Origin of the sequence: Staphylococcus sp. GDX8P114P-2, from assembly GCF_017892945.1 — a bacterium.
Taxonomy (GTDB): domain Bacteria; phylum Bacillota; class Bacilli; order Staphylococcales; family Staphylococcaceae; genus Staphylococcus; species Staphylococcus arlettae.
On record NZ_JAESMB010000007.1, the window covers coordinates 1 to 57,671 of the forward strand.

Sequence of the window (57,671 nt, forward strand, 5' to 3'; positions counted from 1 at the left end):
CACTGCCAACTGGATATAGGTTTTACGTATCAGATAATTCGATAGGTCGACATTTTCTCCTACTATGTAAATATACGAAAAAGCACTACTATTTTGACAAAACTATATAAATAAAAAATAAACAAACTCTTCGCAAATTAATGCAAAGGATTTGTCTACGTTATGGAGGCTAGAACATCATTGATTTGTCCTAGTCTCTTTCCTTATTGGCAGTTAGCTGACTGCATTGAAAATGCGCTTCAAATCAAGCTTTTTTCAACGCTAGTCATCCTTGCCGGGGTGGGACGACGAAATCATTTTTTCAAAATCAGATTTCTGTCCCACTTCATGTTTTATTCGAAACCCTTTTTCATATTGGCAGTAGCTGACTGCATTGAAAATGCGCTTCAAACCAAGCTTGTTTCAATGCTAGTCATCCTTGCCGGGGTGGGACAACGAAATCATTTTTTCAAAATCAGATTTCTGTCCCACTCCCATTTTGCAATTCATTTTTAACTTCCATAAATCACTAACACCCTAATAGGTTATTGTAATATGGAATTGAAATCATTGTGTATTAACGAAATACTCGGTAATTAATTATTTGTAATATTATCAATCCTATTGCTGTAATACTTATAATAACAAGATACGGTAGATAACTATCTTCTCCCATTATTCCTACTAACGGGGCAACTAAACCACCGAATAAATATTGTACGAGCCCTAATAAACTAGATGCACTACCACTACCACCTGAACGCTCATCCATAGCAATAGAAAAACCTAATGTAGCAATACCTGTCACTGGTGCAACTAATATAATAAATCCAATTATTAACATATATAAAGGCAGATGATTGAGTAAAGTTATACCAATCCCGAGCACACCAACAATTTGAATTACTGTCAACGCTCTAAACAGTGTCTGTCTAGCGAAATAATCAACTAGCTTCCCGGTTAATTGACTCGAAATTATCAATGTTATGCCCACAGTCGCAAACATCCAACTAAATTGTAAAGCATTCATATTATAAATACGCTGTGCAATAAAAGGTGATGCTGAAATATAACTAAATAAAAATATAAATGTAAAACCTTGTATTAACATAGGTAATACAAATTTGGGTTTGGCTAATAATTGTTTAAAGTTATAAAAAATAGAACCTAAATTAGCTGGTGTTCTCTGCTCAGTCGTCAGTGATTCTTTAATATAACACACTATCCCTACGCACATAACTAAGCCAAAGACTGTTAAGATGATAAATATCATACGCCATGTAGCAAATGTTAACACGATGCCACCAAGTGCAGGTGCTAATACAGGTGCCACTCCATTAACTAACATAAGTATTGCTAAAAATTTAGTGAGTTGCTTCCCACTATATAAATCACTTGAAATAGCACGTGAAATAACTGCTCCAGCTCCTCCACAACACCCTTGTACGAAACGCAAGAATATCATTACCCCAATATTTGTAGTAAATACTATCGCTACACTAGCAATTGTAAACAAAGCCATTGTAATGAGTAATGGTTTTTTTCTGCCTAGTGAATCCGATAAAGGACCTACAAATAAATTACCTAGTGCTAACCCAACCATAAAAAAAGATAAAGTCAACTGAGCATTTGATGTTGTCGTTCCAAAATCATTTTGTAATTCAGGTAAGCCCGGTAAAAACATATCAATCGATAATGCACCGATAGCCGTTAAAGCTCCTAATATAACAATAAAAATAAGCGAATTACTTTGTTTATTTTCAGACATAATGTAATCTCCTAAGCATGTAATACTATTATTATATAGAACAGTTAGGCAGATTAAAATGGTAGCGTAATAAATAACCTTTATTATTATAACAATTGAATTACACTAGGTATACTTGCTAACCATCTCGATACTATAAAGAGGCTGGAATAACATTATTCCAGCCTCTAATTATTCGCTATAATTTATCACTTGTAAGTCATCACCTTTAGATGTACCCTCGAGGACATAATTCACTTCACCATATTGTCCATCACGTTTCAAGGCGTAACCAGTAACATAAAATTTATCGTCTAACCTAACTATTTCAGAAATTTGCGGAATTTGGAAAAATCTATATTGATTTGAACTTATTCCGTTTTTAGTTGCTTTATAGTTAGATGATCCTTTTTTGACAAACTCTGACACCATATCAAAATTATTTTGTGTATATGCTGTATTTAATGCAGGTGTGTAGTCACTAAAAAAATTAGTTATTTTATTTCGGAAGCTATTCTCTTCTTTTTCTTTCTTTTTCACATATTTATCAATTTCTTCTTCATCAAAATTAATAGATACAGTTGTATTGTCTTTTAAGTTATCTGTTTGAATTGTCGTTTCGTCAGAACTAAATTCTTTTTTCTTCGCTTCCCCGACCGCTTTCACTGTGATTTGTTTTGTTTTTGGATATGGACCATAAGCTTTAGAATTGTCATAATCAAATGATTTATCATTTATTTTCACTTTAATCGTATCTTTATCAAGATTATCTGCACCATTGAGGTTAAAACGTAAATATGCTTCATTAAAGGATTGATTTACATCAACCGTTTCATTATTACTATCATTAAAATTAAATTTCAACTCACCGCTAAATTGACCATTTTCCGTTTCTCTTTTAGCTTCAATACTATAATCTCCCGGGATAAATTTCCCTAATGATGTTGCTTGATTTTTATCAGCAGTAACTGTACGTTGTTTATCATTTGATCTAAATTTATACGTAGCATCAAATTTGGGTTTTACAATTGCTTCTTTAGTAGGAGCAGTAAAATTCATATTGTTAAAGAGGAAAAAACGTGTACCATTTTTGGTGATTTTCAATACTTTTTCACTGTTACGCGCAGTAACATAATTCGAAACTTGACTATCACCTTCATTTAGTTTGGATATTTTATCATGTATACTTTCCGCAAAGTTTTTCATGCCTACTTCTTCTTTTATATACTTTATGTAAGCTGTTGCTTCGTCTTCATCTACATTATTATTTTGAGTACTTAATACAGAGGATACTTTTTGTGTATCGTTATTATCTATCGCATTAACTAATAAATCAGCTTGAGCTTCAGGAGAATTAAAATTCTTAAGTAAAAAGAATATGATAATCAATAATATGATGATAAATAATGCAATACCCCATGGGATGATTTTGCGAACTTTATTATTTAATGTTTTATTATTTTGTCGGGTTGCTCGTTTTTTATTGTTAGAAGGTCTACTCCTTAACGATTGTCCACAATACGGGCATACTTTGTTAACTGTATTTACCGTTTCTCCACATTTTGGACAGTTTTGCATCTTATCACCTCTACTTCTACATTTCGCACTATCACGTTATTTTAACATAATTTACAATGAAACAATATATATGAACGAATAACATCCTAATTTTTACGTCTATTTCGTTATAACTATAACCTTCTTTATTATATAAAGTATTAGTTGTATTTGAAATACTTATTTAGTCTAATATCTATTTACAATATATTAATATTTTATAAAAGCTCACTTAGTTGACTGTCATCAACCAAAAATAGTATATTTTAAGTGTTAGTAATACTAAGGAGGTTATTATGAAGACGATATTGAAGTTCAAATGGTTAATATCCATTATTGTTATTATTGCTGTTGCTTGTTCGTTAATATTTTCACCGAATTTAGCCCAATTAGCAGCTGATAAAGGTGAAATCATTCCACCAAAAGACACTACATCTCAACAATACAAACAAATACTTAAAGATGTTAATGCTGATTCTAATAGTATTAGTGCGGTTGTTCAATTAGATAATAAGTTGGATAATCAAGATGAGAAGAAGTTAAAATCTTACATATCAAAAATTGAAAACGTAAATGGTGTAAAAAGTGTTATTTCGCCATTTGATAACTCAGCGATTGAAGATAAGTTAGTTTCAGAAGATAAAAAATCTATCATGATTCCAATCGAAACTTCTGCCAATAAAGACAAATCATTAGAAGCTTCAAAAGATATTGATGACATTAATCATTCTTTCAAAGGTTCCTATTTAACAGGTACAAATAACATCCAAGACCAAATTAACACGAGTATTAATGAAGGGTTAAAAACAACTGAAGTTATAACCGTAATACTTATTTTAGGTATTTTATTCTTAGTCTTTCGCTCTGTAGTAACACCATTTGTGCCACTATTATTAGTTGGATTATCTTATATATTTTCACAAGGCATCATTGCATTATTAGTGAAATACGCTGACTTCCCAGTGTCAATTTATATTCAACCATTTTTAGTTGCACTACTCTTTGGTATAGGTACAGATTACTGTATTTTATTACTCAATAGATATAAAGAAGAATTAGGCAAAGATCAAAGTAATTTTGATGCTGTACTTAATACATTTAAAAACGGAGGACGTACAATTCTTATTTGTGCAATTACCGTTTTAGTTGGCTTTGCAGCACTGTTCTTTGTTGAATTTAGTTTATTTAAATCTGCAGTCGGTATTGCGGTCGGTGTATTATGCTTAATGATTGTGTTGTTTACACTCTTACCAACCTTGTTATTAGTAATCGGTGGTAAAGTATTTTGGCCAAGTAAAAATACAGCTGGTCATAAAGATAGTGCACTTTGGGGCAAATTAGGTAATTTCACTACAAAAAAACCATTTTTAGCATTGGTCTTAGTTTTAATTATTTTAATACCGATCATCGTATTCGCCCCTAATAATATTACTTATGATAATACTAATGAAATTAGCGATGAATACGACTCAATTAAAGCTATCAACATCATTAAAGATGACTTTAGTGTGGGCCAAGCATTTCCGGTTCAAATCGCTATAAAAGACGATAAAAAACTGACAACAGAAAACGGCGTCAGTGACGTTGAAACATTAGCGAAATCACTGGAAAAAATTGAAGGTGTCGACGGAGTAAACACGATTACACGTCCTACTGGTAACCCTATTGAACAACTTACAACAACGTATCAACTTGACCAAATGCAGCAACAATTATCACAAGCTAATGATGGCATTAATCAAGTTAATACTGGTTTAAACAGTGCGCAACAAGCAGGTCAAGGTCAATCTGCCCAAATGTCTCAAGGCCTATCTCAAGTACAATCTGGTCAAGAACAAATACAACAACGAATGGAAGATATGGCCAATGATAAATCAGTTGATGAATCGGGCATGTATATTACAAAAGATATGCTGCAAGATTCTGAATTAAAACAATCTGTTAATCAATATAGTGAGGATGACGGCAATATTGTATTACTTAATGTAGAATTAAGTGACGATCCTTTCTCCAAAAAGGCTATGAATACAGTGGAGAAAGTTGAACAGTCTGTAACAAATCAAGTAAAAGGTACTAGCTTTAACGATAGTCAAATAGAAATTGGTGGTACGTCTGCTGAAAACAAAGATTTACAGACTACTATTGATAATGACATGACTAAAGCTATTGTGTTAATTACTATTTTCTTATTTGTTGTATTACTTGTATTCCAACGCTCTATTATTATGCCAATTTACATGATTGCTTCCATTCTAATCACATATTATGCATCAATTGGTATAGCAAATATTATCTTTGACAATATACTTGGATTAGGTGGTTTATTATTAGTCGTACCATTCTTTAGCTTTGTAGTACTAATGGCTCTAGGTGTTGACTATGCAATATTCTTAGTCAATCGCTTCTCTGAAGAAGCTTACCAAGGTATCGTCCCTGCATTATTAATCGCCATGCGCAAAATGGGTACAGTAATTATGACTGCCTGTCTCATTTTAGTTGGTACAATAGCTGCTCTTTATTCTTCAGGTGCTATGACATTAATGCAAATTGCAACAGTTGTCATTGTCGGTCTACTATTATATAACATTTTAATGTTACCACTATTTATACCTTCCATAGCCAAATCATTCGGCAAAGGAAACTGGTGGCCATTTAAAACCAAAGAAAGTAAGAAAAAATAAATTTAATAAAAGCCTACACTTCAATGAAGTGTAGGCTTTTATTATGCATATTAGGAATTGTTAATATTAAAATTTTTCAATCTATGATCAATAATCTCTAATACATAGCGTGCTTGTTCAATCTGTTCTTCAGATAAATCAGATAGCATATCACTCACGATATTACTTACTATTGATTTACACTCACTATTAAATTGTTGGCCTTTATCAGTCAATTTAATATACTTCAGGCGCTGATCAGCATGTGTTTCTGTTTTGTCCCATTCTACTAAATCAGATTGGATTAATTTTTTAATCCGTCTACTTACAGCTGCCTTATTCACTCCTTGCTTTTCAGTTATTTCTGTTAATGTCATTGCTCTCTCATTTTCAAGCATTAAAATGACATTTGCTTGTTCTTTCGATATGTTATATTCCGCTCTTAAATCTCTGAGTAATTTTGCTACTAAAGTATTCACATCGTCTATAAACATACCCATAAAATCAATATGATTTCTTAAGTTTTTTACCATGTCCTGCACCTCTAAGCTATACAATATCTAGAATTGTCTTTTTTCTAGCACTTTATAGTCTTTTACTTATTACCCTAATAATATCAATAAATATCACTAGATAAAAGATTAAAAACCATTATGTTCAAAATTATATTATATTCCAATAACTTTATTGCAGTCATCATAAATATTACTTATTATTTAACAGATTGTAGTTGCTAATTTAATTTCAATCCTCTACATTTAGTATAATAGATTAACTATTTGAGGTGCTGTATGGATTTATTAACTATCATTTTGTGTTTCTTTATTTTTATAGCTTACATCAGTTTGTTTTTTAACCAAACGATACTGTTATCACTAAATGCATATATTTCCATTGTTATACTAGGTTACTGTGTAATCATCTACCATATTGGTCGCCATCATATCCCAATCGATTTGATTATCGTGTTGATTCTAGGTGTTATACTAATACATTTGAAGCATCGCCATTTATTTAACAATGATATTAGTCTTCGCTTTATGAAGCGCTTATATAAGCGTGGTGTTAAACTTATTGTAATAACATTGGCTTGTGCCTATATTAGTTTAATGCCAATTGGTATTAATATTATCTTTCTGTGGTTAGCAGCTATCGCTTTTAGTGCCTTATTCACCTTTGTTTGTTATGCTACATGGTCATCTGCTTATGCCACTCGTTCGAACAATGTACATTATGATGTGATTCTAACACTTGGCGCTGGCATTTTTACTGAGGAAGTTACGCCAATGTTAGCCAAACGATTGGATAAAGCTTTGGTATTGTTTAACAACAATAGTGATGCCACGATGATTGTGAGTGGCGGTCAAGGTCCAGACGAACCAATACCAGAATCATTAGCCATGAAACGCTACTTAATCGCTAACGGGGTACCTGAACAACAAATTATTATGGAATATCAATCTACCAATACATTTGAAAACATTAAAAACACTAAAGACTTATTAGCGACATATATACCGAGACAAGCGCAAGTTGTTTGTGTAACGAGTCAATTTCATGTGCTTAGAGCATTGCGTTTTGGACAAATTTTAAATGTTCGCATGACTGGCTTAGGTAGTACCACGCCCTATCATTTTTTAGAAATTGCATTAATTAGAGATTTTTTAGGTTTAATGTATAAATACCGCTTACTATTAACAGTGTATTTCGCGATACTCTTTTTTATTTGTATTATCTCATTTTGGCAAATTCCAAGTTATTTATAACACAACTTAGGCGACAGTTCTTATTGCATAACTGTCGCCTATTTTTTGCTTTTATTTTATTGTTGTACTATTTTCCCATCTTCTAGTTCTATTATTCTATCTGCATATTCTAATAATCTATTATCATGGGTTATCATAATAGCAATCATTTGCTCGTCTTTCACTTGCTTTTTAAACATCTCAACTACTTCCGTCGCACGCGCAGCGTCTAAACTAGCTGTAGGTTCGTCTGCTAAAATAATTTTAGGATTATTCATAAAGGCACGCATAATAGCTACACGTTGCTTTTCTCCACCAGATAACATATGAGGAAAGACATCTAGTCTGTGATTTAGACCTATACGATTGAGCAACATTTCAGCTTTAGTTCGAGCTTCTTTTTTCGTCATACCCGCTTCAACACCAATAGTTATGAGCTGATCTTGCACTTTTAAATATGGTACCAAATGTGCTGATTGGAAGATAAAACCTATCTCTGTTAAACGTAATGCTGCTGGTTTACTTTGAGCTGAAAATAATGGTGCATTATTATATAAAATCTGTCCGTCATTAGCTGTTAACAAACCACCTAGGATAGTTAATAATGTAGTTTTACCTGAACCTGAAGCACCTTTTAAAATAACAAATTCTCCATTATCGACGTTAAAATCAATCCCTTTCAACACTTGTGTTTCCGCTTGTCCTCGGCCAAAGGATTTTGTAATATTTTGTATTTCTAAAGTCATTATTCTCCACCTCCTATAGCTTCAATTGGATCAACTTTAAATAATTTAATAAACGATAATATAGCTCCTATCATAGCGACTACAATAAAGATAATAGTCACGAGCAATAAATTAAATGTAGTAATGTGGAACGGCATCGATACAGGCATTACTATCGATAATAAACTGATAATAGCGATTGCTATAATTACGCCAATCATAGTAGTTAATAAAATTTGGAATACAAGCGCGCTTAATAAGTGACGTGTTTTGATCCCTATTGCTTTTAAAATACCTATCTCTGATATTTTTTGAATTGTCATAACGTAGAAAAATGCGCTTAACACAATCGCAGTAATTACATATAAACTTACGATCATCATATTCAATGGTGCTTGTTCAGCTTGATAACTTGGAATTTCATCGGTAATGTCTTGTTCACTATAAATGTTGACACCTGAAATGTTTTCTAACTGTTGTGCTTTATTATCTGATAAATCAGTAACTGGATAAATCGTAGACACTTGATTATTTAACGATTCAAAACCAGCATCTGACATCATCACTACTGAACTATGTGAATGCATTGTATCTGTAAGTACACCACTAATCGTTAATTTATTACCATCTTTTGTTGTAACAGTATCACCTACAGTGAGACCATCAGCCGTTAACTTTTTATTTATGGCAATGTCACTTTTCTTTTTTGGATAGTGGCCCTGTTCTAATTCAGGTTTATGGTCTTTCACAGTATTAATCATCATGACATCTTCATCTTCATTTTTTAGTTTTAATGTTTGACCTGCTAACTGCATCGGTTCTGACTGCGTAATTTTTTCTATCTTTTCTTGCTGTGAATCTTTCAATAGTGATTTTTCTATTTGAGGTTGTTTACTATCCTGCATAACATACTTTTCTGCATTTACATTATCTAACATCGAAACATTTTCTCTTGCTAATCCTTGTGCTAATCCACTAATAAATAACACCATAATACTCAATAGTAATATGATAAGCATAATTAAAATAAAACGAAATTTATAAAATTTCATTTCCGCCCATGCTAGTTTCATTACTTACTCACTCCCTGTTCAAATTGATTAATTGTATTGTATGATGCCTTTATGAACTCAATATGAACTTTTATGACTTCTTAATAAATTTTTATTCACCTTGTTTCTTTTTAATAAGTGATTAGAATTTTATTTGGTTAATTACAGATATAATATGTATAATGAAAATAAATTAGAAGGAGTGACATAGTATGACTACGTGTTTAATTGTCGATGATGATCCAAAAATCCTACAATATGTCTCAAACCACTTAGATAGAGAAGGTTTACATACAGTAACGAAACCAAGTGCTGAAACAGCACTTTCGTACTTAATGGATAATCAAATAGATATTGCTGTTGTCGACGTTATGATGGAAGGCATGAATGGATTTGAACTATGTCAAATATTAAAAGATGACTATCAGTTGCCTGTTATTATGCTCACTGCACGAGATGCTTTAAGCGATAAAGAAAAAGCCTTTTTAACAGGTACCGATGATTATGTTACGAAACCATTTGAAATAAAAGAGTTAATTTTTCGAATCAGAGCGATATTACGAAGATACAACATCAATACAAACAATGAAATTATTGTAGGTAATTTATTGCTTAATCAAGCTTATCTAGAAATTCAAGTTGAAGGAAAGACAATGAATTTACCTAATAAAGAATTTCAATTGCTTTATACTTTAGCTGCTAACCCTAAACAAGTATTTAGCAGAGATGCGTTAATAGAAAAAATATGGGGCTTTGATTATGAAGGTAATGAACGGACAGTAGATGTGCATGTTAAGAGGCTTCGTAAGAGACTAGAAAGACTCAATTCTTCAGTTAACATCATTACAGTAAGAGGACTCGGTTATAAGGTGGATGACTATGTTTAAATCTTTATATACACGTATAGCAATTTATACTATCGTTGTTTTACTATTCAGTGCCATTATGAGTTTTCTAATTACTAATGTTTACTATCATCTCTATTTAAAGGAAAACAATGATGCTAAAATTATGCGCACACTTAAAGAAGCGAAAAATTATCAATCTGAATCTAACGTCACCTCATTAGATCAATATTTTACACATATGGGTGAAATGAATTATCAAGTAATGACAGTCACAACCTCTGGAAAAAAATCATTTTACGGTACACCTTTTAGAGAAGACAATATTTCACAATCCGCTGTGCAACAAATATTAGCAGACAAACCTTTCCATGGTATTAAAAATCAACCCTTCCAACCATTTATTACAGGTTTTTTTGAAAATGTGACGTCAAATACTGTTGGCGTGCCATTTCATTCCGATGGCGAAAAAGTAGCAGTATTTATGAGACCAGATATTGGACAAACCTTTAGCGAATTTCGTATATTTTTAGCACTGTTAATTACATTGCTACTTGTTATTTCAATCACGCTTGTTATTTTATCTACTAATGCCATTGTAAAACCTATACAACAGCTGAAGCGCTCCACAGAACGTATGATGCATGGAGATTTTGACACACCTACTGAAATCACACGTAAAGATGAATTAGGTACACTACAGTATCGTTTCGATACTATGCGTCAATCACTCAAACAATTAGATGATATGCGACAACACTTTGTGCAAAATGTGTCTCATGAAATTAAGACACCTCTAACACATATCCATCATTTACTAGATAAAATGAAGCATGCTAAAACTACAACTGCACAACATCAATATATAGATGATATTTACCAAATCACTACGCAATTAAGTGATTTGACTAAAGCATTGTTGCTTCTGTCAGAATTAGATAACAATGTACATTTAAAATTTAATGATGCAATTCAAATAAATCAATTATTAACTGAAATAATACGTCACGAACAATATAGTGCAAATGAAAAAGACTTAATTATTCTCTCAGATTTTGAAGCTGTATCATATACTGGTAATCGTCGGCTACTACACCAAGCCTTCCAAAATTTAATTACCAATGCCATTAAATATTCACCTAAAGATGGTGCGATTGATATTATGCTCCATCAAGATAGCGAAAATATTACTTTCATGATACAAAATGAAGGAGAACCAATGTCTCAAATGACACAACAACATATTTTTGAACGCTTTTATAAAATAAGTGAATATGACAATAGTAACGGTTTAGGTTTAGCGATTGTAAAAACAATTGTCGAATTACATCAAGGCCAAGTTACTGTTGACAGTACTTATGAAAAAGGTACCGTCTTTACTATCAAATTACCATTAGACAATAATAATTAACATTACACAGAAAGCCTGCACGTGTCGATCATAGACAACGTGCAGGCTTAATTTGATTATATAAAAAGTATTACTATAACATTAGTCAACTTTTAAATATTTTTTAATTTCTTCATTAATTTCTTTATATAAATCTTCGTTATCTGTCAGACGTTGACCATAAGAAGGAATCATTTCTTTAATTTTACCTTCCCATTGCTTAAACTCATCTTTATAACATTTCTGTAATAAATCTAGCATAATGTCTACAGCTGTAGAGGCACCTGGTGAAGCGCCTAATAATGCAGATAACGTACCATCTTCAGAAGTCACAAGCTCGGTACCAAATTGTAAAGTCCCTTTACCAGTCTCAGTATCTTTTATTACTTGAACTCGTTGACCGGCAACAACTACATGCCAATCTTCGCTATTAGCATCAGGTACAAAGGTACGTAATTCTTCCATGCGTTCTTCATTTGATAAAGTTAATTGAGAAATAAGATACTTAGTTAAATTTATTTCTTTAGCTCCTGCAGACAACATCGTAATCAAGTTATTAGGTTTAACTGATTTTACTAAATCCATATTAGACCCAGTTTTTAGGAACTTCGGAGAAAAACCAGCAAATGGTCCAAATAACAATGTACGTTTGCCATCAATATAACGTGTATCTAAATGTGGCACCGACATTGGTGGCGCACCAACAGATGCTTTACCATACACTTTGGCATTATGTTTTTTAGTAATTTCTTCTTTAGTACATACTAAGAAAAGTCCACTTACTGGGAAACCACCAATATGTTTAGATTCTTTTATGCCTGTCTTTTGTAAAAGTGGTAAACTTGCGCCACCTGCACCGATGAAAACAAACTTACTTTCTACTATTTTGACTTCATCAGTCGTTAAATCTTTAACTTTAACTTCCCATTTACCATCTTTTCTTTGTTTTAAATCTTCTACTTCATGGTTATAATTTAATTCTACATTTTGTTTTTCTAAGTTATCGAACAGTTTGTTAGTTAAATTACTAAAGTTAACGTCTGTACCTGTTTTATCATATGAAATAGCCATTGGAATGTTAGACGTACGGCCTTCCATCATTAATGGCGCCCATTCAGCGATTTTGTCTTTATCATCTGTAATTTCCATATTACTAAATAGGATATTTTTATTAAGTCTATCTACACGTTTTTTTAAAAACTCTACATTTTTAACGCCTTGTACAAAACTCATATGCGGCACAGGTTTAATAAACCCTTCAGGTGAACCTAACTGACCATCTTTTACTAAAAAACTCCAAAATTGTTTAGAAATTTGGAATTGCTCATTTATTTTAATAGCTTTTGTAATATCTATAGAGCCATCTTTATTTTCTTTGGTATAATTTAATTCACATAATGCTGAATGCCCTGTTCCTGCATTATTCCAAGCATTAGAGCTTTCTTGAGCTGGTGTTGATAACCTTTCAAACATTTTAAAACTTTTATCAGGTGACAATGATTTTAATATTGTACCTAATGTTGCACTCATGATTCCGCCACCAATTAAGATGACATCTGTTTTGCTATGTTGTGTACTCATAACAAATACAGTCCCCCTTTAAATATGTTTATAGAAAGTTATCCTTATCTATCGACTGTATCACGAATATGTAATATGGTTTACACGATAAAACGCTTTCTATAACGTATGAATTAACTTACTTTTCATCATTGTATTCTGAAACTCTAGTTAATACTTACAATAATGAAGATTAAACCAACTCCCTTAATTATATACATAATTAACTGATGAAAAAAGCCCAAAAGCACAATCTATTTGAAAATAAAAATTTTTCTGTCATTATTTGTATATAAATTTTCTGCTAAAATGCGTGGTCCCGCACATCGATTACATTGCAACCACTTACAACTTTACATATAATTAAAGTTAACTATTTATCATTTATATAATATTTGGAGGTTTCCAAGTGCAATCAATCACATTTTTCATGCATAATATTTTTGCTATGGGTGGTACAGTAAAGTCAATTTCAGAATTGGCGAATGTACTAGCTAACAAAGGCCATCCCGTCACTATTATTTCTGTCTTCAAATCAAAGGAGATGCCATACTTTGAATTACACCCAGATATCAAAATTCAAACATTGATTGACTATACACACATTCGTTCCAACTTGAAAAGCGCCATTTTTAATAGAGTACGTAAATATACAAAATTTTTAAAACCTAAAGTATTATCCAGACATGAACCTGGCCTAAACCAATTTTCAAGTTATATCGAACGTAAAATGATTCACGCTATCAAAACGGTCGATTGTGATGTTTTAATTGGTACGCGTGCAAGCTTTAATATATTAATTGCTCAACATGGCCCTTACGATGTAACAAAAGTTGGCATGGAACATATGAACTTTGATGCGCATCCTACAGCGTATCAACAAGAAATCATTGAAGCTTACCGATCTCTAGATAAAATTACCACATTGACATCTGTCGACCAACAACGTTATCAAAATGTCGTCCAAACTCCTGTGTTTGTTGTACCTAATGTTCTAAATGAACAAAGGCTAGATTTACCTAAAGACAAAATTATTTTAGCTGCTGGCCGTTTAGAATACGAAAAAGGGTTCGACCTATTAATCAACAGTATTCAAATTATTCAAGATGTCATACGCCAATTTAACTATCGTGTACACATTTATGGTAGCGGACAACAAAGGAAACAACTTGAACAACTTATTTCACAGCATCAACTGGATGATATTGTATCGATATTTGATACTACACAATCCTTATCAACCAAATTGGCCGAAAGTGAACTAACCATTATACCTTCACGTAATGAAGGCTTCGGGATGGTAATCCTTGAGGCAATGAACCAAAGCAGTATTGTTATAAGTTTTGATGGCATTGCAGGACCTGATTCAATTATAAAAAATAACATCAATGGTTATTTAGTTGAACATGGAGATATTAAAGCATTAGCCTTTAAAATTCAACGTCTGTTAAATCAAGAATTTAAATACAATACGATTATCAAACATGGCTATGAGACCGTTGAGCAATATTCACCTGATGCTATTTACACACGATTTTCAACTATGTTAAAACACTAATTTATTAGCTAAACTAAAAGACGTTAACAGAATAATTTCAGCCTTATATGTCAATAACCACTTTGCGTCCTTTTAACAAATTAAACATTATATATAATAATATATAGAGCCTGAAATAATGAATATGTCAGGCTCTAGTTTATGTTACTTACTTGTTGTATCAGCTTATAAATACTTAAATAACACTATTTTATCATTACTGTTATATTCAATGATTTTAGTGTCTTTATATAACTCAAAGTTTATCTCTAAGCTCCTACATGATAAAATTGAGTTCAATTATGATAAGTAGAGGGATTTTATGATTAAACAATTAAATTTAAATATCTGGCAAGATTTAACTATGCATTTAAATAAAACATTACAAGAAGGTTATACTCACTTTATTCTTGTAGATGACTTCATACATATTTATCCAGAAATGTTGAATAATGTAACGTTAGATCAATCTAACATTGTTGCTGATTATACTGTTAACGGCTTATATCAAAATGATTGTCGCTATTTTGCGCAGGAAACTATTACCTTTAATGATTGGATCGAAAATATCAATCATTACCCTAACGTGATATATCATATTGAAACAACGTTAACCATGTTAGAAACGCACCACGTTAATACAATGTTTGATTTAGCTGTGCATGCACTATTACAAGATACGGTTAAAGTTGATCCACATGTCGTGTTCGACTATCAACAAACTTACTTGACCTCTTCTCAGTTATGGGAAGAGATTAAAAAATGTACGGTACTGAATACAACAAAATTCAATTTAAATAAGCTTGCATACATACACAAGCACTCTATACCGTTTAAAAATTACGAAACATTAGCTCCCGATCAGTTACGCTATACAGATAAATTGATAAAAAATTTCCGCTTCAAATTACCACATTGGATCTATAATTTTGCGCAACATCATTTTACAAAGAAACATCGTCAAATGAGCTATATATATGAGAAAAATGAAAACAAATTAAAAGACCATATTGTCTTTTTAGGGTTTGACTACGGTTTTAGAGGAAATTCACGTTATTTATTCAACCATTTCGCTAAACACTTTGCAAAAGTACCTATTTATTTCGTTACCGAAGATGTAAATGGACCAAATTTCATCAAACCTAATGACCCAAACACTAAAGCTTTAATCGAATCAGCACGTGTTGTTATTTTAGAAAGTAATATACCGGATGATATACGTCCAAACGGTACTATTATTCAATTATGGCATGGAACACCAATTAAAAAACTATTCTTAGATAGCCATGAAGTACATCAAAATAGTAAGATTTATAATTATAGAGCAAGAAAGTATAACAAATGGCTACAACAAAATTACTTAATTTGTGATTGTGAAGAAATTATCGATTACTTCAAATCCGCCTTTCCATTACAGCATACAAAAGTAGTTAGTAGCGGTTATCCACGCGTTAAATATTTATTGGATAAACAAAAAGATACACCTTATGTAAAATTTATTAAACATGAATTAAAAATTGATCCAGCAAAACCAACATTGCTTTATGCACCAACTTGGAAAACTACTGAAGACGAGTCTGATTTATTACCACTCAGTGACGGGTTGTTAAATAAGTATAATGTCATTTATAAAGGACATATCGAAAATACTTCAACTTACCTACCTGAAAATGCAATTATTGCACCAGCAAATATAGAGACACAGGATTTAATTCTTATCTCAGATGTAGTATTAACAGATTATTCATCTATTATTTTTGATGCACTAACTTTAGACAAAACAGTTTGTCAGTTCACACCAAATCATGAAAAATATATAGCAGAACGTGGTGTTTATGAAGATGTAATGCATTCACTCGCAGTGGTGCGTTACAGTGATGCCAAAGCATTACTCAATGATTTAATCAGTTTTCAAATGTCAGACATTACTAACAATGCATTTGTAAACAAAAATAATCATGCATTTGAGACGATATCGAATATCATAAAAAAACATATGAACCTATAACAAAATCGTAAGGCTTTAAATATAAAGAGGACTAATCCATATTACGGATTAGTCCTCTTATTTTGAGAAAGGAATTTATATCCCAGTCCCTTGTTATTATTGTTGATAAGCTGGATCTACTAAACGTACAGTACCTTGTTGGTCAACTGTAGCTATAGCGTAGGTACCAGGTTGAGCTTGGTTTTGGAAACTAAAGATATAACTGTAATTTCCTTCACTACCTTCAATTGCATAATCATTATATGCATTATTTTGTCCATTAATAGCATTAACTTCTGACGTAGCGTTTGCTAAAGAATTTTCAAAATTAGGTAACGTTTGTAACGCTTGTTGAGGATCTACATTTGATGATGTAATGTTTTGTGATACTGGTACTGCATTTTCTCCTTGATAAGGTGGCACATAACCATTGGCATTACCACTATTAGCATTACCATTATTAGCATTCGCATCACTAGACGCTCCATTACCAGCGTTAGCTGTTGCATCATCAGAAGCACTATCTGCCCCAGCATTATTAGTTACTCCGCTATTAGCACTGTTACTGTCGTTAGCAGTACCATTAGCACTGTCACTAGCTTGGTCTCCACTATTACCATTACTACTAGCACTTGAATCTGAACTACTTGAATCGCTATCAGAACTGTCAGAGCTACTAGCACTATTAGAGTCATCAGAGCCATTAGAGCTGCTATCGTCTTCTGAGTTGCCATCTTTGTTGTCAGAGTTTGATTTATCTTCTCCATCTTTCGAATCTTTTGAGTCTTTTGAACTATCATCATTATTTTTCTTACTGTCACTAGCTGAATCTTTTGATTTATTATCGTCAGATCCGCCGTTGTCCGAACCTTCATCGCCCCCATTAGAACATGCAGCCAAAGCAAGCGATAATGTTAAGAAACCTGCCAAAAGTTTTTTCATTTAAAACAACCTCCTCTATTTTTTGTACACTTGCTAATTCGTAGATATTTCACTATGTAATATGCTTCACTCCACTTTCATAGCAAGAATTACTATGTTATACACTAAAAAATTTCAAATAAACATATTTCATAAAAATTTATTTTCAATTTACATACAAACTGTATTCAGAAATTGGGACAGAAATCCCACCCCAGCAAGCATGACTAGTATCGAACAAAGCTTCATTTGAAACGCATTTTCAAAACAATCAGCTACTGTCTCTTTGAAATGGGACGGGGATGAATCAATATTATCCCAACCTATAAAAGCGTAAACAAAACCAGCGTATTATTTATTGGCAGTGGATTATGCCGACTCCTGCGGGAATAGCACTCGCTGAAGACTACAGGCTGAAGCAGTGCCCGCGGAAAGCGTGCATAAAAAACTGCCGACAAAGCCAGAGACCTTGTCGACAGTTTGAGTATTAATATAAGGTTTACTTGGAGTTCAATTGGTTGTTAACTCTTTTTCCATAACTGCATCAAGATCAATTGTATTTCCTGTAATAAATTGATGCTCTCCAGTTTTGACGAACCCATGTTTTTTATAAAATTGCAATGCTTGTTTATTATGTTTCCAAACACCGAGCCAGATTTTGGTTTTAGCTAATTCTTGTGCACGCTGTAATACAAAGTTAAAGACACGTGTACCTTTACCACCACTTTGTGCATCTTTAACAAAATAAATACGTTGTAATTCTAAATACTCTGTACCTTTTGCTTCTGTTTGTCCTGCATCTACATTTATTTTAAAAAATCCTAATAATTCACCATGTTCTCTATAAAAGTAAGTTTCAGATTGCGGGTTATTCAATTCTTGTTCTAAAGCTTCTATACTATAGGCACTTTCAAAAAAGTCACGAAAATCTTCATCACTGTAACTACCTTCGAATGTTTCTCGGAAAGTAGTAATACAGATATCACGTAACATTTGTACTTCGGCTCGTCTTACTAAATCAATTTGATATGTCATAATAAATTATCTCCTCTTAATTTATAACAAGTTATCCCTATAATATAAATATATGTATTACATTTCAATTAAAATCTTTTATAAATTCTGCCAACTTAATTTTAGTCCTAATATTGTTAAACATTTATAATTATTTTATAATAGACCAGTTGCATGAATAATAATAAACCATATAATTGTGTTTAATTTCAATATAAAGCGTTTACTTACATTAAGAATAACTACAGCGTATTGTATAGGCAATAAATTCGTGATAGAGTATATTTTAGTTTTTATATTGTTCATAAATTTAAAATTACATAAGGGAGTGCCATAGCGCAATGAGTGAGACATTTAAGGCTTTAGTAGTCGATGAACAAGATAACAAAGTAATTAGTCAATTTAAAGAATTAACGATAGATGACCTTCCAGAAGGTGAAGTACTAATCAAAGTTAAATATTCTGGAATCAATTATAAAGATGCATTAGCAACTACAACTGGAAATAAGATTGTCAAATCTTATCCAATGGTTCCAGGTGTAGATTTAGCTGGTGTAGTAGAAGCGTCTGACAGCCATGCATATGAACCAGGCGATGAAGTAATAGTTACTGGTTTTGACTTAGGTGTAGCCCATTTCGGCGGCTTTAGCGAATACGCTCGTGTAAAAGAAGAATGGCTTGTCAAACTGCCTAAAGATTTAACACTAGAAGAAGCAATGATTTATGGTACGGCAGGTTATACTGCTGGTTTGGCAATTGAAACATTGGAACATAACGGATTATCAATTGAACATGCACCTGTACTAGTTCGAGGAGCATCAGGCGGAGTTGGGACATTAGCCGTTATGATGCTAAAAGAAATAGGCTTTAAAGTTATTGCCAGTACAGGCAAAACATCAGCTGCAGACAAATTGCAAACCCTTGGTGCTAAAGAAATTATTGATCGCCTCCCTGACAATGACTCTAAACCACTCGGAAAACGTACTTGGCAAGCAGTAATTGACCCTGTCGGCGGGGATGGATTAGCACATGCTGTAAAACATTTAGATTACAATGGTAGTGTTGCTGCTATAGGTATGACTGGTGGCGATAACTTTGCAACTTCAGTATTCCCATTTATTTTACGTGGTGTTAATATCTTTGGAATCGATTCTGTCTATACGAATTTACGTAAGAGACAATTAATTTGGCGTAGATTAGCAAAAGATCTTAAGCCAAAACAATTACACGATATCAAAACTGTCATTAGCTTCTCAGAACTTGAGTCTAGCATTGAAACAGTGGTTAACCATAAAAATGAAGGTCGCATTATTATTGATTTCGAAGCATAAATCAATATTTTACAACGTAACTCAATAACTATATGAGGAAGTATATAACAGCAATTTTATTCAGATGCTGTTATATACTTCCTTTTTCATGTATTCACAAATTGTTTTTAATTTAATTTTAATTATTAAATAGTCATTTTCAAATAATAATCCGTACAAATAAATAATATAGTTATATTTTATTATTTACAAGAATAAAATGAAAGCGTATACTTGTGTTTATGAATTTAATCAGGAGGGGAATTTTTTATGGGATTAAAAGTAAATAAGAAACTCATTTTCTTCTTAGGTGCACTTGGAGGATTACTTTATGGTTATGATATGGGAGTTATTTCAGGTGCCTTACTTTTCATTAAAGATGATATTCCACTAAATAGCTTTACTGAAGGACTTGTAGTATCTTCTATGCTCATTGGTGCTATTGTCGGTTCAGGTGCAAGTGGTCCTATGTCAGATCGACTTGGTCGACGACGCGTCGTCTTTATTATTGCAATTATATTTATCATTGGTGCCTTGATTTTAGCATTGGCTCCTTCTATGCCAGTATTAGTTATTGGCCGCTTAATTATTGGACTAGCTGTAGGTGGTTCAACTGCCATCGTACCGGTTTATCTATCGGAAATGGCACCTACTGCACAACGTGGTTCACTTAGTTCATTAAATCAATTAATGATTACTATCGGTATTTTATCTTCATACTTAATCAATTATGCTTTAGCACCAATCGAAGGTTGGAGATGGATGCTTGGTTTAGCAGTCGTACCATCATTAATTTTATTAATCGGTGTTGCTTTTATGCCAGAAAGCCCAAGATGGTTGTTAGAACATAAAAGTGAAAAAGCTGCACGTGATGTAATGCGTTTAACATTTAATGACAGTGAAATCGATAAAGAAATTGCCGCTATGAAAGAAATCAATCGTATTTCTGATAGCACATGGAATGTGTTGAAATCACCATGGCTACGACCAACACTAATTATTGGTGCAGTCTTCGCGTTATTCCAACAAATTATTGGAATCAATGCCATAATTTATTATGCTCCTACGATATTTAGTAAAGCTGGCTTAGGCGATGCCACATCAATTTTAGGTACTGTGGGTATCGGTACAGTTAACGTTTTAATTACAATTGTCGCTATTATGATTATTGATAAAGTTGACCGTAAGCGTTTACTTGTTATAGGTAATATTGGTATGGTCTCTTCATTATTAATCATGGCAATATTGATTTGGGCTATTGGAATTCAATCTTCTGCTTGGATTATTATTTTATGTCTAACAATATTCATTATATTTTTCGGTTTCACTTGGGGACCAGTATTATGGGTTATGTTACCAGAATTATTCCCAATGCGTGCACGTGGTGCAGCAACAGGTGTAGCAGCACTTGTGTTATCAATTGGTAGTTTACTTGTAGCACAATTCTTCCCAATGTTGACTGAAGTTTTACCGGTAGAACAAGTCTTCTTAATCTTTGCAGTCATTGGTATTTTCGCATTATTCTTTGTAATCAAGTATTTACCAGAGACACGCGGACGTAGTTTAGAAGAAATCGAAGCAGATTTACGTGCTCGAACAAATGCTACTGAAGCTCATCTTAAGGAATAAAAACATACTAAAACGAGTCGGGATATAACTATCTTTGACTAAAAAATAAACGTCAATTTCTATTAAGAAGATATAGAAATTGACGTTTTCTTTAGTTTTATGAAATATCATTAACCCAAACCAAGTTCTTGCTTAACTTTTTGTTTGTTTTCGCATAGTCTTTTGAATACCAAAATATAAACTTCGTTTTATATTAAGATAAGTTATCAAACTTTAGCTATTAGTGATTACATAGTTAGTCACTAATATTTTATATACATACCTCCTGAATTTGGTTCAGTAGATTCAAAGCCAAATTGTTTATATAATTTATCTGCTGGATAATCAGCAATTAAGCTTACATAACTACTTGGTACAGCAACCGCTTCGATATAATCCATAATATGTGTTAATACCATTTTGCCATAACCAAGTCCTTGATATTTTGGGTCTACAGCAACATCGATTATTTGAAATGCCGTACCACCATCACCAATTACTCGGCCCATCGCAAAACCGTAACCATCATCATAAATCACAACATCAAAGCACGCATTGCCTAATCCTTGTTCAGCTGCTTGTATTGTCTTTTCACTCATACCTGAGTCTTTTCTTAAGCGACGGTATGTTTCAACAGTTGGTGGTTCATGTTTTATATCAATCATTTGTAATTCTCCTATACTTATTTGTTCAATTAATAAGATTAAGACTTAAACTATCTCTTGTAAGACATTATGATATTACAAATACTGTTGTATCACTTTTTCATTATCAGCTTTAAATACAGCATTGTGACTTGAAACATAGCCTTCTGGTTTGGCACTAGGCTCTACATATTGTTTGGCCAAATTTGCGGCATTACCAGCATCACTAAATGCACTAGCAATCAGATGTACTTTTGCTTCATGATGTACAATATCACCACAAGCAAATAGACCAGGTACGCTTGTTGTAGTATTACCTAACCCTTTAATTTGATATTCATTTAACATTTCAACACGTGTAGTCGCTTGAGCCAACAAAGTGCTTTCACGATCAAAACCATGACTGACAATTACTTCATCATAATTTGCTGTATCAATTTCTCCTGTATCTGTATTTTCTAATATCACTTGTTCTATACAATCTCCGGCAGGATCGCCTATCAGTTGTTTAATTTGGGTATTAGGTAGTTTTCTGACTTGTAACTCTTCTAACAATTGATTCATTGCTTCGTAACCACTAATATCTGCTTTACGTAAATTAAGGTCACGCTTTTCGCATATCCACTTAAATCGCGTGCCCAGTCTAATGCAGAATTACCTGACCCAGAAATTAACACATCTTTATTTTTAAATTGTTTTAATGATTGTACTACGTAATGTAAATTAGTTAACTTATATCGTTCGGCGCCTTGAACATTTAATTCTTTTGGATTGATAATACCACCGCCAATTGCAATAATAACACTTTTAGACTCATAAACATTTCCTAAATTTGTCTCTAATTCAAAGTGGCGTTCATTTAGTTTACGAATATCAATAACTTTTTCTCCTAAAGCTACTTCAGGATTAAAATGTGTTCCTTGAGAGACCATGTCTTTAATAATTTCATAACACGGTTTCGGTGCCAATCCCCCAATATCCCAAATTATTTTTTCAGGATATATATGCATCTTGCCACCTAGTTTCTCCTGTACATCAATAATTCTAACGTCCATGCCCCTTAAACCTGAATAAAAACTAGCGAATAGCCCAGCTGGCCCGCCACCTATAATTGTTACGTCTTTCATATATAATCCTCCAAACATGACACCATTTACTAGTCATTATCCTATAGTTGATAACCATTATCAATGAAAAACATCAATATCTCGTAAAAATCCATATTTCGACCTATATAAAAAGAGAAAAGTGCACAAATAGACATCGTTTGTGTTCTTTTCTCTCGTAATATGTTGTACCTTGATTATTTATTCATTATGAGGAGCTTTAACTATTGCATTTCTTAATAAAAAGAATAACAAGATAAATCCTGCTGTTAAAGTTGTATGTCCAATACCAGCAAAACCAGCAAATGATTCTGGTACGTTTTTACCAATTACTTGGAATGTACCTTTAGTAAACATCATTCCAACTGTCGATAATACACCTAAATTATAAATAATAAAGAACCAGTTAAATAAATAGTAACTACTTAACTTAAACACTTTATTTAAAGGAAGCATGATTAGATGCATAAACATACCTAATATTAACGTATGCGTATGCACAACGACTAATTGTGTCTCTCCTGTAAAGTCATATGCTAAGGTAAGCTCTCTATAGTAAAATCCACTCAATAACCCTAAAATTGTATAAACCAAAAATGCATATAAAATTCTACGCATAATATATCTCCCTTCTTATCAACCACTGCCCGTTATAACATACTATTATTTTTTAGTCTTTTTAAAAATAGCAATTAGTGACAAAATAATAGCTATAATAGCGACAATCCATAAAGGTGTAGTATTTTGTTGCTCTTCATCTTTGCTCTCACCTTGCTCTTGAGCAGTGTTGGCACTCACAGTCGTAACAGGTGCTGGTTTTTCAGCATCCTTACCACCTGTCCATTTTACGGTTTCACCATCTTCGTAAGTTTGGTAAGCTTTCCATTTATATTGACCTTCCTCTTCAGAATTTGCCACTTGTATTGGAAAATCAATAAATTCATTAGGTCCGATGCCTTCACCTGTTGCAGTCCAAGTAACTTTTGTTATATTACCTTTTGAATCTTTAGTAAATTTATGTTTGAAACCGTCCACTGGTGCTACTGCTACTAATTGTAACCCATCAGGCACTACTAATTCGACCTTTGTTGTATTCGTATCCTTCTCTACTGGCACACGCACATCATGTTTTTCATATGCTCCCGGTTCACTTTTGTCTGGATTTAATGTTACATGGGCATTAGCAATATTAGTCATTAATACCATTGTAAAGACAAAGAATGCCATTAAACTTATTTTTTTAATCATTGTTCTACTCCTTTAACTTGGTATTTGAATTTGACTCATAATAATGCCAGCTAGCACTAACATAATACCAATTATTATTTCACAATATAATACTTTCTTATTAACTTTTTGTAAGTTCGTTAAAGCTCTAAAACTTTGATAACCACCTAATGTGATCATTAAAATAGTTCCAATTATTTTTACATAAAACAAACTGCTCCAAGTTGTTACACTAGACCAAATAGCCGCCAGACTTGTTTCGTCTATTGCCATCAATACTCCAGATATGACAAGTGCAATCACTGCGCCTAGATTAAGTTTAAAGAAAAACCGTTTTACTTTTACAATGTCTTGCAACTGTTTAGTAGTTGCTAACCAAACTAAGTACACCATACCGCCTAGCCATAATGCCATGCCTAATAAATGTATTGATCGTAGTATAATTGACCACAATGGAAAACTTTGGGCCCAAACATGTCCAGACATACTTAATGTCACAATAATAATTAAAGAGATTGCTATATACCAAATAGTCATCATCTCATTTAAAGTAAATAATAGTAACAATACTATTATAGCTATCATTGCTAATAAGAATGGCGCTTGCAATAATGCAGTCATGTCTAAAGCCATTATGTTTGAAACAAGTTCTGGAGACAATGTCATTATGTAAATAATAGCCGTTATAAATGCCATAGCACTTAATATCCAAGAGATTGGTTTGTAACTAAAGAATGCCAAATATGTCGGTAATTGGTAACGTTTGGCTACACTATTGACTAAAAATGATCCCATTAATACGATAAGACTCCCTTCAGTAATAAATCTAAATAGACCAAACCAAAAGTTAGAAGTCTCATAAAACGGTGGTGTAACATCTATATTACTTGTAGTCTTTTTATTAATAGAAAATTCAAATTCATCTTGAATTTCATGACCATCAGCTGATGTTGTATGCCAACTCACTTTGTGTGTCCCGTTGTCCAGTTGGCCTACATCAAAGGTCAAAGTTTGGTTGGTTCCAGAATTTGTTGGTTTAAATTCACCAAGAGACTTTCCCTTATCATCAAAAATTGTAATACTAGAATATTTAGTATTTACTGGTTCATTATAGTGCAATTCTATTTGTTGAGGATGCGATACTACACTGTTTTGAGCAGGCGTTGTACTTTCTAATGTAGAGTGAGCAGAAACTTGATTTGTTGCTACTGCCATTAAAAGTAGTGCAAAGAAGACTACTATCAACGTGCTTTTGGACATAACTCTCTTTGTATAAAGCAGCATATTATCCCCCTATATCATTTATTTATGCTTCTTCACAATTTTATAAAACAATAGTTATATAAACAATACAAATACTGATTTGTCATGTTTTCGTCAAATAATTAAATAGCAAATTCACCCATTACAACACAATATGAAAAGAGGTTGGGACAATTTTGATTTGTCCCAACCTCTCTAGTTTTATTATTATTTAAAGTTATTCTTGTGCTTCAATATCATCTATTTTATCGACTTTGCGTTGTGAGCCGCCTTCCCAAGCGACATTTAAATATGCTTCAACGTTTTTCTTAGCGACTTCTATGCCAATAATTTGAGCACCCATTGTTAGAATTTGTGCATTATTACTAAGTTGGGCACGTTCTGCAGAATAAACATCATGTGCTAATGCTGCACGGATACCTTTCAACTTATTAGCAGTAATAGCTACACCAATACCAGTGCCACAAATTAACACGCCACGTTCATTTTGACCTTCTTGTATACTTTTACCTACTTCTGCTGCAACATCAGGATAATCTGTCTCTGCACATTGATGGCAACCAAAATCTTCTACTTCATGACCTAATTTTTGGACATGTGCTTTTACCGCTTCTTTTAATTCATATCCATTATGATCTGCACCAATAGCTATTTTCATAGTTATCTTCCTCCTTAAAATTAATTATGCACCACTAAATGGTTTAAATTGTGCTAACATTAAATAAGATGACATTGCACCAGGATCGACATGTCCTTGTGAGCGATGACCTAAACGCTTGGAGCGCCCTTTGTTAGAAACAATATCTTTTGTACTTTCCATACCTTGTTTGGCAGCGCTTAGAGCTTTATCAAATGCCTCATGAAACGGTGTTTGTTGCGCTTTATATTGCTGTAATGTCGTGAAAAATGGTTCTAAAGTATCTATCATGGTCTTGTCACCAATTTCAGCTTTCCCTCTATCTTTAATGCCTTTACTAAATGCAATCCAATAATCATAGAGCCCTTCGTCATCTAATTCAGTTTTATTTTTAACTGCGACAGCTGCTTTTAGATAACCTGATGCATATAAAGGACCTACTGAAGATCCCACAGCATCTAAAAAGCTTTTTCCAATTGCCACACTAATTTTTGCTATGTCTTGTTGATCTTGTAACTCAGATTCGAGTGTTTGTTTTACTGCTTGATACCCAATATTCATTGTGACACCATGGTCACCATCTCCTATTTTGCGATCAAGTTCACATAAATTATCTTTTTCTGTTTCGAATAACTCAGTTAATGCTAATAGATAATCTTTAAAGTTATCATTTGTTAATGTCATGGTTTCACCTACACTTCTTTAAAATTAGGACAATCAACCGCATGGTCAATACAACCTTTTAATGTTTCATCTAATTTCATTAACGTGACAGAAAAGCCACCCATTTCCATCGACGTAATAAAATTACCAACATAAGTTTTATAAACATTAATATTACGTTCATTTAAAATCGCATTAACTTCTTTATTAATGATATATAGTTCCATTTGAGATGTTGCACCCAAACCATTGACCAATACTACGACATCATCATTTTCCTGATAGATATTTTCTTTTAGTATATTTTGCATAATCACTTTAACTGTTTCTTGTGCAGTACGAATGGTAGTCTTTTCAATACCAGGTTCGCCATGATGTCCTAAACCGATTTCCATCTCGTTATCTTCCAAATCAAAACTAGGTTTGCCAGTTTGTGGTAAATAACATGGACTTAAGCCAATACCCATTGAACGAGTATTATCATTTGCTAATTGTGCAAGACGTCTTACCTCTGCTAAATCATGGCCAAAGTCTGCAGCTGCACCTGCAACTTTATAAACTAATAATTCGCCTGCAATACCACGGCGATCGTCAAGTGTTTTCGAAGATGCTACATCGTCATTACCAATTACTGCAACGGTAGTAATTTCATCTTCAATTTCAGTCATTTCACTCGCCATTTCGAAATTCATTAAGTCTCCAGCATAATTGCCATAAATATATAACACACCATGACCTTGATCAATTTCTCTTGTCACAGCTTGGATTGGTATTGGAGAAGGAGATGCAAAAATATTACCAACTGCTACACCATCAGCCATGCCTTGTCCTACATAGCCTAAAAATCCAGGTTCATGACCAGAACCACCACCGATTAACACACTTACTTTTCTTTGCGGATTTCTTTTTTTACCAATCAGTGCACGTTGATGCAACTCAGAGCGTCTAATATACTCAGGGTAAGCAGCTACATAGCCACTCATGAGTTCATCAATGACATTATCAGGATTATTTATCATTTTTTTCATTACTTACCTCTCCTTTGACCAAATGTTATTTACTATGGAACTAATACTACTTTTAATGATTTGTCACCTTGTTTCATAAGTTCGAATCCCTCTTCGAATTGATCTAATGACAATTGATGTGTCACTACGCCTTCAGTTGGGAAATCACCTTTTTGAATACCATCTATAACTAATGGATAACAGTATGGACCTAAATGACTACCTAATAAATCTAATTCTTTACGGTCAGAAATAATACTCCAATCAACTGTAACTGGATCTCCAAATACTGAAAACTCTACGAAAGTTCCTAACTTACGAATAGCACTTAGCCCTTGTTCTACTGATTTTGGATGTCCTGTTGCTTCGATGTAAGTATCACAGCCATAGCCATCTGTTAATGCTTTAATCTCTTTCACTACATCTACTTTAGATGGATTCATTACAATATCTGCGCCGAATTTTTTAGCTAATTCCAAACGGTCATCTTTCATATCAAGTACTACTAATGTTTCAGCTCCATTTTTCTTCGCTGCGCCTACCATACCAAGTCCTAAAGTACCAGCACCTGATAACACAACAAAATCACCTAATTTAATATTGGCACGTTGCACTGCGTGTAAGCTACACGCATATGGTTCAATTAAAATAGCTTCTTCTATAGGTAAATCTTCTGGCACTTTATAATTAATTGCTTCCTTCGTAAATTTCATATATTCTGCCATGCCGCCATTGACATTATTTTGGAAACCATATAAATCATGTTTTTCGCACATCCAATACTGACCACGGTTACAAAATCTACAATCCCAACAAGGTACAATTTGTTCAGATATTACACGGTCACCAATTTCAAAATCAGTAACAGCATCGCCTTTGTCAACGATACGTGCAATAAACTCATGCCCAGGAATCATTGGTGCTTTAATGTATGAAGGTTGTGTTTCGTCACCCCAAAAGCTAGGTGCCCCTCCATAAGCTTTAATATCTCCAGCACAAATTCCGCATGCTTCTACTTTGACGATAATTTCTTTGTCATTTTCCAGTGTCGGTGTATCTACAGTTTCATATTTATAATCACCAGGTGCATAAGCTACTACTGCTTTCATTTTTTCTGGATAATTGTTTTTAGTCATAATCAAATAACTCCCTTCATTTTGGAAAACGCTTTCATTTACACTTTATATTCTAATATATTTTTTCGTTTCTTTCAAATATTTTTTCATTTCTTTTCGTTTATCTTCGCTTATATTTGGTTATTGAGTATATTGTACAAATCATTTATGATAAATTTAAGGATGTGACTGAAATGAAAATGTACCCTGATGAACGCAGAGAACATATATATACGTATATAAAATCTCACAAACGCGCTACTGTTAAGCAACTTTCTGATTATTTAAGCGTCACTGAAGCAACCGTGCGCAGTGATTTACGTAGATTAGAAAGCGAAAATAAAGTGATACGCACACATGGTGGTGCCAAAGTAAATGAAAATTCGGGTTCTAAACTAAATTTTTCTTACCGCTTAACTCAAAAGCATAATGAAAAACATCTTATCAGTATGCACGCGCTAGCAAAAATCAAACCACAACAATGTATTATGATTGATGCAAGTTCCACTACATACGAATTGGCAAAATTACTTGCTGAAACAACTATGGAATTAACTATTATTACGAATGGTTTAGAAAATGCCGTATTATTAAAAGAAAATCCAAATTTAACTGTGTTAATTGTCGGCGGCTTTGTATCTAAAGATTCTAATGCAATAACAGGGAATATAGATTCTCAAATTTTAGAAATGTATCATATTGATTATTTCTTTTTATCTTCGAACGGTTTGACTATGGACAATGGTTTAACTGATTTTTCTTTACCAGAAGTTCAATTAAAAAAACAAATGGTTCAAGAAAGTGATCAAGTTATTGCTTTAATAGACCATAGTAAGTTTGATGTATCGTCGACTTTATCTTTTGCTAAAATTGCTGATATTAATGAAATAATTACTGATGAATACCCTGCAGCAAAATGGCAAGCAAACGTTCCATTTACACTAACTGTTGCCCAAGATTAACTATCTGCATAACCACTATTTTAATCTTCATAAAAAAGCTGGAACAGCATACTGTTCCAGCTTTTACACATTAATTTTATTTTTATTAAGTAACACTACTAATTTAATGTTACTTAAATACCTCCAGACCAACCTACGTTGGTAAAAATATATAATATAATCGAACCTATAACTAACCATATAATAAATAATGGACCCATAAATTTAATCCAAGCACCAAAATTTGCCCGTGCTATGGCAATAGCACCGATGGTTGCACCTAATGTTGGCGTTATCAAATTACCTAATCCACCGCCAAAAGATAAAGTTGTTATTAACATTTGATCATTAACACCTAACGTATGAGTTACTGGTTGTAAAATTGGTACCATAACACTCATCAATCCTGAACCTGAAGGCACTAAAAAATTAAAGACAGTAGCAACTAGGAAAACAAGTATTGCTACAACCCCAGATGAAGCTCCATCTAGTTGAGTCGTTAATGTATGTACAATTGTGCTTAATATTTTTCCTTTTTCGAGAATAACACTAATTGTATTTGCCATAATAATAGCAAACGCCACTACTAACATTGGACGAGCACCTTCAATAAATCCTTCGACCATTGTTTCTGAATTTTTCCGTTTAACTATATAAGCTAAAATAAAACTCAGCATAAATATCGTGATAAATACACCATTACCATATCTTTCAGTCCACTGAAGTACACTATTACCAATAGCTAAAATAATTGGCGTAAAAACAACTAATGCAACGACAACTAAATCTCGCCATGTCACATGTCTATCATTATTATCTGTTTGGGCATCTTCTAAGTTGTCATCACTGCCAAACCAATCTTCTACTGGCATCGCACTAGATTGTGGTTTTTTAATAATACGACGTGTATACCATAGTACATAAATAAGTGTCACTATTAAAAACACACTATACATAATCGCTCTACCACCATAACCAGAATACATTGGCACTTCAGGATAAACGATTTGACCTAGTTTCGCCATACCAGAAGGAGAAACTGAAAAAGCCATATATAGTGGTAAGAAGGTCATTGCTAATGCCATAATAGGATCCAGTTTCAATCGCTTCGCTAAAATCACACCTAATGTTACAAAGACAATCATTTGGTCTCCACCGACAAAAAAACCTATAAATGCCATTAATAAAAATAAACCTGTGACAAGTGGCACAGCTCCAGCATGTTCAAATCGAAATATTAAATAATTAGTTACTTTTTTTACTGAATCTAAATAAAGTATTCCTCCTATAGAGCCACCTACAAATAGCAATAATGTTACTGTTTGGGCAGCCTGTATACCACCATCTAATAATAGTGTGATGGCATAAATAGGATTAACTGGGTTTTGCGTAATTTGATGGTAAGTTCCTTCTATAATTGTGCCATTTTTTTGTGTATTAAACTCACCTGCAGGAATAATATACGTTAAAAGACAAGCAAACATCATCATGATTAACATCATAATCAACACATGTGGCAATTTAAATCTGCGTTGTACTTTTGATACTGTTGATACTTTTTCTGTTTTGCTATAGTTTGATACATTATTGTTATTTGATGTTGTACTTGAACTATTCAACATATCACTCCTATCTCATTGATTTAAGTTTGCGCATAATTTTATTTGTCGCTATTTGGTATGCTCAACACTTTGTTGTTGATATCTATTAGCTTTAAATGGAACTCCAATATTTTCACGTAATGTTGTTCCTTGATAAGTTGCATCGTAATAGCCTTTAGCTTCTAAAATCGGTAAAACATTGTTAATAAACTCTTCATAATTATCTCCATAAATATGAGGTCCGAATATAAAACCATCTGCAGCTCCCGCCTCAAACCAATCAATTATTGTTTGAGCTACATCTTTATAAGTTCCAAAGAATGGAGATTTGCGTGTTGTTTCTTCTAATGCTACTTGACGTAAAGTTAAATTGTTGTCGCGTGCACGTTGTGCAATAGCTTCAGTAGTAGCTCGGAAACTATTTTTACCAACATCACCTAACTCTGGGAAAGGTGCATCAAGTTCATATTGAGAAAAATCATGGTGATCATAATAACGGCCTAAATAAGTTAACGCTTCTTCAATTGTTGTTAATGACTTTATTTCATCATAACGTGCTTCGGCAATATCAATAGTTTCACCTAGTATAGGTGATAATATAGGATAAATTTTAATATCATCAGGTTGGCGTCCATATTCAACAGCTTGTTGTTTAATGCTGTCATAATTCTTCACAGCACTTTCTATACTTTCACCAATAATAAAGACAGCATCTGCATATTGTGCAGCATAAGCTTGCCCTTTTGGAGACGCACCTGCCTGAAAAATTACAGGTTGACCTTGTTCTGATCTATCAATATTTAAAGGTCCTTTAACTTGGAAATAGTTACCTTGATAATTTAAAGTGTGCATTTTGTCCTGATCTACATATTGGTTATGCTCTACATCTCTTGGAAATGCATCGTCTTCATAAGAATCCCACAATCCTTGAACTACATTTATATGCTCTTCAGCTATGTCGTATCGAACATCATGCTCTGGATGTTCACCTTTACTATAATTGTCAGCACTTCCTTCTAATGGAGAAGTCACTACATTCCAACCTGCACGTCCATGACTCAACTTATCTATAGTTGCAAGTTGTCTCGCTATTGTAAAAGGTTCACTATAAGACGTAGAAATCGTTCCAACTAAACCGATATAACGCGTAATAGGTGCCAACGCAGCTAATAATGTTAAAGGTTCAAAACGATTTAAGAAATGTGGTATCGATTTATCATTAATATATAAACCATCAGCAACAAATAAAAAGCTAAAGCCTGCTTCTTCCGCTTGACGAGCAATTTTTAATTGAAAGTCAAAATTAGTACTAGCGTCACTAGGTACTTCGTCAGACTTCCAAGCATGCATATGACTCCCTGGACCATTTAACATTATGCCAAAATCTATTTTTTTATTGCTCATATAATCCCTGCTTTCGTATTATTTATTATCTTATTGCTAGGTGCTAGTTGCTTAACTGTCTTAACACGTAGCGCATGACTTTGCACTGGCATATGTAACATTAATTCATCTACATAGCCTTCGATGACTAATTGTTGTAATTCTACTTCTACTTCTTGTTTAGAGCCATGAATCACATCAATTTTCTGCTCTTCAACAGTTAACGCTTCTGAGGATTGTGTGCGAAATGCTTCAACTTGCTCGATGGTATTAACTGTTAAACTTTTACCTTCTGCTAAATTGACGCGATAATTCGTACGCCCCTCTTCAACTTGTTGTTTATCCGCATCATTTTCGACAACAACTGCAGCTGCTGCGACTACAAATATTCCCTCTGGAAACAATTGTTTATAAACACGTGCTGCTTCTTCAAGTGCATCTTTACTTGAATTGATGAAATACGCAAATATAAAATTCACTTGTTCCTTTGCAGCCAATTCAGCTGAAGAAGCACTACCACCCAATACAAAAATATTCGGTTTCGGTATATCATCCGAACGGTTAGCTGTTTGTAGTTGTTTAAATTCATGATCTTTTGGAAAGCTATTAGAGTTAAATTGATTTAATAAATGTAATTTTTCTTCAAAAGGAATGGGTGGATTTTGTAATTCTAATTGAAGTGCTTTTGTAGCTAATGGAAATCCTCCCGGCGCTTTGCCAACACCTAAATCTACTCTTCCAGGTGCTAATTGACTCATGAGATGAAATTGTTCAACTACTTTGAAAGGATTGTAATGCTGTAACATTACACCACCTGAGCCAATGTTTATGCGTTCTGTTTTAGATAATAAATGCGTTACTAATATTTCTGGACTCGTTCCCACGACTTCTGAAATATTATGATGTTCTGCTACGAAATAACGCATATAATTTAATTCATCTGCAATTTGTGATAATTCAATTGTCCGCTTTAAACCATCTTGCACTGATTCATGCTGTTCAATTGGACTTTGATCTAAAATGCTTAGCGCAACCATACGAATACCCTCCTAACTTGTTACCGTTTAATTATATTTATATTATGCCTCATTATTTATTTTGTCAATCATTCTTATCGATTTAGTCGGATTTAAGGTGATTAAAAAGGGAGTGGGACAGAAATCTGATTTTGAAAAAATGATTTCGTCGTCCCAACCCGGCAAGGATGACTAGCGTTGAAAAAAGCTTGGTTACAAGCGCATTTTCAATGCAGTCAGCTACTGCCAATATGAAAAGAAACTAGGACAAATCAATTTTGTCCCAGCTTCTAATTGAATTATTATACCCATGCTGAATTATTTTCTGTATAGGTCTTATCATTACTAATATCGTCACCATAATTAATCATAGATTCTGAAATTACACGAGAATGATAGCCAATACGTTCTAAAATAGAAATCATATCAAGATAGCGAACTGCCCCTTCAGGTGTACATTCACCAGTGCTCAAACGCTTAATATGTTCTTTACGTAGATCATGTTCTAAACCATATGCTTCTTGGCTACGTTTAACAATTTCATCTTTCTTAATATCATCATACACATTAATGATATCAACCGTATCTCTAAAGGACACAGTAACATGTTCGTACAATTGACTTATACTAGTTAATGCTTTTTCAGATATATTCACCTTACCTTTAGCTTGTATGTCTAAATCATCCATATAAGCTTGAGAAAGGCTAGAAACTTTTAAAATTGCTCTATTAACATCAAATAATACGGACATGCGTTCAGCATCATTTGCAGATAATTTCTTTTGCGATATCTTCGTTAAATATTGACGAATATTATCGTACATATTTTCTATGACTTGATGTTTTTCCTCTGCATGTTTCTTACTTTTTTCGTCTTTATTTTGCGCACTTTCTAAGATAGATAAAGACATTTTACCAAGATTTTGAATTTCATCTTGTGCTTCTTGCAAAGCAAAACTTGGCGCTCTATCTATTAAATTTTTATCTAATACTCTTGGTCTATATTGTTCATTCACATCATTACCAGGAATAACTTTTGTTACAATCCATGCTAACACGAAGACAAACGGTAATTGAATTAGAGTATTTGTCACATTAAAAGTACCGTGTGCAAAAGCAATAACCATTTCAGGATTTAATGACAATGCACGTTGAATCATTTCCATAACACTTTGATATAAAGGTAATATAATTAAGAAAATCGTAGCACCTATGACGTTAAACAGAACATGTACAAGTGCCACACGTTTAGCCGCTAATGAACCTGCTAAACTTGCTAATACTGCAGTAATTGTTGTTCCTATATTGTCACCTAATAATACCGGTAATGCACCATGTAATGAAATTAAATCATTGGCAAAAAATCCTTGTAAAATACCAATTGTCGCACTTGAACTTTGTATAATCACAGTTAAGAAAGTTCCTGCTAAAACACCTAATATAGGGTTAGATGAAAGATTTAACATAATTTCGTTAAAGCCGTCTAACTCAGCAAGTGGTTTTACCGCACCACTCATCAATTCCAATCCATAAAATAGTGCACCAAAGCCAAATAAGATCATACCTATATTTTTTGCTTTACGTTTGTGTATAAAGAAAATTAAAAATGCACCTAATGCAAGTATTGGTAATGCATATTCACCGATATCTATCCCGATGATAAAAGCAGTTACCGTAGTACCTATATTAGCCCCCATAACTACACCAATTGCTTGTCTCATTGTCATAAATCCAGCTGTAACTAAACCGATTGTAATTACAGTTGTACCAGAACTACTTTGAATCAAAATAGTCACAACCATACCTGCTATAACACCCATAATTGGGTTACTTGTAAATTTATTTAAAATATCGCGTAGTCGATCTCCAGCGCTAGCTTGTAAACCGTCACCCATTTGCTTAATTCCATATAGAAAAATACCTAAACCACCGATGAAAGTGAAGATAATCTCCATTGCAGATATATCCATTTTTGCACCTCTTCATATAATTTGTAAATCACGTTAATTATATCTAATGTTTTTTAAGCCAATGTAAATTTTAAGTTAATTTTTTAGAAGTAATAACAAAATATTAACGTAATATGATTACAAATTATCATAATAGTCTCATAATTTAAAATAAATATCAGCTGCATATATGCTATTGTTGAGCACTTTCATTGCCTATAACATTGATAGCGATTGCATTTAGCACAATATATCGTATAAAATCTTGTCACTTTATTAGTTATTCGCTAATATAAATAAGTATTAAAAATTGAAAGGAAGTATCTAGGTCATGATAAATGCATACAAACACGACAGTTCACAAGCAATTACTCGCTCAGCTTTAGACACTTCTACATCATGGATTAACGTGATTGACCCAGAACGCGAAGAAATTGAATTATTAATGTCACAATTTCATATTCCTGAGGATTTTATACGCGACCCTTTAGATTCAGAAGAAAGTGCTCGTATTGAATATGATGAAGATAGTGGCTATTCACTGATCATTATTGATTTACCTATAGTTAACAATAAAAATTTAAAAGTACTATCATTTATAACCATACCTTTAGGCATCATTATTGGTAATAAAAAAATATTAACTGTGTGTAGTGAAGAAATAGAATTTCTCGATAATTTTTCACGCCAACCTATTAATTTAAACTTCCATAGTCGTTTTGCTTTAAATATCTTGCTAACAATTGCCAATCATTATAATAGAAATTTACGTTTGTTAAACAAAACACGTTTAAGAATTGAGCGTGAACTAAAAAACAATGTGACAAATAAACAACTTTATAATCTAATGGAAGTAGAAAAAAGTTTAGTGTACTTTTTAGCTGCTTTAAAAGGTAATGATAATATTATTAAAAAGTTATTTCGTTTACCTGCAATTAAGCGATTTGAAGCTGACGAAGAATTATTAGAAGATTTAATTATAGAAAATAAACAAGCAGTAGAAACCACAGAATTGTACACTAATATTTTAGAAAGTATTACAACTTCATATGCATCTCTATTATCTAATGAAATGAATAATACAATGAAAACTTTAACATTATTCACTGTATTTTTAACTTTGCCTACGTTAGTCTTTAGCTTTTTTGGCATGAATGTACCCTTACCGATTGATGACCATAGTTATATCTCTTGGATCATCGTCATTGGACTTTCACTCATTTTAGTATCTATTGTAGGGGCATTTCTATGGAGAAAACAAAAACTCTGATGCTGTAAGACCTTGTTTTTAGGTTATTTATAATACTCAACCTTTTAGACTGTCGACAAAATTTTCAATTTTGTTGGCAGTTTTTTTATACACGCTTTCGGCGAGTGCTATTCTCGCAGGAGTCGGCATAAAACACCTTATTTTGGATCTTTAGTAAAAACTATACACGTCGTTTTCATAATGTAATAAATAACCACTTCGCATTAGTGTGCGAAGGGGTTATTTATGTTCTGACTGAAGGCTTTTTAACACTCATTAATTTTGTTGGCGGTATGTTTTGCGGAATGACAATAAAACAGTAATGATAAAGGTCACGCTAAATGCAATAAGCATACCAATAAAGTAATGTAACCATCCAGCATTGAGACCATTGATTGAAATAAAACCTGGTAAGCCAGCTGTGCCTAATGCTACAGCTTTAACTTTAAAGAATGAAACATACGCCGCTGCTACGCCTGAACCTACAATCGCACCGATAAAAGGATACTTCAATTTTAAGTTTACTCCAAACAGTGCTGGTTCTGTAATACCTAACAATGCTGAAATGCCAGACGCAGATGCTACACCTTTTAACTTCTTATTTTGTTTAATCACGCAGAACGCTGCTAAGGCAGCTGCACCTTGTGCGATATTTGACATCGTTGCTATAGGAAAAATAAAAGAACCACCTGTTGATGCGCTGTCAGCTATTAATTGGGTCTCTATCGCTATAAAACTATGATGCATTCCAGTAATGACGATTGGTGCATACAATAGACCAAATATCAAACCACCTATTGCACCTCCAAATTCGTATAACCACGTTAAGCCATCAGATAGCCAATAGCCTAAAGTACGTGTAATTGGGCCTACGAATAAAAACGTTAGAAACGCAGTCACAAATATCGAAACTAGAGGCGTTACTAAATTATCTAATGCTGTGGGCATAAATTTACGAAGACTAAGCTCTAATTTAGCTAAAATATATGACGCAACTAAAATAGGTAATACCTGTCCTTGATATCCTACTTGATTGATATCCAACCCAAATAGTTGCCATTGTGGTATTTCTTTATTTTGCTCTAATGCTTTAGGATAATCATATGCGCTCATTAATTCTGGATGCACTAGTATCATACCTAATGCTGCACCAAGAAAGGCATTGCCACCAAATCGCTTGGCCGCGCTAAAACCAATTAAAATTGGCAATAGTGTAAATGGCGCATTAGCAAAAATATTAATCATTTCTGCCAACCCAGCAAATTGCTGATGTATTTCTATAATAGATTGATTCTCATAAAATAAACCGGGTGCCGTCAATATATTATTAATACCCATCAATAAGCCGCCCGCTACAATAGCTGGAATAATGGGTACGAAAATATCTGATAACATTTTCACAAATTGTTGTAGTGGATTCATTCGTTTCGTCCCTTGAGATTTTACCTCTGAAGTCGTCGAAGCTTCTTTACCGGTAAGTTTTTCAAGTTCACTAAACACTTTGTTAACAATCCCTGAACCTAATATGATTTGATATTGTCCACCAGTCATAAAAGTTCCTTTGACATGTTCTATCTCAGCTAATTGATTCTCATCAATCTGCTCTGTATCTTTTAATACCAATCTAAGTCTAGTAGCACAATGTGCCATCGTATCGATATTATCATTTCCACCTATAGCGGTTAAAATTTCTTCTGCAATCTTTTTATTGTTCATATTAATAAACCTCCACAGTAAAATAGAACCGGTTCCAAAACACATAAACAATTGTAACCGGTTCCAACTAAAATCGCAAACTTTTTTTTAATTATTTCCTACTCCAACCTACTTTTAGTAATTTTTTGTAAATTACGTCCATTTTGTTACAGATTCAACATTTTCTATATTTATAGTTAATATTTAATTGCTTTCTACCTATATTTTAGTTATAAAAGAATTAGATGATTAAAAGGAGCAATGATTACAATGAATAAAAAAGTATTCAGTATTGGCTTAATTGCCGTAATGCTAATTGTCAGTGTTGTACTCATAATTATTATGATGACTTCAGGTGAAAAAGAAACTTATTTTGGCTATATGAAAAATAGTAACACTGCTGACAAAGTAATTAACGAAAAAGATCATAAAATCGAAGAAAATGTTAAGCTACCTGCAAAAGATGGATTTTCTCCAAAAGAAGGAGATTTTGTAAGATTAGTAAAATCCTCTAAATCAGATGAATATACTAAAATGCAAGTAGTTAGCCATGATGATGTACCTCACGGATTAATGATGAAAATACATGACATGGACGAAATGAAACATTAATCGAATGCTTCACTACTGTTCAAAAAAATAGCGCGCCCATTTAATTCAACTTAAATGGACGCGCTATTTTATGACACTAAATATTAAATATTATTGTGGTTTATATTTATCATCAAACTCATTATACTTTGCCTTTTTAATATTTTTCTTCGTTTCAGTATCAAAACCTTGAACTACTATGCCTTTAAAAGTACTAATAGGTTGAACCACGTATGTGATTGACGGATTATCTTTAAACTTCACTTCTTTATAATATAATCCTTTTTGCCCACTGTATTTTGTTTTTTCCTCTTTTATTTTATCTGTTAAATTATGCTCTGCTAAATATTTATCTACTAATTCTATATTTTTATGTCCTTGATACATTCGCATTCCAATAAATAAAGCAGCAGCTACTATAAACGATACAATTAAAATAACAATTACTTTCAAAACCGTTTTCATTACTAATCTCCTTTGAATCTGCAATTTTTATCATGTTCTTTTTAGTATGACTTAAAATATTTATTTTAGAAAGACATACTCAAGATTTGTAACAAAATCTCCTTAATATTAACTATTTAACTAATAAATTTACCTATATCTTCTTAGATTACTATATTTGTACCTTAGACAAGCGATTCTTTATTGACAAGACGCTTACTTCATACTATCGTTAAGTTTCAAAAGGGGTGACAAATATGACAAAAAAAGATAATTATTTGGAACGACAACTATGTTTCTTATTTTATGTATCTTCGAAAGAAATTATCAAAAAATATACATCATATTTAAAAGAGTATGACTTGACGTATACTGGGTATATTGTTTTACTCGCTATCGAAAGCGACGAAAAAATCAATATTAAATCACTAGGGGAACGTGTATTTCTTGATTCCGGTACATTAACACCTTTACTGAAAAAATTAGAAAAAAAAGGTTATGTCGACCGTATTCGTGAAACAAACGATGAAAGAAATTTACAAATTTCACTGACAGAGAAAGGCAAATCTATCCAAGAACCACTTTCAAAAATTTCCATGCAAGTATTTGGTGAGTTCGATATGGATTTAGATGAAGCAATCGAGCTAAAATCAACGCTTCAAAATTTCGTAAATAAGAACTTCTCAAAAGATCTGTAAATTCCATTAGTTGAGGTATCTAGAGTAAGTCTATGCAGAATTAGCCTTAAACTTTGCCTTTTGCTTGCCTTTTTACCTCTATTTAATTTACTTTACCTCTCCTTAGCGCATATATATGTACTAATATGTGTCTTTGCTTTCTTTTTCCACTTTTACCTTTTACAATATAGCTAGATGATACTTTAACTATTGCAACATATTATCCATTTTAATAAAGGGAGCGATATTGTATGGCATTTGAAAAAAAACCATTTAATAATGCTTTATTTGACGTTGATCCAGGTGAATTTTTTAAGGATTTTGGACGCCAAATATTTGAACAAACGCCACTAAAACGTGATATAAAAACTGACATAATTGAATTTGAAGATAAATACACTGTAGTAGCCGAATTACCAGGTTTCACTAAAGAAAGTATAACCTTACAATATGAGAACCAAGTACTTACTATTGTTGCTGATCAAGTAATTGTTAATGAGGCTGACAAAGGTACTGTTATTCATAAAGAACGTAATACACACAATTTACGTCGTCAATTCTCATTTGAACATATTGATAAAACTAAAATTGCAGCGACTTTTACTAACGGTTTACTATATGTAACATTACCGAAAAAAGTAGACACCGTTGATGATGCATCAACAATTGAAATTAACTAAATTAAACTAATAAAGGCTAATGTAATCGCATAATTACATTAGCCTTTATTATATACGTATCACAGTATAGTTAGTTAAAACGGTGGATGCCCTAAAACTGATTCATCAAAGCGTTCTGGTATTAACACTTTGCGCATAATTACGCCTAAATCACCGTCATCACTTTCATGTTCTGCATACACTTCATACCCTCGTTTTTTGTAAATATCCAATAACCATGGATGTTTGCGTGCAGAAGTCCCTAAAGTAACTGCAGGTGCTTTTAAAGTATCACGTAAATACGTCTCTTCCACATAGGTCAATAGTTTACTACCAATGCCTTGTCCATCATAACTAGGTTTCGTGGCAAACCACCATACAAATGGATACATAGAAATACGACTTTGTCCTTCCCATGGGTAACGCACTGTTATTGTAGAAATAATTTCACTATCATTTTCCAATACGAAAGTAGTACTATTAGTTAAATTTTTCTTAACTAATGCTAAATCAGCATTAACAGATGGCCAATCTATGCCTAATTCTCGTAATGGTGTAAATGCTTCATACATTAATTTTTGCAATGCTTCAGCATCAGCTTCTACTGCTATTCTAATATTATATTCAGACACAATAATACTCCTCCTTGTTCTCATTACTTAGCTGTAATATTCAAATCACCTGCATAAATAGTACATGCTCAACAAGAGTAGTACAATTAAAATGACTTGAGCAAGTCACAGCCCAAGTCATTTATAGTTATTTTATTTTTCTTTTGTGACCATACTATTTCTATCACCATTTAAGTACGCATAAACAAGACCGACAAAAATACCCCCACCAATATAGTTACCAATAAATGCATAGAATAAATTTTTAAGTACATCTAACCAACTCAATGCTTCTAAATTATAAAACACCATACCTGCATATAAACCAGCATTAAACACTACATGTTCATATCCCATGAACACAAATACAATTACGCCACAAGCAATAAAAAATGTTTTAGAAAGCCCATCCTTAAATTGTATCGATACATAGATACCTATGTTGATAAAGAAATTACAAAAAATAGCTTTTACTAATATTTCATACCAGGATGAGTCAACTGTTTTAAGTTGTACCATATCTGACAATGCTGTTATCATTTCAGGCGTCATTATTTGAGTGAATTTCATTAAACCAAATAAAATAAAACCCCCCACAATATTAAAAGCAAAACACACCATAGCAATTACAACTATTTTGTTTAATGTTATTATTTTGTAATACCATCCAATAGTTAAGTACATAAAATTACTAGTTAACAACTCTGAGTGCGTTAGTACAATTAACACTAAAGCTAAACTAAAGGATATTGCACCTACTAAGCCTATTAATCCATCATTTGTTCCAGCAAATAACGTTTTCATAGCAAACATAAACACAGTAACTATAGCTAATAAAAAACCTGACATAATAGCTTTCAATATGTATCGTCCAGGTGTACGTTCGATCATTACTTGCTTCATTTGTACTTGATTTACTGCGTTTTCGACTGTAGCTTTTGACATAAACGTATCTTCCACAGACTTTGTATTTTTAATCATAGTAAATCCCCTTTAAAATTAATATTTTTTTAAAATTCAATTACATCATACTAAAATGTTCACTTATATGATAGAGGTGAATTTCGACACAAAGTATTAAAGATATTGAATTTACCTACTAAAGAGCGTAAACTTTACTTGTATCTAAAAATAACACAAGGAATATAAAGAAAGGGGCCTACACGATGAACACACAGTTTTCCGTAGCCATTCATATTTTAGTACTACTTGCAGCTGAAAAAGAACCTAGTTCTAGTCAGTATATCGCTTCAAGTGTTAACAGTAATGCTACGCTAGTGAGAAAAATTTGTCGCTATTTAAAAGATGGTCACTTTATAAAAAGTAGTCAAGGTGTGGCTGGCTATAGTTTAAATACCCCTGCCTCTGAAATTAATTTAGGCGCTGTCTATCAATATATATTCAACGCTGAGACACACTTTGCAAAAATTCATCAAGATACCAATCCTAACTGCCCAATAGGACATAATATTACGCACGTATTAGATGATATTTATCAAGAAGTAGATCAAGCTATCATTGATAAATTAAGTAACTACACTATTGCAAACATCCATCATCGTATAAGCAATTAAAACAACTTTTTATTTGTTATTCAAAGGTCCTTATTATTGAATAACAAAATATAACTTGTACCGATTTTGTAACTTGCTGACGCCCGGGGTAATAGTATGAGTGAGAGACTACAGGCTCGAACCAAACCCCAGGCAAGCATGCACGGTCAAAATCGAATATTTTAAATGCAGTCAGCTACTGCCAATTTGAAAAGAGTCTAGGACGAATCAATATTGTCCCAGCCTCTCCCTTATTTTAAACATAGAGCTTTATGTTCCAAACTTTATTTTAATGCTGGAATATAGAATAGCGCATTTTCATAATGATAAACCAGTTGTGAATAATCAAATGGCACTCCTGTAGTCGTATAAAATAATTGCTCATATCGTAAGCATGGTTCTCCAGCTTGTAATGATAGTTTTGGCGCTTCATTCTCTGTTAATTTATCTACTTTAAAATAAATATCTGAAAAGCCAATTTTCACTTTTAAGTGCTGCTCTAAATATTCAAATATAGAAGACTCTGCTATCCCTTCATTTAAATACAACACTACACTTTTGTTAAAATAAGATAACTCAGTACAAAACGTTTTATTATCTACATAAATAACTCTCTCAACTTTATAAATTGGTTCATCAGCCTCTAATTTCAACTGCTTTTGTACATGTTTACTAGGTGTTACCTCAGCTACTTCTTTCACTTCATAAGTCAATTGACGTCCAACTATTTCATCATGAAATCCACTAGCTGAAAATAAATTAACATAGCCATCTTTCTTTTTGTTTCTCACATATATTCCGCTACCCCTAGTTTGAAATATAATACCCTTTTTTTCCAAATTCTCTAAAGCTTTTATCACAGTGCTCTTACTCACACCATATATCTCTTTGAATTTTTCAACGTTAGGTAATTTATCTCCCGCTTCATAATGTTCTTTTTCTATATATTCATTTATTTCTTGAGCAATCATTTCGTATTTCAGCATACCTAGTCCTCACTTATATTATTATAATCTAATTTTAGCATGATATAACATAACATAACAGACAATCTAAATACACCCCTCTTTACAAATTGTACCGGTACAAATATAATAGGCTTATGTTATTTGAAAACGCTTTACTAAAAGAGAGGGGTAGTTTATGTGTCAGCTAAAAATGAAACATTAGCACAAAATATTTTAGAAGCTGTAGGTGGAGAAGAAAATATTATCAGTAGCACACACTGTGCAACACGATTACGTTTAGTCTTAAAACGCTCTCAACCTGATGCCAAAAAGAAAGTTGCTAATATCGATGGTGTAGTTACCGTTGTAGAAAACAATGGCCAATTTCAAGTTGTTATTGGCAATAATGTAGGAGATGTCTATAAAGCTTTCGAAAGTTTAATTCACTCCGAAGACACTAATGAGACAACGCAAGCGTCTAACAAATCAAAAGGAAGTATATTAAATAGAGTTATCGCTACTATGTCTGCAGTATTTGCACCATTTATTTACATTTTAGCAGCAGCAGGTATTTTGCAAGGACTACTTATAATAAGCAAAATGATCTACCCTCCAGTAGAACATACAGGTACTTTTGAAGTATTTAACTTTATTTCATGGGCACCTTTCACCTTTTTACCAATTTTTATAGCTATTACAGCGGCTAGACATTTTAATGTAAATTTATATATTGCTGTAGCATGTTCAGCTGCTTTAGTTAGCCCAGATTTAACAGCGATAATAGATAAAATTGGTTCAGGAGATACAGTTAAATTTCTAGGTATACCTTTATCAGAGACGAGTTATACAACATCTGTATTACCACCATTGTTTCTAGTATGGTTATTATCATATGTTGAAAAATTCCTAAATAAATATATTCATGATGTTGTAAAACCTTTATTCACACCATTCTTTAGCATTGTAATTATGGTACCTCTAACATTAATCGTTATCGGCCCTATTACTACATTGATTGCTCAAGGATTAGCTGGTGGCTTTAATACTTTAGTTGATGTTGCGCCATGGTTAGCCGGCACATTAATCGGTGGATTTTGGCAAGTTTTTGTTATTTTCGGGGTACATTGGGGTATCACACCTGTAATTTTATCCAATTTTGAACAATATAAAAGCGATGCCTTTCAAGCTTATCAGACGATTGCAGTTATATCTCAAATTGGTGCAGTTTTAGGAGTATTAATTAAAGTTAAAATTATCGATATCAAGCGTGTTGCTTCATCAGCAGCTATAACTGGTATCTTTGGAATTACAGAACCATCAATGTATGGTGTTAACTTACGCTTTAAAAAGCCCTTTATTATCGCCTGTGTCAGTGGTGCTATAGGTGCTTTTGTCGCAAGTTTCTTTAACCCTAAATATTATGCTTATGCTGGTTTACCAGGTCCTATTACTATCTTTAATGGCTTCAGCCCAGATAATCCTACGTCGATTTGGGGCATTATTATAGGGTCACTTATAGGTCTTTTATTACCTATAATTTTAATTCAATTTTTAGGTTATGGAGAAGATACGACTCAAACTGAGACTGATGAACCAAGTGCAAATAATACTACTGAGTCAACGGCAACAACAATGACACAAACAGAAAATAATTTAGTAACACCGATTAATGGACAAATTGTACCACTATCGGAAGTTGATGACCCAATTTTTGCTGAAGAAATGATGGGACAAGGAATTGCCATTAAACCAAGTGACACTACTGTGTATGCACCAAGTGATGGTGTAATTAGCATGGTAGCTCCAAGTAAACACGCAGTTGGTATTACTACTGCTGATGGCATAGAAATGTTAATACATGTCGGATTAGACACTGTAAAAATGGAAGGTCAAGGTTTCAAACTCTTAGTGGCTGAAAATGATACCGTAGCTAAAAATCAGCCAGTATTAGAATTTGATAAAAAGTTAATCGAGGATTCTGGTTATACTTCAATTGTGCCATTCATTATTACTAACTCAAGTGAATTCAATGAAATTATTCCGCAATATTATGAACAAGCTACACACAATGATACGGTGCTATCAATTATCAACAAATAATTTAAAGGAGAGTTTAGTTATGACAAAATTACCAAAAGACTTTTTATGGGGCGGCGCTTTAGCTGCCAATCAATTTGAAGGTGGCTATGACGCAGATGGCAAAGGATTAAGTGTGATTGATGTAATGACTGCAGGTGCTCATAGTACAGCAAGACAAATCACACAAGATGTAGAGCCTAATCAATATTACCCTAATCATATCGGTATAGATTTTTACAATCGCTATAAAGAGGATATTGCGTTATTTAATGAGATGGGATTAAAATGTTTACGAACTTCTATTGCTTGGTCAAGAATTTTTCCAAACGGCGATGAAAGTGAACCAAATGAAGCAGGTTTACAATTTTATGACAATGTGTTCGATGAATTATTAAAATACGGTATTGAACCAGTCATTACACTATCGCATTTTGAAATGCCATTACATTTAGCTAGAACTTATGGCGGTTTTAGAAGTAGAAAAGTTGCTGATTATTTTGCGAAATTCGCAGAAACGGTATTTACACGCTATAAAGATAAAGTTAAATATTGGATGACTTTTAATGAAATTAATAACCAAATGGATACTGATAATCCAATTTTCTTATGGACCAATTCAGGTGTGACAATTGAAGAAGGAGAAAACCCTGAAGAAGTTCTATATCAAGTAGCTCATAATGAATTGATTGCAAGTGCCAAAGCAGTAAAAATCGGCAAAGCAATTAATCCAGACTTTGAAATTGGTTTAATGATTTCCCATGTGGCAATTTATCCTTATTCTTGTAACCCTGAAGATATGATGGAATCTGTTAAAGCAAACCGTTTAAGATTCTTCTTCCCTGATGTACAAGTAAGAGGATATTACCCTGGTTACGCTAAGAAAATGTTCGCTAAAAAGAATTATAATATAGGTTGGCAAGATGGAGATGAGAAAATTCTTAAAGAAGGTACTGTGGACTATATTGGTTTCAGTTATTATATGTCAACGGTTGTCAAACATGATGCCGTACAATATACAGGTGAAAATGTAACCAATGGTGGTTTGCCAAACTCTGTCGACAATCCATATATCGAACAAAGTGATTGGGGATGGGCTATAGATCCAACAGGTTTGCGTTACACACTAAATATTTTATACGATCGCTATCAATTACCGCTGTTTATAGTCGAGAATGGCTTTGGAGCAGTTGATACTTTTGACGACAATGGAGAGATACATGATCCATATCGTATTGATTACTTAAAAGCTCATATTAAAGCATCAATTGATGCCGTACATGAAGATGGTGTTGATTTGATGGGTTATACACCTTGGGGCATTATCGATATTATCTCTTTTACTACTGGTGAAATGAAAAAACGCTATGGTCTAATCCATGTAGATAGAGATAATGCAGGTAATGGGTCATTACAGCGTACTAAAAAAGAATCATTTGACTGGTATAAAAATGTCATCGCAAGCAATGGTGAACAATTATAAATGGTGAAATCAGAAAACGTCAATTTCTATATCTGCTCAATAGAAATTGACGTTTATTTTTAGTCAGAGCTATTTATATCCCCGACTCTTTATGAATATTAACTTTATTTTTTAAGTTTTGAAAGTATGTGTAAGCCATACGCAAAAATACCATAACCTAAAATGTTCTGCATCAACCACTGTTTAAAATTAACTTTAACATTCTTTGACTGGCAGAGTATGTTAGGAATCAAAGTACTTAAAGTATATAGACCCAATACTTGTAAATATCGTTTATACAATTTATGCACCTCATTTCACTTATTTATTATAACTGAAATAGGTACTGCTGTTTGCTATTTAATTCACTTTCTTTATCATTTTGTGGCTAACAAACGTTCTAAATTATCAAAGGTACTATTCATTCCCTCTTCTACACCCATTTCTAATAACTGTTGTGCTGATTTGGCATCAGGCAATATAGATGTGGCAGTCAATTGAGATACCCCATTACCCATATCTTGAATGTTTATGTTATTGTGCATCCCTGCCATTGACTTATCAATTTCACCATCTGGCGTCGCAAAATAATCATAATAATCAATAATATTAGGTCTTGTTATTTCATTATAATGCGTTACCGTATAACTTGAGCCTTGGGGTGCATGAATAGCAAAAAATGCTGACCCTCCGTCACGAACATCGAATTCATATATTTCTAACGTCGTTCCTTCAGGATGAAACCATTGTTTAAACAACGTGGCATCTGTATACGCTTGAAAAATATGCTTGGGCTGAGCCTTAAAAGTTCGAGTGAATATAATTTGATTTTCTTTGATTTCAATTGTCATTTATAAATCTCCTTCTGGCATAATTACGTAAGACGTAACTGTTTTAATTTTTGCTGTCTTACTATGATTTTCAAACTCGATAAAATCAGCAAAATATGCTGGTTTACCTGCTTTATCAACTAGTGTACCGTGAATTGCTCCAGTTTTACCATGAGTTATATTGTGCTTCAATTCGATAGTAGAAAATTCCGATGGATGTGCAGACAACTCTTCATAAAACTTATCTTTCCCCTCAATGGTAAAATATCCAGGCACGTTCCACTGAAATGATGTGTTTAATAATTCATCTAAGCGTTGTTGATCAAGTGTCGCAGTGGCAATTAAATAATCTAAGAGCACTCGTCTTTTCGGTGCATTGTCACACTGTAAATCACCAATTAATTCAAACGGTAATTGTGGGTCCTTTGGTGCTGACGATTTAAAAGATAAGCTGTGGTTTGTTAAAGCCTCTTCTAATATTTGTATTGCCTTAGGACCTACACCGTGTAATTTCAATAAAGTTTGTTTATCATATTGCGCTATTTGTTCTAATGTAGTTATACCTTCATGCTTTAATGCATGAGTTGCTGGTTTGCCAATTTTAGGTAAAGGTTGACTCATTTGCTACCTCCTCAAATTTATACAAATTTGTATGTATATCATACCCGAAATGTTTTAAGTTAATTATTGATAACAATAAGGCCACACTCAATATATGGACAATTGAGTGTGGCCTTATTTATTATGAATATGTTTCTTTTATTCTTCTACTGCAAATTCTGCGCTGACTTCAAATTTAACTTCTTTACCAATCATTACGCCACCAGTTTCAAGTGCTTGGTTAAATGTCATACCATATTTTTCACGATCCACTTTACCTGTAACAACAACACCAACTGTTTGTGCACCGTTCATTGGGTTTTTACTTACACCTGGGAATTCAACATTAAAAGTTTCTTCGTGTGTTTGTCCTTTAATTGTTAAGTTACCAGTAATTTCATTGTTACTTACTGATGTCGTTTCGAATTTTATTTCAGGGTGATTTTCAATATCGAAGAAATCATTAGTACGTAAATGATTATCTCTATCTTCTACTCCTGTATCAATTGAATTAGCTTGAATTACAACTGATGCTTTTAATGAACTTAAATCATTTGTATCACCTTCAGCTTGAATATCGAAATCTTGGAAACGTCCTTTAATATTTGAGATTACTAAGTGTTTAATAGAAAATTCTACTGCAGAATGTGCTTTATCAAAATTTAATTTTGCCATGCTTTCTACCTCCAAATTTTGTGATATATTTAGTATACCAAATATAATAAATATATCAAGTAATAAACTCAAACTTCTTCTTTTCATCTTCCCATTAAGTTCTTTTACTAATCATTTTGCTAAAAAAATTATTATTTTCTTAACTATTTTTTCAACAAAAAATTTGTAGTTTCTCTGTATTAAACTGCCGACAAAACAGGGAGTAACCGAAATTTAACTTTATTAAATGGTTTGTATCATCCCATGCTAGAAGTGAAAACTTCATTTTAAAGCGCCTTTTCATTTCAGTTATCTCTGACAATGTGAAATTAATGTTGGCAATTTTTTTGCTCGCTTTCTGTGGGCACTGCCTTAGCCTGTAGTCCTCGGCTAGTGCTTTTCCCACCGGAGTCAGCCCAAATAACTGCAAATATAATGAGGCTGGGACAAATTAATTATGTCCCAGCCTTTCCCATGCAATAGATTGCGTCTGTTATTTATTACTTTTTGATTGTAAGGTATTAATAGCTTAGCGCTTTTTTCAATATTTTTGATATTTTTGTTCATTAATTGTTGGTATGTCACCTTATTATCTTGTTCTTGTTGTTTATTTAGTGATTCCATATTATAAAACTTAACTGGCTTTGCATCTGTTTCTTTGCGAATAGTATCTGTAACTTTTGTAGAAACATTATCTTCATACAAAATGTATTTAACGTTCGCTTTGTTTATCGCTTTAACCATGTTTGTTAAATCTTTTTGTGATGGGTCTTCAGCACTCATATTTTGTACACCTTTTTGTTCAAAGCCGTAACGTTCTGCCAAGTAGCCCATTGATTCATGTGAAATATACAATGTTTTCCCTTGTTTATCTTTTGTCAATTTTGTTAGTTGTTGGTCTAATTGTTCAAGATCTGCTTGTAATTTTTTATAATTTTTTTCGTAAGTTTCTTTATGTGATGGATCTTTTTCTATTAATTGTTCTTTGATTGACTTAATAAATTGTTCATTTAACTTTGGATCTAACCACACATGTGGATCATACGTACCGTGTTGATGTTCTTCATGTTCATGTTTGTGATGATCATCATGCGATTCATGTGCTTCATGCTCATGTTGATCAGTTAATAGCTCTGACTTTTTCAAATCTTTTTGTAAGGATAACTTTTTATCATTATCTTTAATTGTCTTTGCTACTTTTTTAGCAACAGGGTCTAAGTCGTCCCCAGTATAAATAAATAAATCCGCTTTAGTTGCTTCCATTAAGTCTTTTTGTGTTGGTTCGTAACTATGTAAATCAGTCCCTGTTGGGTAAATTGATTTAACTTCTACATGTTTACCACCAATTTGTTCTGTGAACGATTTTAATGGAAAAACCGTTGTATTAATAGTAAGTTTTTCGCTTTTTTTATCAGTTGATGAAGCACTACTACAAGCAGCTAATACAATCATCAAAGCGCCTATCATTATAAGCATATATGTAATCTTTTTCATAATACCCTCCTGTAAACAGTAATCTTTACGATTTAATATTATATATCCCTACCGCCATAATTACAATAGTTTTTTAGTAATTGTTACGATTTATTTTTTCAATACAAAAAAGACTAATACACATAATAATGTATTAGCCAATTTTCGAATAAGTTGCGGGTTATTTGCTATTCACAATAAAGTTATTTTTTTGAGTACTTCTCAATGAGTTGTTTATAGTTTTTAAATTTATAAGGATCTTCGACTTTTTCACCACCAATAAAAACGGTTGGTGCAGTCTCAATGTGGCGCTCTTCACTTAGTTTTTTGTCTTTGTTGGCGGCTTGCCATGCTTTACTATTCTTTGTTTTATAACTTTTTTTGATTTGTTCTTTTTTGTTATTAGTAATATCCAATGTGTCTATTTGATTATCTACAACTTTTTCAGTAATCCAATTGTCCTCAGATTTAGGTTGCTGTGCATACATTGCTTTTTGAAAATCAGAATAATGTTTGGGTGCAATCAGTTGTACTGCATGCCCTGCACGTGAACCGATAATAGAATCACTACCTAAAAAAGCCATATTAATAAATTGGTAATCCACTAAACCTTTATCAATATATTGTTGTTCTATTTTAGGCATGATTTTCGTCTCTACTTTTTTACAATATGGGCACTTAAAGTCTCCATACACTATCATTTTCACCTTTCCATCTTTGGAATATTGGTCATCTTTGTGCACATCATCTTTATTACTACAGCCGACAACTATAAGCATAGCGACACTTATAAGTAGTAAAATACTTAGATATTTTTTCATAGTTCCTCCGTTATCTTGTTGTATTCACTAATTCAAATTCATATTTTCTTCTTTATAATCTGGTTCATGTGTTTCAGCATATCCTTTAGAATTAAAATCTGCTAAATATTGTGCTTTATCATTGTTCACACGGTACGTATAGTAATGTACTTCTGCATCTTTTTTTAGCGGTTTATATGCGATAGTAATATATTTCCCTTTATCATAGACATAAATATTTGCTTCTTTTTGATCAAATTTTTTATCAACATCACCATGTCGTTGTTCAGCTAAATCAGCCTGATATTCTTTTTGTGCTGATACTGCTTTATCAATTTTATCCGCATATTTCCCACTACTACACCCCGCTAACAATACACCGACAATAATAATTGATACTATCATTCGTTTTTTCATTTAGATCGCTCCTAAAAGTTCACTATTATTTAGTTATTGTTTGTTCATCTGTATCTCATAACCATAATTCGAATTAGCTATACCAATTACGCTACTTAATTAATCTAATACTAATCGCTAACACACCATGCTCTAACTCATCGCGTTGATTATATATTTGATATATCGCCGCTAATTTCTGTGAGAGCTGTGCATCTTCATCTGCACCTACCTCAATATTTGAATATTGATTGAATAGCGCTTGAAATGATGGAAATTCAACAGTTTCCATCACCTTAACCTTCAATGTTTCTTGTGGTTTATCTATATTAGTAAAAATAATAATATCATTACCAGTCACTTGTTGTCTTTTTTCATCATGTAACCGTACTTCGATCGTTTTTGTTTTTTGTTTAATTAATTGAAATGGTTTATCTTGTAATTGCATCCTGTGTTCCATAGCTTACCTCCAAATTACTTTTCTTCTGTTTATTTATGATACATACTCTTATCCTAATTAGTCTACATTATACTATTATTTTACAGTGCTTGAATAGTTGTTCCCTTTATTCTTTGTTAGCAATTTATTGTCTATATTAAAAACAGCTGAATTACTATACACCAAGTATAGAATCAGCTGTTTAAATACATAGTGCTACTATGTGTTAGTTATAATATTTTTATGCGTGTTTTTTGGACTTACCTTTCAAGAAAAAGACGCAAATCAAACTAATAATTGAAATTGACACCGCAAACCAAAAGGCAGCATGATAACCATTAAGTAAGGCATCATGTTGTATTTGTAAAGCCATTTCTTGTTTATTCATTCCTTGATAATCTGCCATATTCGGTTCAAACTTGTTAGCTATATGACTCATAATAGTAATCAGTCCAGCTGTACCAATAGAAGCTGAAATTTGTTGTACTGTATTAGTCATTGATGAACCGTGTGCATTCATTTCATGTGACAATTGATTCATAGTATGTGTCATTAATGGCATTAAACCTAAAGCAATACCAATCATACGAATACCGTATACAGTTGCTAATGCCGCTGTTGACGTTTCTCCATCCATAAAGACAAAGAATGACGTTGTAATAACTACTATTAACATACCAATGAAAGCTAAAATTTTTGCACCATATTTTTCATATAACATTCCAGAAATAATGGACATAATTGCCATAACAATTGCCCCTGGTAATAAAATCAAGCCAGATTGCAATGCACTTTCTTGCATAATATTTTGTACAAACATAGGCAATACCGTTTCAGATCCAATCATGGAAATCATTGTAAAGGCCATAATAATAATACCTACAGCAAATTGACTATTTTTAAATACCGAGAAATCTAATAATGGAGACTCTAGTTTTGTTTGTCTATAAACAAATAGTGCTACTAAAATTGCTCCACCAATTATCGTCGTCAAAACTATAGGGTCTTGAAATCCATCTCTAGAAATTGAACTTGTACCGTACAATAAACCACCAAAACCGAGCACTGACATAATAATCGATAAGACATCAATACGTGACTTGATATTTATCCCTACATTATGCACAAATTTTAACGCTGCTATAAACGTTAACGCTGCAATTGGAGCAACTACATGGAATAATGATCTCCAATCAAAATATTCTACTAGGTAACCGGACAATGTAGGACCTATTGCTGGTGCTAAACCAATAACTAGCCCAAATGTCCCCATATACTTACCGCGTTCATGAGGTTCGAAGACATCTAAAATTGTCGTCATCATAAGTGGCATCATTATACCAGAACCCATAGCTTGTACAATTCTCGCAATTAATAGCACCGTAAAATTAGGACTAAATCCAGCTATAACTGTACCTATAAAGAAGATTGAAATTGCGACTAGAAATACTTGTCTCGTACTATATCTTTGAATAAACATCGCTGATAGAGGTATGACTACACCATTAGTTAATAGAAAGGCCGTAGTCAACCATTGTACTTGTGTGTACCCTATATCAAATGATTTCATAATACTTGGTAATGCTGTGGTTAATAATGTTTCATTTAACAAACCAAAGAAACCACCAAACAGCATTGTAATAATCATAATTAATTTATTTTTATGTGACATATTTATCTCCTCATCATTCATTCTATATGGATAAAATGTATTCTTTTATTTTTGACTGCAACGTCACATTATACATATATTTTTCTTGATTGGATAGTAAAAATATTTAAAAATGGTATTAAATTTATTATTATTTCAAAAATCACGATTATATGTTTTTAAAATTATTATGTATTTTGTTAGTAACAGTGTCATATGGTTTAATTCTTTCTTCATTTGTCATACCACGGTTAAATAGTTTGAGTTTTAGAGAAGGTAAATACGAAAAAAGCATTCCACTCGACTATACACGATTTGAATGCTTTTTATATTAATAACATACATTGTCTTTATTCATTATAAATAATATTTATCTATTACTGTTAAATCCTCTTTTAAATCGTAAATTAATGGCGCACCTGTTTTAATTTCATATCCAACTATATCTTCTGGAGACACATTTTCTAAGAACATAATTAACGCTCTCAGAGAATTGCCATGTGCTGACACGAGCACTGTTTTATTAGCTAAGAGTTGTTGTGATACTTGGTCGCTCCAATACGGAATAACACGGTCAAGTGTATCTTTTAAACTTTCACCTTCTGGCATAACTCTCCGGTCAAGATGAGCATATTTTCTATCTTCTAAATAACTTTGCCACTGTTTCGAATTTTGTTCGGGCGGCTTAACATCATATGAACGTCGCCATAAATGAACTTGCTGTTCACCATATTGCTTACGAGCGTCATCTTTGTTTAACCCTTGAAGTCCTCCATAATGACGCTCATTAAGACGCCACGATTTTACAACTGGAATATACAGTTGATCAGATTGTTCTAATAAATAATATGTGGTATTAATAGCTCTTTTTAGCAAAGAAGTATAAACAATATCTATTTCTATTTCTTGTCTTTTCAATTTTTGTCCTGAGGTAATTGCTTCTTGTTTGCCTTGCTCTGACAAATCTACATCAGCCCAGCCAGTGAATAAATTTTTAGCATTCCATTCACTTTGACCGTGACGACATAATATTAATTTTGGCATGTTAATCACTTCTTTCATTTATTTTCAAAATATTGCAATTTTGTAATATAAATTTTTCATCGTTCATATATGCCCAAGTATGTATTTTACAGTGACTCAAAACTGTAAATCACAAAATAATTGTAACAAATTACACGTTATTTTGAAATAAATGTCTTATTTTAGTCATAAAGTCGCTCGTTTTTTTATCTCGTTGTAACCTATACCTTAAATTTAGATGTTATAGTATTAATCATTAATTCGAAAAGTAATTAGCAAACAAGATGAAATATTATATTGTAACGCAATGAATAACACGAATAATTAGGAGGATTTTTTATCATGAAAAAGTTTTTAATTGCTTCATTTGCCACATTATCTATTACAGCAGCAGGCGTGGGTGCTAGTGCAAATATTAATTCTGCCGATGCCGCTGAAACAACACAACAATCTACTGACGCTGTATATCAAGAATTTATCGAAGCTGGAGGCACACCAGAACTATGGGAAAAAGTTGTCTTACCTGAATCTGGCGGAGATCCAAATGCTGTAAATGAGTTAGGATACAAAGGACTTGGTCAAACTAAAGAAGACTGGGGAACTGGCTCAGTAGAAACACAAACTAAAGGTATGATTAATTACGCTGAGGAACGCTATGGTTCTATTGATGCAGCAATTGATTTCCGTGAAGCAAATGGTTGGTGGTAAGTTATAGAAACCTATAACTTACACATAAAAAGGCTATTCCATATTTAAATGGAATAGCCTTTTTTTATGCCTGACAGTGCTCGTCATATTATTCCTAAACGCTATAGTTCAAAAGTTATTAACAAAGTAATCACTGTATAGAAGCTGGTTCGGGATGTACATAAATAGATGAGACACCCTTATTATGCATATGTTGTTCAACAGCATCACATATATGATGCGCTTCTTCTAACGTTAAATTGGACTCAACGACTATCGTCACATCTACGAAAATACTGCTGCCATAATACCGTCCTTTAATAGATTGCACATCTATAACATCATCTACTTCTAAAATATAATTTTTAAATGCTGTTAATTCACGCTCATTAAAACCATCACTTAAAGCAAAAATAGATTCTTTAAAAATTCCAAAACCAGTATAAATAATTAGCAGACCAAGTATTGTGGCCAAAATAGTATCGACGATTGGCATACCAATTTGTGTAAAAATTAACCCAATAGCTGTACCAATACTGACTAATGCATCAGACAAATTGTCTTTTGCTGCAGAATTTAGGGAGCTACTATTAGTATATTTAGCTAATCTTTGATTAATATAATAAACGATAAACATGATGATACCACTAATCATACTGACATAAATAGTTATAATGTTCGGCGTAGGATGTTCTTTTATAAAAATTCGCGGTAAATTTTCAATAACAACTTGAATACCTACAAACATAATTACGAAAGAAACTAATAATGTTGCAATATTTTCTGATTTCAAGTGCCCATAAGGATGATTACTATCCGCAGGTTTGATTGAAATTTTCAAGCCAACAATAACGGCAATAGATACAATAATATCAGTCATATTATTTAAACTATCCGCACGTACTGCTGCCGAATCATAAATTGTTCCTACGAAAAATTTAGCGATAGATAAAATGATATAAATA

The 57,671-nt window shown here is 32.8% G+C and carries 51 protein-coding genes and 2 pseudogenes (1 of these 53 running past the window's edge); 17 read left to right on the top strand and 36 right to left on the bottom strand.

The features are described 5' to 3' along the window. Positions 1 to 556: 556 nt before the first annotated feature. Complete coding sequence (locus KA845_RS02410) at positions 557 to 1,747, bottom strand: putative multidrug effflux MFS transporter TcaB (protein WP_021459718.1); 1,191 nt, start codon at positions 1,745 to 1,747, stop codon at positions 557 to 559. Positions 1,748 to 1,918: 171 nt separating this feature from the next. Further along, positions 1,919 to 3,304, bottom strand: a complete 1,386-nt coding sequence (locus tag KA845_RS02415) for a membrane-associated protein TcaA (protein WP_021459719.1) — start codon at positions 3,302 to 3,304, stop codon at positions 1,919 to 1,921. Between the two features lie 275 nt (positions 3,305 to 3,579). On the opposite strand from KA845_RS02415, the gene KA845_RS02420 reads away from it, so the two are divergent. Continuing rightward, a complete protein-coding gene (locus tag KA845_RS02420) occupies positions 3,580 to 5,964 on the top strand; it encodes an MMPL family transporter (RefSeq protein ID WP_002509090.1) in 2,385 nt (794 codons plus the stop codon). A gap of 50 nt (positions 5,965 to 6,014) precedes the next feature. On the opposite strand, the gene KA845_RS02425 is transcribed toward KA845_RS02420, so the two are convergent. Continuing rightward, positions 6,015 to 6,476 (bottom strand): MarR family transcriptional regulator TcaR, encoded by a 462-nt coding sequence (locus tag KA845_RS02425; RefSeq protein WP_002509089.1) that lies wholly within the window; start codon positions 6,474 to 6,476, stop codon positions 6,015 to 6,017. A gap of 258 nt (positions 6,477 to 6,734) precedes the next feature. Here KA845_RS02425 and KA845_RS02430 point away from each other — a divergent pair, with 258 nt between their 5' ends. Continuing rightward, complete coding sequence (locus KA845_RS02430; RefSeq protein ID WP_210127776.1) at positions 6,735 to 7,709, top strand: YdcF family protein; 975 nt, start codon at positions 6,735 to 6,737, stop codon at positions 7,707 to 7,709. Positions 7,710 to 7,765: 56 nt separating this feature from the next. On the opposite strand, the gene KA845_RS02435 is transcribed toward KA845_RS02430, so the two are convergent. Then, positions 7,766 to 8,434, bottom strand: a complete 669-nt coding sequence (locus KA845_RS02435) for an ABC transporter ATP-binding protein (protein ID WP_002509087.1) — start codon at positions 8,432 to 8,434, stop codon at positions 7,766 to 7,768. Then, positions 8,434 to 9,486 carry an ABC transporter permease gene (locus KA845_RS02440; protein WP_103388770.1) on the bottom strand — a complete coding sequence of 351 codons (1,053 nt, stop codon included), beginning with the start codon at positions 9,484 to 9,486 and terminating at the stop codon, positions 8,434 to 8,436. The genes KA845_RS02435 and KA845_RS02440 overlap by 1 nt, the downstream gene beginning before the upstream one ends. A gap of 191 nt (positions 9,487 to 9,677) precedes the next feature. Between KA845_RS02440 and KA845_RS02445 the strand changes: the two genes are divergently transcribed. Both KA845_RS02445 and KA845_RS02450 read left to right on the top strand, forming a co-directional pair. After that, positions 9,678 to 10,352 (top strand): response regulator transcription factor, encoded by a 675-nt coding sequence (locus KA845_RS02445; RefSeq protein WP_210127777.1) that lies wholly within the window; start codon positions 9,678 to 9,680, stop codon positions 10,350 to 10,352. Further along, positions 10,345 to 11,721 (top strand): HAMP domain-containing sensor histidine kinase, encoded by a 1,377-nt coding sequence (locus KA845_RS02450; protein ID WP_210127778.1) that lies wholly within the window; start codon positions 10,345 to 10,347, stop codon positions 11,719 to 11,721. Before KA845_RS02445 ends, KA845_RS02450 begins: the two co-directional genes overlap by 8 nt. An 81-nt stretch (positions 11,722 to 11,802) precedes the next feature. Here the strand turns inward: KA845_RS02450 and mqo are convergent, their stop codons facing one another. Beyond that, the gene (mqo, locus tag KA845_RS02455) at positions 11,803 to 13,281 is read right to left on the bottom strand and encodes a malate dehydrogenase (quinone) (protein WP_103388768.1); all 1,479 of its coding nucleotides are present in this window, start codon (positions 13,279 to 13,281) and stop codon (positions 11,803 to 11,805) included. Positions 13,282 to 13,669: 388 nt separating this feature from the next. Here mqo and KA845_RS02460 point away from each other — a divergent pair, with 388 nt between their 5' ends. Both KA845_RS02460 and KA845_RS02465 read left to right on the top strand, forming a co-directional pair. Next, positions 13,670 to 14,818: a glycosyltransferase family 4 protein gene (locus KA845_RS02460; RefSeq protein WP_103388767.1), complete on the top strand. Its 1,149-nt coding sequence runs from the start codon at positions 13,670 to 13,672 to the stop codon at positions 14,816 to 14,818. 301 nt (positions 14,819 to 15,119) lie between these two features. Beyond that, positions 15,120 to 16,805, top strand: a complete 1,686-nt coding sequence (locus KA845_RS02465; protein WP_002509081.1) for a CDP-glycerol glycerophosphotransferase family protein — start codon at positions 15,120 to 15,122, stop codon at positions 16,803 to 16,805. A gap of 96 nt (positions 16,806 to 16,901) precedes the next feature. On the opposite strand, the gene KA845_RS02470 is transcribed toward KA845_RS02465, so the two are convergent. Beyond that, entirely contained in the window at positions 16,902 to 17,726 is an 825-nt protein-coding gene (locus KA845_RS02470; protein ID WP_210127779.1) for a hypothetical protein, read from the bottom strand. A 489-nt stretch (positions 17,727 to 18,215) separates the two neighbouring features. Continuing rightward, positions 18,216 to 18,740: a GNAT family N-acetyltransferase gene (locus KA845_RS02475; RefSeq protein WP_103388765.1), complete on the bottom strand. Its 525-nt coding sequence runs from the start codon at positions 18,738 to 18,740 to the stop codon at positions 18,216 to 18,218. 320 nt (positions 18,741 to 19,060) lie between these two features. Here KA845_RS02475 and KA845_RS02480 point away from each other — a divergent pair, with 320 nt between their 5' ends. Both KA845_RS02480 and glcP read left to right on the top strand, forming a co-directional pair. Beyond that, entirely contained in the window at positions 19,061 to 20,050 is a 990-nt protein-coding gene (locus KA845_RS02480; protein WP_103388764.1) for an acrylyl-CoA reductase family protein, read from the top strand. Between the two features lie 249 nt (positions 20,051 to 20,299). Further along, positions 20,300 to 21,658: a glucose transporter GlcP gene (glcP, locus tag KA845_RS02485; RefSeq protein WP_002509077.1), complete on the top strand. Its 1,359-nt coding sequence runs from the start codon at positions 20,300 to 20,302 to the stop codon at positions 21,656 to 21,658. Positions 21,659 to 21,900: 242 nt separating this feature from the next. Here glcP and KA845_RS02490 read toward each other — a convergent pair whose 3' ends face one another. The 9 genes and pseudogenes from KA845_RS02490 to KA845_RS02530 form a co-directional block, all read right to left on the bottom strand. Beyond that, complete coding sequence (locus KA845_RS02490) at positions 21,901 to 22,302, bottom strand: GNAT family N-acetyltransferase (protein WP_002509076.1); 402 nt, start codon at positions 22,300 to 22,302, stop codon at positions 21,901 to 21,903. Between the two features lie 75 nt (positions 22,303 to 22,377). Next, positions 22,378 to 23,426: pseudogene (locus KA845_RS02495) on the bottom strand (NAD(P)/FAD-dependent oxidoreductase). A 162-nt stretch (positions 23,427 to 23,588) separates the two neighbouring features. After that, positions 23,589 to 24,005, bottom strand: coding sequence for a DUF2871 domain-containing protein (locus tag KA845_RS02500; RefSeq protein ID WP_002509074.1), 417 nt, complete (start codon positions 24,003 to 24,005; stop codon positions 23,589 to 23,591). Between the two features lie 45 nt (positions 24,006 to 24,050). After that, on the bottom strand, positions 24,051 to 24,635 hold the full coding sequence (locus KA845_RS02505; RefSeq protein WP_103388763.1) for a YcnI family copper-binding membrane protein: 585 nt from the start codon (positions 24,633 to 24,635) through the stop codon (positions 24,051 to 24,053). Between the two features lie 12 nt (positions 24,636 to 24,647). Continuing rightward, positions 24,648 to 25,898 carry a copper resistance CopC/CopD family protein gene (locus KA845_RS02510; protein ID WP_167867842.1) on the bottom strand — a complete coding sequence of 417 codons (1,251 nt, stop codon included), beginning with the start codon at positions 25,896 to 25,898 and terminating at the stop codon, positions 24,648 to 24,650. Positions 25,899 to 26,094: 196 nt separating this feature from the next. Then, positions 26,095 to 26,535, bottom strand: a complete 441-nt coding sequence (rpiB, locus tag KA845_RS02515; RefSeq protein ID WP_002509071.1) for a ribose 5-phosphate isomerase B — start codon at positions 26,533 to 26,535, stop codon at positions 26,095 to 26,097. Positions 26,536 to 26,559: 24 nt separating this feature from the next. Then, on the bottom strand, positions 26,560 to 27,198 hold the full coding sequence (dhaL, locus tag KA845_RS02520; RefSeq protein WP_002509070.1) for a dihydroxyacetone kinase subunit DhaL: 639 nt from the start codon (positions 27,196 to 27,198) through the stop codon (positions 26,560 to 26,562). Positions 27,199 to 27,206: 8 nt separating this feature from the next. Beyond that, positions 27,207 to 28,205, bottom strand: coding sequence for a dihydroxyacetone kinase subunit DhaK (locus KA845_RS02525; protein ID WP_103388762.1), 999 nt, complete (start codon positions 28,203 to 28,205; stop codon positions 27,207 to 27,209). Positions 28,206 to 28,237: 32 nt separating this feature from the next. Then, positions 28,238 to 29,320, bottom strand: a complete 1,083-nt coding sequence (locus KA845_RS02530) for an erythritol/L-threitol dehydrogenase (protein WP_002509068.1) — start codon at positions 29,318 to 29,320, stop codon at positions 28,238 to 28,240. Between the two features lie 173 nt (positions 29,321 to 29,493). Here KA845_RS02530 and KA845_RS02535 point away from each other — a divergent pair, with 173 nt between their 5' ends. Then, entirely contained in the window at positions 29,494 to 30,261 is a 768-nt protein-coding gene (locus KA845_RS02535; RefSeq protein ID WP_002509067.1) for a DeoR/GlpR family DNA-binding transcription regulator, read from the top strand. 113 nt (positions 30,262 to 30,374) lie between these two features. Here KA845_RS02535 and KA845_RS02540 read toward each other — a convergent pair whose 3' ends face one another. The 4 genes from KA845_RS02540 to KA845_RS02555 all read right to left on the bottom strand — a co-directional run bounded on the left by KA845_RS02540 (position 30,375) and on the right by KA845_RS02555 (position 36,210). After that, the gene (locus KA845_RS02540; protein WP_406886591.1) at positions 30,375 to 31,859 is read right to left on the bottom strand and encodes a Na+/H+ antiporter NhaC family protein; all 1,485 of its coding nucleotides are present in this window, start codon (positions 31,857 to 31,859) and stop codon (positions 30,375 to 30,377) included. A gap of 51 nt (positions 31,860 to 31,910) precedes the next feature. Beyond that, the gene (locus tag KA845_RS02545) at positions 31,911 to 33,245 is read right to left on the bottom strand and encodes an LLM class flavin-dependent oxidoreductase (RefSeq protein WP_002509719.1); all 1,335 of its coding nucleotides are present in this window, start codon (positions 33,243 to 33,245) and stop codon (positions 31,911 to 31,913) included. Then, positions 33,242 to 34,261 (bottom strand): MsnO8 family LLM class oxidoreductase, encoded by a 1,020-nt coding sequence (locus KA845_RS02550; protein ID WP_103388760.1) that lies wholly within the window; start codon positions 34,259 to 34,261, stop codon positions 33,242 to 33,244. The genes KA845_RS02545 and KA845_RS02550 overlap by 4 nt, the downstream gene beginning before the upstream one ends. 281 nt (positions 34,262 to 34,542) lie before the next feature. Then, positions 34,543 to 36,210, bottom strand: coding sequence for a Na/Pi cotransporter family protein (locus KA845_RS02555; protein ID WP_167867839.1), 1,668 nt, complete (start codon positions 36,208 to 36,210; stop codon positions 34,543 to 34,545). A 310-nt stretch (positions 36,211 to 36,520) separates the two neighbouring features. On the opposite strand from KA845_RS02555, the gene KA845_RS02560 reads away from it, so the two are divergent. Then, on the top strand, positions 36,521 to 37,459 hold the full coding sequence (locus KA845_RS02560; protein ID WP_002510076.1) for a magnesium transporter CorA family protein: 939 nt from the start codon (positions 36,521 to 36,523) through the stop codon (positions 37,457 to 37,459). A gap of 255 nt (positions 37,460 to 37,714) precedes the next feature. On the opposite strand, the gene KA845_RS02565 is transcribed toward KA845_RS02560, so the two are convergent. After that, entirely contained in the window at positions 37,715 to 39,154 is a 1,440-nt protein-coding gene (locus KA845_RS02565) for a sucrose-specific PTS transporter subunit IIBC (RefSeq protein ID WP_103388758.1), read from the bottom strand. Positions 39,155 to 39,403: 249 nt separating this feature from the next. On the opposite strand from KA845_RS02565, the gene KA845_RS02570 reads away from it, so the two are divergent. Then, on the top strand, positions 39,404 to 39,745 hold the full coding sequence (locus KA845_RS02570; RefSeq protein WP_002510074.1) for a DUF4889 domain-containing protein: 342 nt from the start codon (positions 39,404 to 39,406) through the stop codon (positions 39,743 to 39,745). A 90-nt stretch (positions 39,746 to 39,835) separates the two neighbouring features. Here the strand turns inward: KA845_RS02570 and KA845_RS02575 are convergent, their stop codons facing one another. Beyond that, complete coding sequence (locus KA845_RS02575) at positions 39,836 to 40,189, bottom strand: DUF3139 domain-containing protein (protein WP_002510073.1); 354 nt, start codon at positions 40,187 to 40,189, stop codon at positions 39,836 to 39,838. A 236-nt stretch (positions 40,190 to 40,425) separates the two neighbouring features. On the opposite strand from KA845_RS02575, the gene KA845_RS02580 reads away from it, so the two are divergent. Next, a complete protein-coding gene (locus KA845_RS02580) occupies positions 40,426 to 40,866 on the top strand; it encodes a MarR family winged helix-turn-helix transcriptional regulator (RefSeq protein ID WP_002510072.1) in 441 nt (146 codons plus the stop codon). Between the two features lie 230 nt (positions 40,867 to 41,096). After that, on the top strand, positions 41,097 to 41,525 hold the full coding sequence (locus KA845_RS02585; protein WP_103388757.1) for an Hsp20 family protein: 429 nt from the start codon (positions 41,097 to 41,099) through the stop codon (positions 41,523 to 41,525). 74 nt (positions 41,526 to 41,599) lie between these two features. Here the strand turns inward: KA845_RS02585 and KA845_RS02590 are convergent, their stop codons facing one another. Beyond that, positions 41,600 to 42,136 (bottom strand): GNAT family N-acetyltransferase, encoded by a 537-nt coding sequence (locus tag KA845_RS02590; RefSeq protein WP_002510070.1) that lies wholly within the window; start codon positions 42,134 to 42,136, stop codon positions 41,600 to 41,602. Between the two features lie 132 nt (positions 42,137 to 42,268). Further along, positions 42,269 to 43,096 (bottom strand): formate/nitrite transporter family protein, encoded by an 828-nt coding sequence (locus KA845_RS02595; protein ID WP_210127780.1) that lies wholly within the window; start codon positions 43,094 to 43,096, stop codon positions 42,269 to 42,271. Positions 43,097 to 43,281: 185 nt separating this feature from the next. Here KA845_RS02595 and KA845_RS02600 point away from each other — a divergent pair, with 185 nt between their 5' ends. After that, positions 43,282 to 43,689 (top strand): Rrf2 family transcriptional regulator, encoded by a 408-nt coding sequence (locus KA845_RS02600; RefSeq protein WP_002510068.1) that lies wholly within the window; start codon positions 43,282 to 43,284, stop codon positions 43,687 to 43,689. A gap of 263 nt (positions 43,690 to 43,952) precedes the next feature. Here KA845_RS02600 and KA845_RS02605 read toward each other — a convergent pair whose 3' ends face one another. Continuing rightward, entirely contained in the window at positions 43,953 to 44,654 is a 702-nt protein-coding gene (locus tag KA845_RS02605; RefSeq protein WP_002510067.1) for a GntR family transcriptional regulator, read from the bottom strand. A gap of 159 nt (positions 44,655 to 44,813) precedes the next feature. Between KA845_RS02605 and KA845_RS02610 the strand changes: the two genes are divergently transcribed. Then, positions 44,814 to 46,715 (top strand): beta-glucoside-specific PTS transporter subunit IIABC, encoded by a 1,902-nt coding sequence (locus tag KA845_RS02610; protein ID WP_210127781.1) that lies wholly within the window; start codon positions 44,814 to 44,816, stop codon positions 46,713 to 46,715. Between the two features lie 19 nt (positions 46,716 to 46,734). Beyond that, positions 46,735 to 48,174 (top strand): 6-phospho-beta-glucosidase, encoded by a 1,440-nt coding sequence (locus tag KA845_RS02615; protein ID WP_167867837.1) that lies wholly within the window; start codon positions 46,735 to 46,737, stop codon positions 48,172 to 48,174. A gap of 356 nt (positions 48,175 to 48,530) precedes the next feature. Here KA845_RS02615 and KA845_RS02620 read toward each other — a convergent pair whose 3' ends face one another. The 9 genes and pseudogenes from KA845_RS02620 to KA845_RS02660 form a co-directional block, all read right to left on the bottom strand. After that, positions 48,531 to 49,004, bottom strand: a complete 474-nt coding sequence (locus tag KA845_RS02620) for an SRPBCC domain-containing protein (protein WP_002510065.1) — start codon at positions 49,002 to 49,004, stop codon at positions 48,531 to 48,533. Further along, complete coding sequence (locus tag KA845_RS02625; protein WP_103388754.1) at positions 49,005 to 49,604, bottom strand: helix-hairpin-helix domain-containing protein; 600 nt, start codon at positions 49,602 to 49,604, stop codon at positions 49,005 to 49,007. Between the two features lie 138 nt (positions 49,605 to 49,742). After that, positions 49,743 to 50,258: a YceI family protein gene (locus KA845_RS02630; protein WP_002510063.1), complete on the bottom strand. Its 516-nt coding sequence runs from the start codon at positions 50,256 to 50,258 to the stop codon at positions 49,743 to 49,745. A 513-nt stretch (positions 50,259 to 50,771) separates the two neighbouring features. Beyond that, a pseudogene (locus KA845_RS02635) lies at positions 50,772 to 51,731 on the bottom strand (metal ABC transporter solute-binding protein, Zn/Mn family); the annotation flags it as partial. 182 nt (positions 51,732 to 51,913) lie between these two features. Further along, on the bottom strand, positions 51,914 to 52,531 hold the full coding sequence (locus KA845_RS02640; RefSeq protein WP_002510060.1) for a DsbA family protein: 618 nt from the start codon (positions 52,529 to 52,531) through the stop codon (positions 51,914 to 51,916). Positions 52,532 to 52,558: 27 nt separating this feature from the next. After that, entirely contained in the window at positions 52,559 to 52,927 is a 369-nt protein-coding gene (locus KA845_RS02645) for a cystatin-like fold lipoprotein (RefSeq protein ID WP_002510059.1), read from the bottom strand. A 91-nt stretch (positions 52,928 to 53,018) separates the two neighbouring features. Next, positions 53,019 to 53,366: an ASCH domain-containing protein gene (locus KA845_RS02650; protein WP_002510058.1), complete on the bottom strand. Its 348-nt coding sequence runs from the start codon at positions 53,364 to 53,366 to the stop codon at positions 53,019 to 53,021. Between the two features lie 220 nt (positions 53,367 to 53,586). Beyond that, positions 53,587 to 55,017 carry an MDR family MFS transporter gene (locus KA845_RS02655; protein ID WP_103388753.1) on the bottom strand — a complete coding sequence of 477 codons (1,431 nt, stop codon included), beginning with the start codon at positions 55,015 to 55,017 and terminating at the stop codon, positions 53,587 to 53,589. 336 nt (positions 55,018 to 55,353) lie between these two features. Next, positions 55,354 to 56,040, bottom strand: a complete 687-nt coding sequence (locus KA845_RS02660) for a 2,3-diphosphoglycerate-dependent phosphoglycerate mutase (RefSeq protein ID WP_002510056.1) — start codon at positions 56,038 to 56,040, stop codon at positions 55,354 to 55,356. Positions 56,041 to 56,361: 321 nt separating this feature from the next. Here KA845_RS02660 and KA845_RS02665 point away from each other — a divergent pair, with 321 nt between their 5' ends. Next, a complete protein-coding gene (locus tag KA845_RS02665; RefSeq protein WP_002510055.1) occupies positions 56,362 to 56,727 on the top strand; it encodes an aggregation-promoting factor C-terminal-like domain-containing protein in 366 nt (121 codons plus the stop codon). 130 nt (positions 56,728 to 56,857) lie between these two features. Here the strand turns inward: KA845_RS02665 and KA845_RS02670 are convergent, their stop codons facing one another. Then, on the bottom strand, positions 56,858 to 57,671 hold the 3' portion of the coding sequence (locus KA845_RS02670) for a cation diffusion facilitator family transporter (RefSeq protein WP_002510054.1). Its footprint extends 56 nt past the window's final position; only the last 814 of its 870 coding nucleotides appear in the window; the start codon falls outside the window, past its right edge; the stop codon is at positions 56,858 to 56,860.

Coding starts and splice junctions, on each gene's coding strand:
- KA845_RS02585 (WP_103388757.1), top strand. CDS start 41,097: ATGGCATTTGAAAAAAAACCATTTAATAATGCTTTATTTGACGTTGAT.
- KA845_RS02665 (WP_002510055.1), top strand. CDS start 56,362: ATGAAAAAGTTTTTAATTGCTTCATTTGCCACATTATCTATTACAGCA.
- KA845_RS02555 (WP_167867839.1), bottom strand. CDS start 36,210: ATGGATATATCTGCAATGGAGATTATCTTCACTTTCATCGGTGGTTTA.
- KA845_RS02550 (WP_103388760.1), bottom strand. CDS start 34,261: ATGGTTGCGCTAAGCATTTTAGATCAAAGTCCAATTGAACAGCATGAA.
- KA845_RS02415 (WP_021459719.1), bottom strand. CDS start 3,304: ATGCAAAACTGTCCAAAATGTGGAGAAACGGTAAATACAGTTAACAAA.
- KA845_RS02445 (WP_210127777.1), top strand. CDS start 9,678: ATGACTACGTGTTTAATTGTCGATGATGATCCAAAAATCCTACAATAT.
- KA845_RS02545 (WP_002509719.1), bottom strand. CDS start 33,245: ATGAGCAATAAAAAAATAGATTTTGGCATAATGTTAAATGGTCCAGGG.
- KA845_RS02600 (WP_002510068.1), top strand. CDS start 43,282: ATGAACACACAGTTTTCCGTAGCCATTCATATTTTAGTACTACTTGCA.
- KA845_RS02570 (WP_002510074.1), top strand. CDS start 39,404: ATGAATAAAAAAGTATTCAGTATTGGCTTAATTGCCGTAATGCTAATT.
- KA845_RS02475 (WP_103388765.1), bottom strand. CDS start 18,740: ATGACATATCAAATTGATTTAGTAAGACGAGCCGAAGTACAAATGTTA.
- KA845_RS02410 (WP_021459718.1), bottom strand. CDS start 1,747: ATGTCTGAAAATAAACAAAGTAATTCGCTTATTTTTATTGTTATATTA.
- KA845_RS02440 (WP_103388770.1), bottom strand. CDS start 9,486: ATGAAACTAGCATGGGCGGAAATGAAATTTTATAAATTTCGTTTTATT.
- dhaL (WP_002509070.1), bottom strand. CDS start 27,198: ATGACATTAACAAATGATAACTTTAAAGATTATCTATTAGCATTAACT.
- KA845_RS02645 (WP_002510059.1), bottom strand. CDS start 52,927: ATGAAAAAACGAATGATAGTATCAATTATTATTGTCGGTGTATTGTTA.
- KA845_RS02525 (WP_103388762.1), bottom strand. CDS start 28,205: ATGAAAAAAATGATAAATAATCCTGATAATGTCATTGATGAACTCATG.
- KA845_RS02435 (WP_002509087.1), bottom strand. CDS start 8,434: ATGACTTTAGAAATACAAAATATTACAAAATCCTTTGGCCGAGGACAA.
- mqo (WP_103388768.1), bottom strand. CDS start 13,281: ATGAGTACACAACATAGCAAAACAGATGTCATCTTAATTGGTGGCGGA.
- KA845_RS02500 (WP_002509074.1), bottom strand. CDS start 24,005: ATGCGTAGAATTTTATATGCATTTTTGGTTTATACAATTTTAGGGTTA.
- KA845_RS02650 (WP_002510058.1), bottom strand. CDS start 53,366: ATGGAACACAGGATGCAATTACAAGATAAACCATTTCAATTAATTAAA.
- KA845_RS02535 (WP_002509067.1), top strand. CDS start 29,494: ATGAAAATGTACCCTGATGAACGCAGAGAACATATATATACGTATATA.
- rpiB (WP_002509071.1), bottom strand. CDS start 26,535: ATGAAAATAGCTATTGGTGCAGATCATAATGGATATGAATTAAAAGAA.
- KA845_RS02655 (WP_103388753.1), bottom strand. CDS start 55,017: ATGTCACATAAAAATAAATTAATTATGATTATTACAATGCTGTTTGGT.
- KA845_RS02420 (WP_002509090.1), top strand. CDS start 3,580: ATGAAGACGATATTGAAGTTCAAATGGTTAATATCCATTATTGTTATT.
- KA845_RS02465 (WP_002509081.1), top strand. CDS start 15,120: ATGATTAAACAATTAAATTTAAATATCTGGCAAGATTTAACTATGCAT.
- KA845_RS02595 (WP_210127780.1), bottom strand. CDS start 43,096: ATGATTAAAAATACAAAGTCTGTGGAAGATACGTTTATGTCAAAAGCT.
- KA845_RS02630 (WP_002510063.1), bottom strand. CDS start 50,258: ATGGCAAAATTAAATTTTGATAAAGCACATTCTGCAGTAGAATTTTCT.
- KA845_RS02425 (WP_002509089.1), bottom strand. CDS start 6,476: ATGGTAAAAAACTTAAGAAATCATATTGATTTTATGGGTATGTTTATA.
- KA845_RS02575 (WP_002510073.1), bottom strand. CDS start 40,189: ATGAAAACGGTTTTGAAAGTAATTGTTATTTTAATTGTATCGTTTATA.
- KA845_RS02620 (WP_002510065.1), bottom strand. CDS start 49,004: ATGACAATTGAAATCAAAGAAAATCAAATTATATTCACTCGAACTTTT.
- KA845_RS02625 (WP_103388754.1), bottom strand. CDS start 49,604: ATGAGTCAACCTTTACCTAAAATTGGCAAACCAGCAACTCATGCATTA.
- glcP (WP_002509077.1), top strand. CDS start 20,300: ATGGGATTAAAAGTAAATAAGAAACTCATTTTCTTCTTAGGTGCACTT.
- KA845_RS02510 (WP_167867842.1), bottom strand. CDS start 25,898: ATGCTGCTTTATACAAAGAGAGTTATGTCCAAAAGCACGTTGATAGTA.
- KA845_RS02480 (WP_103388764.1), top strand. CDS start 19,061: ATGAGTGAGACATTTAAGGCTTTAGTAGTCGATGAACAAGATAACAAA.
- KA845_RS02450 (WP_210127778.1), top strand. CDS start 10,345: ATGTTTAAATCTTTATATACACGTATAGCAATTTATACTATCGTTGTT.
- KA845_RS02580 (WP_002510072.1), top strand. CDS start 40,426: ATGACAAAAAAAGATAATTATTTGGAACGACAACTATGTTTCTTATTT.
- KA845_RS02615 (WP_167867837.1), top strand. CDS start 46,735: ATGACAAAATTACCAAAAGACTTTTTATGGGGCGGCGCTTTAGCTGCC.
- KA845_RS02560 (WP_002510076.1), top strand. CDS start 36,521: ATGATAAATGCATACAAACACGACAGTTCACAAGCAATTACTCGCTCA.
- KA845_RS02660 (WP_002510056.1), bottom strand. CDS start 56,040: ATGCCAAAATTAATATTATGTCGTCACGGTCAAAGTGAATGGAATGCT.
- KA845_RS02505 (WP_103388763.1), bottom strand. CDS start 24,635: ATGATTAAAAAAATAAGTTTAATGGCATTCTTTGTCTTTACAATGGTA.
- KA845_RS02430 (WP_210127776.1), top strand. CDS start 6,735: ATGGATTTATTAACTATCATTTTGTGTTTCTTTATTTTTATAGCTTAC.
- KA845_RS02565 (WP_103388758.1), bottom strand. CDS start 39,154: ATGAACAATAAAAAGATTGCAGAAGAAATTTTAACCGCTATAGGTGGA.
- KA845_RS02530 (WP_002509068.1), bottom strand. CDS start 29,320: ATGACTAAAAACAATTATCCAGAAAAAATGAAAGCAGTAGTAGCTTAT.
- KA845_RS02605 (WP_002510067.1), bottom strand. CDS start 44,654: ATGCTGAAATACGAAATGATTGCTCAAGAAATAAATGAATATATAGAA.
- KA845_RS02490 (WP_002509076.1), bottom strand. CDS start 22,302: ATGATTGATATAAAACATGAACCACCAACTGTTGAAACATACCGTCGC.
- KA845_RS02640 (WP_002510060.1), bottom strand. CDS start 52,531: ATGAAAAAATATCTAAGTATTTTACTACTTATAAGTGTCGCTATGCTT.
- KA845_RS02470 (WP_210127779.1), bottom strand. CDS start 17,726: ATGAAAAAACTTTTGGCAGGTTTCTTAACATTATCGCTTGCTTTGGCT.